Annotated in this window: 59 protein-coding genes (1 of these 59 running past the window's edge); 24 read left to right on the forward strand and 35 right to left on the reverse strand. The window is 37.4% G+C overall.

What is annotated here, in order from left to right; all coding sequences use genetic code 11:
• Nucleotides 1-105: 105 nt before the first annotated feature.
• The 3 genes from rny to IGI63_RS08680 all read right to left on the reverse strand — a co-directional run bounded on the left by rny (nt 106) and on the right by IGI63_RS08680 (nt 4463).
• The gene (rny, locus tag IGI63_RS08670; protein WP_429975667.1) at nt 106-1662 is read right to left on the reverse strand and encodes a ribonuclease Y; all 1557 of its coding nucleotides are present in this window, start codon (nt 1660-1662) and stop codon (nt 106-108) included.
• A 396-nt stretch (nt 1663-2058) separates the two neighbouring features.
• Nucleotides 2059-3105 carry a recombinase RecA gene (recA, locus tag IGI63_RS08675; protein ID WP_002354860.1) on the reverse strand — a complete coding sequence of 349 codons (1047 nt, stop codon included), beginning with the start codon at nt 3103-3105 and terminating at the stop codon, nt 2059-2061.
• A gap of 113 nt (nt 3106-3218) precedes the next feature.
• Nucleotides 3219-4463, reverse strand: coding sequence for a competence/damage-inducible protein A (locus IGI63_RS08680; RefSeq protein ID WP_010710870.1), 1245 nt, complete (start codon nt 4461-4463; stop codon nt 3219-3221).
• A gap of 191 nt (nt 4464-4654) precedes the next feature.
• Here IGI63_RS08680 and IGI63_RS08685 point away from each other — a divergent pair, with 191 nt between their 5' ends.
• Nucleotides 4655-5854: a hypothetical protein gene (locus IGI63_RS08685; protein WP_429975668.1), complete on the forward strand. Its 1200-nt coding sequence runs from the start codon at nt 4655-4657 to the stop codon at nt 5852-5854.
• Nucleotides 5855-5933: 79 nt separating this feature from the next.
• Here the strand turns inward: IGI63_RS08685 and IGI63_RS08690 are convergent, their stop codons facing one another.
• The 3 genes from IGI63_RS08690 to IGI63_RS08700 all read right to left on the reverse strand — a co-directional run bounded on the left by IGI63_RS08690 (nt 5934) and on the right by IGI63_RS08700 (nt 7778).
• Entirely contained in the window at nt 5934-6563 is a 630-nt protein-coding gene (locus IGI63_RS08690; protein ID WP_002354854.1) for an NAD(P)-dependent oxidoreductase, read from the reverse strand.
• A 266-nt stretch (nt 6564-6829) separates the two neighbouring features.
• The gene (locus IGI63_RS08695) at nt 6830-7306 is read right to left on the reverse strand and encodes an Rrf2 family transcriptional regulator (protein ID WP_002408372.1); all 477 of its coding nucleotides are present in this window, start codon (nt 7304-7306) and stop codon (nt 6830-6832) included.
• Between the two features lie 88 nt (nt 7307-7394).
• A complete protein-coding gene (locus IGI63_RS08700) occupies nt 7395-7778 on the reverse strand; it encodes a YccF domain-containing protein (RefSeq protein WP_002358999.1) in 384 nt (127 codons plus the stop codon).
• A gap of 163 nt (nt 7779-7941) precedes the next feature.
• On the opposite strand from IGI63_RS08700, the gene IGI63_RS08705 reads away from it, so the two are divergent.
• On the forward strand, nt 7942-8733 hold the full coding sequence (locus tag IGI63_RS08705) for a hypothetical protein (RefSeq protein WP_429975669.1): 792 nt from the start codon (nt 7942-7944) through the stop codon (nt 8731-8733).
• Between the two features lie 52 nt (nt 8734-8785).
• Here IGI63_RS08705 and IGI63_RS08710 read toward each other — a convergent pair whose 3' ends face one another.
• The 12 genes from IGI63_RS08710 to IGI63_RS08765 form a co-directional block, all read right to left on the reverse strand.
• Nucleotides 8786-9922, reverse strand: coding sequence for an ArgE/DapE family deacylase (locus IGI63_RS08710; RefSeq protein ID WP_010819085.1), 1137 nt, complete (start codon nt 9920-9922; stop codon nt 8786-8788).
• A 129-nt stretch (nt 9923-10051) separates the two neighbouring features.
• Nucleotides 10052-10936: an RsiV family protein gene (locus IGI63_RS08715; protein WP_429975670.1), complete on the reverse strand. Its 885-nt coding sequence runs from the start codon at nt 10934-10936 to the stop codon at nt 10052-10054.
• Between the two features lie 24 nt (nt 10937-10960).
• A complete protein-coding gene (locus IGI63_RS08720; protein ID WP_429975671.1) occupies nt 10961-11458 on the reverse strand; it encodes an RNA polymerase sigma factor in 498 nt (165 codons plus the stop codon).
• A gap of 236 nt (nt 11459-11694) precedes the next feature.
• A complete protein-coding gene (locus IGI63_RS08725; protein WP_429975672.1) occupies nt 11695-13176 on the reverse strand; it encodes a helix-turn-helix domain-containing protein in 1482 nt (493 codons plus the stop codon).
• Nucleotides 13151-13636 (reverse strand): hypothetical protein, encoded by a 486-nt coding sequence (locus IGI63_RS08730; RefSeq protein WP_002354843.1) that lies wholly within the window; start codon nt 13634-13636, stop codon nt 13151-13153. The genes IGI63_RS08725 and IGI63_RS08730 overlap by 26 nt, the downstream gene beginning before the upstream one ends.
• Nucleotides 13637-13740: 104 nt before the next feature.
• Nucleotides 13741-14820, reverse strand: coding sequence for a DUF916 and DUF3324 domain-containing protein (locus tag IGI63_RS08735; RefSeq protein WP_429975673.1), 1080 nt, complete (start codon nt 14818-14820; stop codon nt 13741-13743).
• Between the two features lie 105 nt (nt 14821-14925).
• Nucleotides 14926-15684 (reverse strand): WxL domain-containing protein, encoded by a 759-nt coding sequence (locus tag IGI63_RS08740; protein WP_429975674.1) that lies wholly within the window; start codon nt 15682-15684, stop codon nt 14926-14928.
• Nucleotides 15685-16485: a WxL domain-containing protein gene (locus tag IGI63_RS08745; RefSeq protein WP_002385162.1), complete on the reverse strand. Its 801-nt coding sequence runs from the start codon at nt 16483-16485 to the stop codon at nt 15685-15687.
• Nucleotides 16486-16489: 4 nt separating this feature from the next.
• Nucleotides 16490-17224 (reverse strand): WxL domain-containing protein, encoded by a 735-nt coding sequence (locus tag IGI63_RS08750; protein WP_002381053.1) that lies wholly within the window; start codon nt 17222-17224, stop codon nt 16490-16492.
• On the reverse strand, nt 17181-17570 hold the full coding sequence (locus IGI63_RS08755; RefSeq protein WP_002354835.1) for an LPXTG cell wall anchor domain-containing protein: 390 nt from the start codon (nt 17568-17570) through the stop codon (nt 17181-17183). Before IGI63_RS08755 ends, IGI63_RS08750 begins: the two co-directional genes overlap by 44 nt.
• 19 nt (nt 17571-17589) lie before the next feature.
• Nucleotides 17590-22449, reverse strand: a complete 4860-nt coding sequence (locus tag IGI63_RS08760) for a hypothetical protein (protein ID WP_429975675.1) — start codon at nt 22447-22449, stop codon at nt 17590-17592.
• A 364-nt stretch (nt 22450-22813) separates the two neighbouring features.
• Entirely contained in the window at nt 22814-23827 is a 1014-nt protein-coding gene (locus tag IGI63_RS08765) for an alpha/beta hydrolase (protein ID WP_142666090.1), read from the reverse strand.
• Between the two features lie 165 nt (nt 23828-23992).
• On the opposite strand from IGI63_RS08765, the gene IGI63_RS08770 reads away from it, so the two are divergent.
• Nucleotides 23993-24538, forward strand: coding sequence for a cysteine hydrolase family protein (locus tag IGI63_RS08770; RefSeq protein ID WP_002383189.1), 546 nt, complete (start codon nt 23993-23995; stop codon nt 24536-24538).
• A gap of 188 nt (nt 24539-24726) precedes the next feature.
• On the opposite strand, the gene lrgB is transcribed toward IGI63_RS08770, so the two are convergent.
• From lrgB to IGI63_RS08810, 8 genes are all read right to left on the reverse strand, one after another.
• Nucleotides 24727-25410, reverse strand: coding sequence for an antiholin-like protein LrgB (gene lrgB / locus IGI63_RS08775; protein ID WP_429975676.1), 684 nt, complete (start codon nt 25408-25410; stop codon nt 24727-24729).
• The gene (lrgA, locus tag IGI63_RS08780; protein ID WP_002354829.1) at nt 25407-25826 is read right to left on the reverse strand and encodes an antiholin-like murein hydrolase modulator LrgA; all 420 of its coding nucleotides are present in this window, start codon (nt 25824-25826) and stop codon (nt 25407-25409) included. The genes lrgB and lrgA overlap by 4 nt, the downstream gene beginning before the upstream one ends.
• A 151-nt stretch (nt 25827-25977) precedes the next feature.
• A complete protein-coding gene (locus IGI63_RS08785; protein WP_002367483.1) occupies nt 25978-26706 on the reverse strand; it encodes a LytR/AlgR family response regulator transcription factor in 729 nt (242 codons plus the stop codon).
• Entirely contained in the window at nt 26687-28456 is a 1770-nt protein-coding gene (locus tag IGI63_RS08790) for a LytS/YhcK type 5TM receptor domain-containing protein (protein WP_429975677.1), read from the reverse strand. The genes IGI63_RS08785 and IGI63_RS08790 overlap by 20 nt, the downstream gene beginning before the upstream one ends.
• A gap of 91 nt (nt 28457-28547) precedes the next feature.
• Nucleotides 28548-29366 carry a MetQ/NlpA family ABC transporter substrate-binding protein gene (locus IGI63_RS08795; RefSeq protein WP_002354826.1) on the reverse strand — a complete coding sequence of 273 codons (819 nt, stop codon included), beginning with the start codon at nt 29364-29366 and terminating at the stop codon, nt 28548-28550.
• A 12-nt stretch (nt 29367-29378) separates the two neighbouring features.
• Nucleotides 29379-30050 carry a methionine ABC transporter permease gene (locus IGI63_RS08800; RefSeq protein ID WP_002354825.1) on the reverse strand — a complete coding sequence of 224 codons (672 nt, stop codon included), beginning with the start codon at nt 30048-30050 and terminating at the stop codon, nt 29379-29381.
• Entirely contained in the window at nt 30047-30769 is a 723-nt protein-coding gene (locus IGI63_RS08805) for a methionine ABC transporter ATP-binding protein (RefSeq protein WP_429975678.1), read from the reverse strand. The genes IGI63_RS08800 and IGI63_RS08805 overlap by 4 nt, the downstream gene beginning before the upstream one ends.
• 361 nt (nt 30770-31130) lie before the next feature.
• Nucleotides 31131-31529, reverse strand: a complete 399-nt coding sequence (locus tag IGI63_RS08810) for an OsmC family protein (RefSeq protein WP_429975679.1) — start codon at nt 31527-31529, stop codon at nt 31131-31133.
• 200 nt (nt 31530-31729) lie between these two features.
• Between IGI63_RS08810 and rpsN the strand changes: the two genes are divergently transcribed.
• The 5 genes from rpsN to IGI63_RS08835 all read left to right on the forward strand — a co-directional run bounded on the left by rpsN (nt 31730) and on the right by IGI63_RS08835 (nt 34956).
• Nucleotides 31730-31999 (forward strand): 30S ribosomal protein S14, encoded by a 270-nt coding sequence (rpsN, locus tag IGI63_RS08815; RefSeq protein WP_002354822.1) that lies wholly within the window; start codon nt 31730-31732, stop codon nt 31997-31999.
• Between the two features lie 110 nt (nt 32000-32109).
• Nucleotides 32110-32259, forward strand: coding sequence for a 50S ribosomal protein L33 (gene rpmG, locus IGI63_RS08820; RefSeq protein WP_002354818.1), 150 nt, complete (start codon nt 32110-32112; stop codon nt 32257-32259).
• Nucleotides 32260-32274: 15 nt separating this feature from the next.
• A complete protein-coding gene (locus IGI63_RS08825; protein ID WP_429975680.1) occupies nt 32275-33249 on the forward strand; it encodes a CobW family GTP-binding protein in 975 nt (324 codons plus the stop codon).
• Between the two features lie 34 nt (nt 33250-33283).
• Nucleotides 33284-33406, forward strand: a complete 123-nt coding sequence (locus IGI63_RS08830; RefSeq protein WP_002383181.1) for a putative metal homeostasis protein — start codon at nt 33284-33286, stop codon at nt 33404-33406.
• A gap of 20 nt (nt 33407-33426) precedes the next feature.
• Nucleotides 33427-34956, forward strand: a complete 1530-nt coding sequence (locus tag IGI63_RS08835) for a metal ABC transporter solute-binding protein, Zn/Mn family (protein WP_429975681.1) — start codon at nt 33427-33429, stop codon at nt 34954-34956.
• Nucleotides 34957-35013: 57 nt separating this feature from the next.
• On the opposite strand, the gene IGI63_RS08840 is transcribed toward IGI63_RS08835, so the two are convergent.
• From IGI63_RS08840 to IGI63_RS08850, 3 genes are all read right to left on the reverse strand, one after another.
• Nucleotides 35014-35988, reverse strand: coding sequence for a tRNA dihydrouridine synthase (locus IGI63_RS08840; RefSeq protein WP_002413934.1), 975 nt, complete (start codon nt 35986-35988; stop codon nt 35014-35016).
• Nucleotides 35989-36175: 187 nt separating this feature from the next.
• Nucleotides 36176-36946, reverse strand: a complete 771-nt coding sequence (locus tag IGI63_RS08845) for an ABC transporter permease (RefSeq protein ID WP_002354811.1) — start codon at nt 36944-36946, stop codon at nt 36176-36178.
• The gene (locus tag IGI63_RS08850; RefSeq protein WP_002354809.1) at nt 36939-37874 is read right to left on the reverse strand and encodes an ABC transporter ATP-binding protein; all 936 of its coding nucleotides are present in this window, start codon (nt 37872-37874) and stop codon (nt 36939-36941) included. The genes IGI63_RS08845 and IGI63_RS08850 overlap by 8 nt, the downstream gene beginning before the upstream one ends.
• A gap of 257 nt (nt 37875-38131) precedes the next feature.
• On the opposite strand from IGI63_RS08850, the gene IGI63_RS08855 reads away from it, so the two are divergent.
• From IGI63_RS08855 to IGI63_RS08875, 5 genes are all read left to right on the forward strand, one after another.
• Entirely contained in the window at nt 38132-38551 is a 420-nt protein-coding gene (locus tag IGI63_RS08855; RefSeq protein WP_429975682.1) for a PTS sugar transporter subunit IIA, read from the forward strand.
• A gap of 12 nt (nt 38552-38563) precedes the next feature.
• Nucleotides 38564-39055 carry a PTS system mannose/fructose/N-acetylgalactosamine-transporter subunit IIB gene (locus tag IGI63_RS08860; RefSeq protein WP_002354800.1) on the forward strand — a complete coding sequence of 164 codons (492 nt, stop codon included), beginning with the start codon at nt 38564-38566 and terminating at the stop codon, nt 39053-39055.
• Nucleotides 39056-39071: 16 nt separating this feature from the next.
• The gene (locus IGI63_RS08865) at nt 39072-39887 is read left to right on the forward strand and encodes a PTS mannose/fructose/sorbose/N-acetylgalactosamine transporter subunit IIC (protein WP_002365419.1); all 816 of its coding nucleotides are present in this window, start codon (nt 39072-39074) and stop codon (nt 39885-39887) included.
• Entirely contained in the window at nt 39884-40711 is an 828-nt protein-coding gene (locus tag IGI63_RS08870; RefSeq protein ID WP_002354796.1) for a PTS system mannose/fructose/sorbose family transporter subunit IID, read from the forward strand. Before IGI63_RS08865 ends, IGI63_RS08870 begins: the two co-directional genes overlap by 4 nt.
• Before the next feature lie 147 nt (nt 40712-40858).
• Nucleotides 40859-43378, forward strand: a complete 2520-nt coding sequence (locus IGI63_RS08875) for a sigma 54-interacting transcriptional regulator (RefSeq protein ID WP_429975683.1) — start codon at nt 40859-40861, stop codon at nt 43376-43378.
• Between the two features lie 146 nt (nt 43379-43524).
• On the opposite strand, the gene IGI63_RS08880 is transcribed toward IGI63_RS08875, so the two are convergent.
• From IGI63_RS08880 to IGI63_RS08900, 5 genes are all read right to left on the reverse strand, one after another.
• Nucleotides 43525-44085, reverse strand: a complete 561-nt coding sequence (locus IGI63_RS08880) for a hypothetical protein (RefSeq protein ID WP_429975684.1) — start codon at nt 44083-44085, stop codon at nt 43525-43527.
• 413 nt (nt 44086-44498) lie between these two features.
• Nucleotides 44499-45236 carry a TatD family hydrolase gene (locus IGI63_RS08885; RefSeq protein ID WP_429975991.1) on the reverse strand — a complete coding sequence of 246 codons (738 nt, stop codon included), beginning with the start codon at nt 45234-45236 and terminating at the stop codon, nt 44499-44501.
• The gene (locus IGI63_RS08890; protein WP_429975685.1) at nt 45223-46425 is read right to left on the reverse strand and encodes a hypothetical protein; all 1203 of its coding nucleotides are present in this window, start codon (nt 46423-46425) and stop codon (nt 45223-45225) included. Before IGI63_RS08890 ends, IGI63_RS08885 begins: the two co-directional genes overlap by 14 nt.
• The gene (locus IGI63_RS08895) at nt 46425-47045 is read right to left on the reverse strand and encodes a hypothetical protein (protein WP_429975686.1); all 621 of its coding nucleotides are present in this window, start codon (nt 47043-47045) and stop codon (nt 46425-46427) included. Before IGI63_RS08895 ends, IGI63_RS08890 begins: the two co-directional genes overlap by 1 nt.
• A gap of 70 nt (nt 47046-47115) precedes the next feature.
• Nucleotides 47116-47478 (reverse strand): helix-turn-helix domain-containing protein, encoded by a 363-nt coding sequence (locus IGI63_RS08900; protein WP_429975687.1) that lies wholly within the window; start codon nt 47476-47478, stop codon nt 47116-47118.
• Between the two features lie 334 nt (nt 47479-47812).
• On the opposite strand from IGI63_RS08900, the gene IGI63_RS08905 reads away from it, so the two are divergent.
• From IGI63_RS08905 to IGI63_RS08955, 11 genes are all read left to right on the forward strand, one after another.
• The gene (locus IGI63_RS08905; protein ID WP_429975688.1) at nt 47813-48760 is read left to right on the forward strand and encodes a helix-turn-helix transcriptional regulator; all 948 of its coding nucleotides are present in this window, start codon (nt 47813-47815) and stop codon (nt 48758-48760) included.
• Nucleotides 48761-48891: 131 nt separating this feature from the next.
• Entirely contained in the window at nt 48892-49803 is a 912-nt protein-coding gene (locus tag IGI63_RS08910; RefSeq protein ID WP_429975689.1) for a hypothetical protein, read from the forward strand.
• A gap of 48 nt (nt 49804-49851) precedes the next feature.
• Nucleotides 49852-50619, forward strand: coding sequence for a hypothetical protein (locus IGI63_RS08915; RefSeq protein WP_429975690.1), 768 nt, complete (start codon nt 49852-49854; stop codon nt 50617-50619).
• A gap of 11 nt (nt 50620-50630) precedes the next feature.
• Entirely contained in the window at nt 50631-51065 is a 435-nt protein-coding gene (locus IGI63_RS08920) for a hypothetical protein (protein ID WP_375356276.1), read from the forward strand.
• A gap of 155 nt (nt 51066-51220) precedes the next feature.
• Complete coding sequence (locus tag IGI63_RS08925) at nt 51221-51520, forward strand: hypothetical protein (RefSeq protein WP_375356278.1); 300 nt, start codon at nt 51221-51223, stop codon at nt 51518-51520.
• Nucleotides 51521-51649: 129 nt separating this feature from the next.
• Entirely contained in the window at nt 51650-52744 is a 1095-nt protein-coding gene (locus IGI63_RS08930; protein ID WP_429975691.1) for an FtsK/SpoIIIE domain-containing protein, read from the forward strand.
• 576 nt (nt 52745-53320) lie between these two features.
• Nucleotides 53321-53680, forward strand: coding sequence for a hypothetical protein (locus IGI63_RS08935; protein WP_429975692.1), 360 nt, complete (start codon nt 53321-53323; stop codon nt 53678-53680).
• Between the two features lie 22 nt (nt 53681-53702).
• Nucleotides 53703-53996 carry a hypothetical protein gene (locus tag IGI63_RS08940; RefSeq protein WP_429975693.1) on the forward strand — a complete coding sequence of 98 codons (294 nt, stop codon included), beginning with the start codon at nt 53703-53705 and terminating at the stop codon, nt 53994-53996.
• A 228-nt stretch (nt 53997-54224) separates the two neighbouring features.
• Entirely contained in the window at nt 54225-55415 is a 1191-nt protein-coding gene (locus tag IGI63_RS08945; RefSeq protein ID WP_429975694.1) for a Rep family protein, read from the forward strand.
• 2 nt (nt 55416-55417) lie between these two features.
• The gene (locus tag IGI63_RS08950; protein WP_207491501.1) at nt 55418-55693 is read left to right on the forward strand and encodes a helix-turn-helix domain-containing protein; all 276 of its coding nucleotides are present in this window, start codon (nt 55418-55420) and stop codon (nt 55691-55693) included.
• A gap of 63 nt (nt 55694-55756) precedes the next feature.
• Nucleotides 55757-57052 carry a site-specific integrase gene (locus IGI63_RS08955; protein ID WP_429975695.1) on the forward strand — a complete coding sequence of 432 codons (1296 nt, stop codon included), beginning with the start codon at nt 55757-55759 and terminating at the stop codon, nt 57050-57052.
• 600 nt (nt 57053-57652) lie between these two features.
• Here the strand turns inward: IGI63_RS08955 and IGI63_RS08960 are convergent.
• Nucleotides 57653-57671, reverse strand: the 3' portion of a protein-coding gene (locus IGI63_RS08960) for an IS5 family transposase (protein ID WP_429975696.1). The gene runs 1010 nt beyond the window's last position; the window shows 19 of its 1029 coding nt (coding positions 1011-1029); its start codon lies beyond the right edge, outside the window — the gene reads right to left on this strand; the stop codon is at nt 57653-57655.

Raw genomic sequence — 57671 nt, forward strand, 5'->3', positions numbered from 1 at the left:
TGAAAAGAAAGTTTTGGTTTTAAAAGATTAAAAAAAGTGTCTCAACGAACAATCCTTGCAATTGTTCGTTGAGACACTACACGCGATACTTATTCGCTTTTTATTTTATTTCGCATAGTCTACGGCACGTGTTTCACGGATAACCGTTACTTTGATATGTCCTGGATAATCCAAGTCATCTTCAATTTTCTTCCGAATGTCTCGAACTAAACGAACAGATTCTAAATCAGAAATTTCTTCTGGTTTCACCATGACACGAACTTCACGTCCTGCTTGAACAGCAAAACTTGAATCCACGCCTTCAAAACTATTAGAAATATTTTCTAAGTTTTCTAAGCGGCGAATGTAGTTTTCTAACGATTCACTACGTGCACCTGGACGGGCTGCAGATAACGCATCTGCGGCTGCCACTAAAACAGAAATAACTGAGGTTGCTTCCACATCACCATGATGCGAGGCAATGGCATTAATAACTACTGAATTTTCTTTATATTTCGCAGCTAATTCTGCGCCAATCTCAACGTGAGAACCTTCAATTTCATGATCCAATGCTTTCCCAATATCATGTAGTAAACCTGCACGTTTGGCTAATTGAACATCTTCGCCTAATTCGGCGGCTAAAACGCCAGCCAGTTTTGCTACTTCGATTGAGTGGTTCAAGACATTTTGACCATAACTTGTTCTGAAACGTAAACGGCCTAAAATTTTAATTAAATCAGGATGTAACGTATGAGCACCTACTTCAAAGGCTGCTTGTTCTCCGTATTCACGAATCCGTTCATCCATTTCTTTACGTGATTTTTCTACCATTTCTTCGATACGAGCGGGATGAATCCGACCATCTTGGATTAATTTTTCCAAGGTCATTCGAGCGATTTCTCGTCTGATTGGATCAAATCCGGATAACACAACCGCTTCTGGCGTATCATCAATGATTAAGTCAATCCCTGTTAATGTTTCCAATGTACGAATATTACGTCCTTCACGACCAATAATGCGACCTTTCATCTCATCATTTGGTAAAGTGACCACGGAAACAGTTGTTTCAGAAACAGAATCGGCGGCGCAACGTTGAATTGCTAGGGAAAGCAAGTTCTTCGCTTTGCGATCAGATTCTTCTTTGGCACGTTGTTCTGACTCCTTGACCATCAAGGTTAGTTCATGATTCAACTCTTCTTCTGTTGACTTCATAATAATCGATTTTGCTTCTTCTTTTGAAAGGGAAGCAATTCGTTCTAATTCTTGATGTTGCTGATTAATTAAGTTTTCTACTTCTTTTTCTCGCTCATCAATTAATTGCTGTCTAGCACCAAGTTTCTCTTCTTTTTCTTCCAGTGAGCCTTCACGTTTTTCAAGAGAGTCATCTTTACGATCCAACGTTTGTTCCCGTTGAATTAAACGATTTTCTTGAGATTTAAGTTCTAATCTGCTTTCTTTCAACTCACTTTCAATTTCTGAACGATACTTCTGGTTCTCTTCCTTAGCTTCTAGCAATGCTTCTTTTTTCAGTGTTTCTGATTCTTTCCGAGCGTTCTCGAGAATACTCGACGCTGAAATTTTTGCACCATTTATTGCTTTATCATTACGTGACTTTGCAATAACAAATCCTAAACCAAGACCGACAATCAAACCGACGATAGCGAGGAGAATATTTAAAACCATATTTCCACCTCCATACTATCTTTTTGTTAATTCATATCTTGTAGTTTTTTGATAAACTAAAATCAATTATCAATATGCCTACTTGCATATTTGTGCATACACACAATTTTATTCTAATGTTTGTCGCGAAAGGTGTCAACTTAAAAAAGCCCTTTCTTTTGGAAAGGGCAGCAAATATTAGACAACGTCACATTTTTAGGTTTCCGCCGTCACGAATTGTTTAAATTTTAGAACAAACGCCGCATAGTCTACTGTTTGACTAAGCTGCTTGATGTGGATGGGTTCGGACATGGACAACAGTCTATTTAACAATTTAGTTCTAAACAAAAAAAGACAACACCTGTCCTGTTCAGTAAGTGTTGTCCTTCTTCTTAACGAGTCGTATTCACTCGTTATTTATTCGTCTAAGGGTAATTCTTCTTGACCTTCTGCTTCTTCTGTAATGGTTGAACCGTCACCGATGCCATATGCATCACGGACCAATTTAGACACTTCTGCCATCATTTCAGGATGATCCGCCATGTATTGTTTGGCATTTTCACGGCCTTGGCCAATTCGTTCTTCTTTGTAGCCATACCAAGCACCACTTTTACTGATAAGGTCTTTTTCCACAGCCATATCTAGTAATTCGCCTTCTTGGGAAATACCTTGGCCATACATGATATCAACTTCTGCCACTTTAAATGGTGGCGCCACTTTGTTTTTAACGACTTTAATTTTTGTGCGGTTACCGACGATGTCTGTTCCTTGTTTTAACTGTTCTGCACGACGGACTTCTAGACGAACCGTTGCGTAGAATTTCAATGCACGTCCACCAGGAGTTGTTTCAGGATTTCCGAACATCACGCCAACTTTTTCACGAATTTGGTTAATGAAAATAGCAATTGTTTTTGTCTTATTAATTGAGCCTGATAATTTACGTAGTGCTTGAGACATTAGTCGAGCTTGTAAGCCGACATGGCTCGCTCCCATCTCACCATCAATCTCTGCACGAGGAACTAACGCAGCAACCGAGTCGATGACAACGATGTCAATCGCACCACTTGAAACTAAGGCATCGGCAATCTCTAAGCCTTGCTCACCCGTATCTGGTTGAGATAAAAGTAATTCATCGATGTTAACGCCTAGTTTCTCCGCATATTGAGGATCCAATGCATGCTCAGCATCGATAAAAGCGGCTGTTCCACCATTTCGTTGCACTTCTGCAATTGCGTGTAAAGAAACAGTTGTTTTACCTGAACTCTCAGGACCATATACTTCAATAATTCGGCCACGTGGATACCCACCTACGCCCAATGCAACATCTAACGCTAAAGAACCACTAGGGATAGTTGAAATTTTTTGATCAGCTTTTTCGCCTAATTTCATAATAGAGCCTTTCCCAAAGTTCTTTTCAATTTTTTTCAGTGCGGCATCTAAAGCCACTTTACGATCATCTGCCAATGGATAATCCTCCTTTAATTTATATAAACTTATTTTTCATTTCCTGTTAGTAGGTCTATCATATCTCTTTTGTACCAAAAAAGCAAGAAAAAACCGAACAAACATTCGCATATTTATTTTTTATTAATGATTCGGCGCCGCAAAAGATCTAACCCTCGCATAACCGCACTCTGTCTAATATAATTTCGGTCACGGTTAAAATGGAAACATTCTGCAACGGTTGGTTGGCCTTCTTCCGCCAGCCCAATCCAAACAGTGCCTGTCGGTTGACCTTCGATTGGGTCACCAGCGACCCCAGTAAATGATAAACCATAGTTAGATTTAGCTAACTGACGCGCTTTCTCTGCCATTTCTTTGGCACACGCTTCACTTACCGTGCCATGTTCTTCTAAAAGTTCATGAGAAATTCCTAAAAAGTTCTCTTTTGTTTCTTGCGAATACGTCACGAAGCCTCCCTTAAAAATCTTCGAAGCACCCGCAATTTCCCCCAGTGTACTTTGGAATAGGCCAGCGGTGAGGCTCTCAGCAGCCGTGACGGTTTGTCCGTTTTGTAATAACAAATCCACTGTTACCTTGGCTAAACTATTGTCATCCCCATACCCATAAAAATAGTCTCCCACTTTAGCTAAAACCTTTTCTTCCGTCGCTGTTAATAATTCTTCGCCAGCTACTAAGTCTTTTGTTTTAACTGTTAAACGAAGTGTCACTTCATTAGGCTTAGCATAAGGCGCAATGGTTGGATTCGTTTGGTGCGCAATCAACGATTGAATCTCGGTCACCAGCTGGGATTCCCCAATGCCATAAAAACGCAAGACTCTTGAAATTAATTGTTCTTCTTGTGGAAACGCATCAATCAATAAAGGTCGTGCCGCTTGTTGGAACATCGGAATTAATTCATTGGGCGGCCCTGGTAAGAGCAAATAGCTTGTTGTCCCTTCTGTTACGAAAGAACCAACCGCTAATCCTGTCGGGTTTTGAAGAACTTGTCCACCTTCAATGGCTAACACTTGTCGTAGATTATTTTCCGTCATTGGCCGCTTAGACTGTTGGAAAAACTGGTGCAAGCGGTTCAATCCTTCTTGATCTTCTACTAATGATTTATGGAGATGTTGTGCGACAACTTGCTTGGTTAAATCGTCTTCTGTAGGTCCTAGCCCTCCACAAAGGACAATTAAATCACTTCTTTGTTCTGCTTCTGTTAGTAGCGTTTCTAAGCGGCCGCCGTTATCACCAACAACGGTCTGATAGTAAACATCGATGCCTAGCGCAGCTAACTCTTCTGATAAAAAGGTGGCGTTGGTATTCACTACTTGTCCCAGTAATAACTCTGTTCCGACTGCAATGATTTCTGCTTTCATTGATTTCCCCTTCTCTAATAACATACGTAGTTAAACTCTCTTTCCATTTTAGCACAACAAAATTTTTACAAAAGAATTTGAGCTTCAGGAAATAATTTTTTTATCAGGAAATTTATTAATTATTACGAAAAAAATGTTCATTTTCTCACAATACATTGTATAATAACGTTATATCGAAAGGAGAGAAATGAATGAGTGTAGTATTAGTACTTTTGGGTCTATTAGGGTTACTTGTCAGCGGGGGACTGACTATCAAAGCATTAATCAAGAAACAACCGAAAAAACAATATGGCTATGCCGCATTAGCAAGTGCCGCTCTATTTATTGGTGGGGTTGCCACGACAGATTCTTCCCCAACGCTTTCACTTGATGCAGAGAGTGTTGAAACCGATGCCAATGGCTCAGCCACCATCAAAGGCGAATACGACGGCAACAGCAAACTAACGGCCAATGGCAAGGAAGTAAAAACAAAAGACAAAACGTTTGCTTATAAAGTAAAACTGTCCGATGAAAAAACGCAAAAAATCACCTTTGTTGCTGAGAAGCAAGATACCAAAGTTGAAAAATCAGTCGAAGTCACACCATCAAAAGAATTTATTGCAAGCATCACAGATTCTGAACAAGAATTGGCCAAAACAGAAAAAGCCTTAGCTTACGCTGAAAAACAACCTTCTCAGAAAAACTATGATGAAGCCGCAACCTTAGTATCTTCATTAAGTCAAGAATACGAGGAATACAATGATCGCCTTGAAAAAATCAAAGAAGCAGTACCTGTTGATGAAGCAGTTACAACTGCTGAAAAATCTAAAAGTAAAAGCGATTATCAAGCAGCTGAAAAATTAGTAGCTGCTGCCCCAGTTGGCAAAGAAGGATTTCAACAACGATTAACGACTGTTCAAACCGCTATCGCTGAAAAAGAAAAAAATGAACAATTAGTCGCCAGTGCAACTGCCGCTGTTGAAAAAGCTGAACAAGAACCAACCAATGAAGCTTACTATAATGAAGCGGTCAAACAAATTGACGCTTTAAACTCCCCAAATCAAGCTTTAACAAAACGGGTAGCCGTTGTTAAAACTCAATTAGATGCCCACAAAGAAAAACAACGAAAAGAAGCAGAAGCTCAGAAACTAGCCGCTGAAAAAGCGCAAAAAGAACAAGCCGAAGCGGCAGCAAAAGCGCAAGCTGAAGCAGAGGCGCAACAAGCCGCACAGGCGCCGGCGGAAGTCGAGACTGCTGCTGCAAATGCTGGTCCAGAAACAAGCGCAACTGTTCTTGTGACACCAACTGGCAGTAAATACCATGCACGCAAATGTGGAAATGGAACCTATACGGCAACTACGTTGGCAGATGCCCAAGCAAGAGGCTTAACACCTTGTTCTAAATGTTATTAATTTTTGTGTAAATAAAGAAAGAAGCGAGAGATAAAACATTTTATCTCTCACTTCTTTCTTTATTTATGATTTTTTTCTTTTATTGATACACACTGATTCGTTGATTTGGGTGTGCATTACTTTCCACTTCATCTAACATGGCAACGGCGTAGTCTGCGTAACTAATGTAGCTGTCACCTTGACTATTGGTTGTTAATTCTTCGCCAGCGACTTCATAATGGCCTGTCGCAGGACCTTCAGCATCAAACATGGCTGCAGGACTAATATAGGTCCAGTGGATGTTTTGAGCTTCTTTCAATAAGTTTAAAGCTTCGCCCATCGCCGAAGCTAATGGCTGAATTTCTGCTGGGAATGATGGTGTATCTTTTAATTGAGTTGTGTGTTCTGGGTCCACATACAAGGTTCCAGCGCCCCCAACGACAAACAAGCGCGTTTTTTGATTGGTTAAAATCTCAATCAAATGCTGGGTAGATTTTGGGAAATCTTGCACATCAGGGAATCCTAAGGCACTAATTAATACATCAAACGCTTGAATATCTTCTGTTGTTAATTGATAAACATCTTTTTCAATGGTCGGTGTGCCATCTGTTATTTTTGAGGCATTACGAACGATGGCTGTCACGTCCATCCCGCGACGTTTAGCTTCTGCTAAAAGTAATTGTCCTTCTTTTCCTGTTGCTCCTAATACTGCTACTTTCATGTAAATCATCCTTTCATTTTTAAATAGAACTAAAATAGTTACATTTAATACTTTAAAAGTAGAGCTTGAAAAAAATTCACTTTGAATTTTTCCCAAGCTTAGAGGCCGATAAACGGCGGGAACAGAAGCAACACTACGCGTTGCTTCGATCTCAACAACTTCTAAGAGCTAAAGCTCTAAGAGTTGAAGGTCCTTCGGAAATAAGCCGAAATTGTTGAGAATCACGAAGAACGTAGTGATTCGATGATGAACAATACCTACTTGGTCTCCAAAAATTAAAGAACAATTTCTGGAAATTCCTTCTTATTTCTCGGAGCTGAACACTTCTTTCCCGACCTCTTAACTTCTATTTCATGAATCACATCTGCTAAGGTGATGCTTTTCAATTCTTCTTCCATTTTTTGTTGCACTTTAGTAAATTCAGTTTCTAGTACCGATTGGATATTTGCCCCAACGGAACAGTTTGGATTAGGATTTTGATGGATATTGAAAATCTCTCGTTCCAATTCAACCGCTGTATAAATTTCATACAGTGAGATCTCTTCTGGTTTCTTTAATAAGGTATTTTTATTGGCTCCACGCATGGAATGAATCAAGCCGGCTTTTTTTAACTGACTCATTAGTCGTCGAACAACGACTGGATTCGTATTCACGCTCGAAGCAATGTATTCAGAAGTCACTTGTTCTTGAGGACCTGTTTCAATCAAACTTAAAATATGAATCGCAACACTTAATTTCGTTGACATGGCCATGTCTAATCACTCCAAACTAAATGTAACGTTATTTGTTACATTTACAGAATACGCTGTTTCGTTTTATTTGTCAATGAGAAACCTCTGACTATTCAAAATAAAAATCATTTGTTGAAACAACACGGGCCCCAAACGGCATTAACGCTAATTTTGCCAATTTAAAGGATTGTTGCCCAAACGGAATACCGATGATTGTCAGACAAAGCAACAAGCCACTAATACAATGCCCAATTGCTAATGGTAGTCCACTGATAATCAGCCAAATAATATTTACCACCAAAGATACGCCGCTATCACTATACACGACTCGCTTTTTAAACGGCCAAAAGCTCAACCCCGCTAATTTAAAACATTGTAAACCAATCGGAATACCGATAATTGTAATACACCAAATCACGCCTGCGAATAGCCAAGATAAGCCACCAAAAAAGCCGCCAAAGATGAACCATAAAATATTGCCAAGTGTTTTCATTCTTGTTCCTCTACTTTCCTCATTAAAAATTATGTATGTGAGTAAGTATACCACGAAAGCTTCTTTTTGTTTCAAACAATATTGTAAGGTCGCTGACTCGTTAAAAGACGAAGACGCTATTTCATGATACAATGAAGAAACTAACGATAAAGGAGCAGACTTCATGGACTTACATTTAACCGTTGATCTAAAAAAAACAAAGACACTCATTGACTTAGCCGATCAGGCCCACTTAATCATTGAACAAACAACTAAATTACCGAAAAAAGAGGCAGCGATTCTTTTCTTGCTAAGAGATAACCAACTAGTTGCTTTAGGACTTGCTGAAGAAAAAGCTACATATAAAGAAGTTTCTTTTGATCACTCGATTTTATTGAAACCGACTTGGGAGACAGAACTTGCCTATTTAGCGCAAGCTTTCCTAGATGATGCGAAAGAAAGTGGTTTAACATTGGAAGCAACCCCAACGACAGTCAAAATTCCGAAAAGTGCGGTAGCGACAGTGACTAACTATAAAGAAACAGTCACCTTTATCTTGGAACGTTTTGGCTACTCTCTGTTTAAAAAACCGGCGCCGAAGAAAGCCAGACCAGCCAAAGCACGCCACAAATGGACAAAAGAAGTCAGCCAAATTCCTTTTTATATTGATACTCGACAAAGCAAAGCAACTGTTTTTTGGCAAAAGCGCAATGAAATGCTTATTAAAGCTGGCGCGACAATGATGCCAGAAGCCCCTTTAAATAAAGACGGGTCTGTCGGTTTCTCCGCTAGATTTGGTGAAAAACTTCGTGATGAACGCAAGGGCCAATTTAAAGACTTTGTCACAACGGAAGATATCGTCTTAAAAAGCGTTAATGAAGTCGGCTTGTTTCTCTATTTTGCTGGAACAAACAGCTGGTTAGAGCTAGTTGATGAGAACGGCAAAACCTTAAATGAATGGACTGTGGTGGAATAAACCTTATAAAAAATGTCGCACCTGATTTTTATGATTCAGGCGCGACATTTTTTTAATTTAAATAACTTTTTGCTATCGCTTGATACTTATCAATCATATCTAAATAATTATCAATTTCGACATATTCGTCGACTTGGTGTGCAGTAGTGGTCACGCCTGGTCCAAAGACAACGCAATCAAATGTATTGTCTGATTTAGTAAATTCAGCTAAGTCTGTGGTCCCAGCGCTTGTCACTAATGGTAATGGTTGATCAAATTGGGCTTGAATGGCTTGAATTAACGCAGAATCTTTCTCAGCTTTTACAGGAATTTTGTTGTAATCAATCGTTAATTCTAACTGATGTTTTTCTTTTTTGTTCAATTCATCGACAATTTTTTGTAATAATGCAATGACTTGGTCGTTGCTGAATTCTGGAATTGAACGGATATTCCCTTGCAAGGCTGCTTGACCTGGAATACTGTTCACTTGTGTGCCACCTTTAATGACGGTTACATTGTGAATCGTTCGACCCAATTCAGGATTTTCATAGTTTGCTGTGACTTCCGCCATTTGTTGGTTTGCTTCTGTAATAAATTCGTTCAAATTATTAATCGCGTTAATGCCTTCTTCTGGCATCGAACTGTGGGCTTCTTTTCCGTGTGACACAACAGAATAGTTAATTGAACCCATGTGCGCATACATCAAGTTATAATTGGTTGGTTCTCCAATGACTAAGGCACTTAAATCATCCGCATAGCCTTTTTCAGTTAATTGGCCAGCACCTAGCTCACCGACTTCTTCACCAACTGTACCTAAAAATTTAACCGCTCCCTTTAATGGAACTTCCTTTTCTTTTAATTCAATCATTGCTAAAACCATTGCGACTAAGCCGCTTTTCATGTCCGTTGCGCCACGGCCATACAATTTATTTCCTTCAATATGGGCCGCAAATGGCGGGAAAGTCCATTGACTTTCGTCCCCTTCAGAAACCACGTCCATGTGGCCACTAAACCCTAAGACTTTTTCTCGGTTTTCACCTAAATAAGCAACCAAACTACTACGATTTGGTGCATAAGAAACAAGTTCAGAAGGGATCTCATATTTCTTCAAAAGATTTTGTAAATAGATTGCCACTTCTTCTTCGTTTCCATTTACAGATTTAATTTTAACCACATCTTGTAAAATACTAATTTTTTCTGATTTTTCCATTGCCATTCGCCCTTTCTTGTTATGCTTAATTCTAGTGTACGCTTCTCTCAGTAAAACCGCAACTGACTTGGTTAGGTCAGCAAAAAACACGCGACATTTCTTAAAACTGTCGCGTGTTTTTTGCTGAGTTTATTTTAAATAATTAGGCACTGCCAATTCATTCTCAATGACTTGATTAGGGATCACAAATTCAGGGGTGCCCATATAGTAAGGCGCAATCTCACCTTGAGGAAACACAATCACTAATTGGTGTTTTTCATTGATATAGAAAGGTTGGTCCTTTTTAATTTTTTTGAAGGGTTGAACATCACTGGGGGCATCCTCTTTTTCGGACCAGTATATTTTATTGCTATCGTTCTTCATTTGGTCTGCTATTTGTTGTTTAATTTCACTACTAATGACATCAATGTAAAAATCATTTTTAAAAATTAAGGGGAGTGAAACGACAACATTGGCTCGTTTGTCGATGGTGTCATATTTCGTTGTCGTCGCAGAGCTGCCTTTAATTTCTGTGAAGGTTCGTTTGACCACTAGGAAGCGACGGTCGTCCACGACTTTTTCATAATCTCCAGTGACTGAAACACGAGAACCATCAAACAATTGCCCTTTGACTTGTTGAAATTCTGTTTGGGCTTCTTTCAAGTATTTTTTGTTGAGCGTGTCGGCTACTGAAGATTCTTGGGATGTTTGAATTTTAGGGACATCGATGTTTACTTCACTTTCCTGTTTTTTCGCTGTCAACGTTTTGATGGTGACTAATTGAACAATTTTATCTAACACAGGAATGTTGCGGGCTGCTTCACTAAAACCTGGAAACAAATTGACTGATAAGACAAAGCCACAAGCCACTACTAGACTACTTTGCAGTGAGCGGTTTCTAAAACGAAGCCAGGTGTACCGCTTTTTCTCTTTATGAAAACGCGCTTTGACTTCCGCTTGTAGATCCGTTGGCAACGGTTGTTGGCGGTATTCTTTTGAAAAGTTTTTAACAACACTTTTTACAAAATCTTCCATTATTTTTTCGCTTCCTTTCTTTTACTAATTCAATAGACTTCGGAGTTCATTCAAACTGCGGTACATCTTCGTTTTAATCGTGTTTTCGTTAATATCCAGGATCAAGGCGATTTCTTTTAGCGTAAATCCTTCAAAAAATTTTAATAGAATAATTTCACGATTGGGACTATCTAATTGATTAATAATTTCTTCAATTTCTAAAAAACTGCGTTGGGGATTATTTAAAAGGGCTAACACATGTTCATCTTTTTCAATATGAACAGCTTCTCGTTTCTTTTTACGCCAATAATCTGTCGCTACAGAAAGCAGAATTCGAAAGAACCACGCGTCAAAATCCTTAATATCGGATCCTTTTTGGATGGCCTTCAGTGCCTTTTCAAAGCTTTCTTGAATCACATCCAAGGCATCTTCTTTCGAATGTGTATAGTTAAAGGCAATGCGATACATTTTTTCATATTTGGTATCCACAAGCGTTTCTAACGCGCGAATTTGTTTTTTTCTTTTCCAACTATCGAAAACCATCGATTTCTGGAACCTCCTTTCCTGTACACTTATATAGACGAATCACAAGCATAAAAAGTTTCAACTTTTTTATTATTTTTAATTTTTATATTCTAAAAGAAAAAGCGTGGTACAAAAATCACTTTGGATTTTTGCTTCACGCTCAAAATCTGATAAACGGCGGGAACAGAACCAGCTCCTTCGGAAATAAGCCGAAATTATCCAAAAATCAAAGAACAATTTCCGGAAATTTCTTCTTATTTCTCGGAGCTAAGCGGTGCTGTCCCGACCTTGTTTTCTTCTCCCGAGTGCGGTCTTAGTGCACTCAGCGTTTTAATAAAATGCGACCAATCAACAGGACGTGGTGGCGCTAGCCAAATAATTTGAGTAATCTCAGGCCAATCGACAAAATGAATATCCGATAAAATTAATTGTACACTTTCATCTACATGTGCTTTGAAAATGATATTCCATTCCGTAATTTTTTCAATATTTTTTTGTATCATACGATTATAGGCTTCACCAAAGGAAAAGTCGACACACAGTGTAATCGGAGCCAAAACTTTTTTCAATGGTAACGCATCCACCATTAACAACAGATACCGATAAAATAAAAACTGTCTGGCATCCCAAACAGCGGGATTCGTTTTTTGTTCTTGAATAAATTGTCGACTAGCAGAAAAATACTCTGTATACGTTTCTGCAAAGTAGGTTATATCCATTTTGCGATAACTATAGTTTGCTTCTACTGGAAAATGGAACAATTTAAAATGAACGATTGTTACTTTTTGTTCAAAACCTCGCAGGACTTCCTCGGAAAGCTGAAATTGTATTTTTAAATAACTTAACAAGTCACGATTCAATTGTTGAATTTCTGCAAATCTTTGGCAAAGTGCTGCTGAAGCTACTTGAAGCCACTCTTCAGCAATTAAAAATAAGAGTAAATAATTGCCTTCGTTTGTTCGTTGTGGTTCTGGGATTTGAAGACTCTCTAACCAATTGAAAACATTCTGCTGATTGTCACCGGCTAATTGTTTTAACACTTGCGAATCTACTTTTTTCTCTACATAAAACTGTTGCTGCGTTCGTACTAAAGAAACCGCCAAAAAATGAAAACATTTAGCTTGTGCATAGCCCGCACGCTGATTAAGATGAACCTTCTCAGAAAAAAATAGCTCAAAGTTCCGAATCTGCTCTAAAACTTTTTTACCGTACAATGAAAAATCACGTTGGTATAATTGTAAAAAAACCAGTGTTGTTACTTCGCGTAAATTGGTTTCATTTCCCACCAAGTGAAATTCTTTATTAATTGTAATTTGATAATTTTCCAGCATTTTCTTTAATTCCTTGAACTCCTTATAAGCCAATGTGTGACTAACAAAGTGTTCTAAAGCAAACTCATTCACAGAATCAAAACGCTGAAAAAAGAAATCTTGAAACATAGCAAAACGTAACGACTCTTTAATATAGCAATCAATCAAAGTATCGGAAGTTTCCGTTCCTGATTCATTAAGAGTTAAGAAAATACCATCGCTCACAATTTGAAAATCCTCTGATAAACCAAATTCAATAAAATCGGCATTTATTTCAGCGACCGTTTTGTTCACGATAAATTCAGATAATTCTAACTCCTGCATTACGGTTTCTTTTGACTCTGTTAACATCGGTGCATTTTCCAGTAACTGAAATAAGGCGATTTTTCTTTTATCCACTTTATTTAAAAACATCATCAATATCATAGACTTCTCTCACATCCATTTTTTTCCCATACAATCCATTTCCTGAAAGAAAGTACCCAACCGCTGCTAAATAGCTTTCAGATTCTTCATCGCCGCCTGCACCAAGTCCGTTAGGAAAGACAAAATCTTTATTTACTTGTAAGGGATGAGCCGTTGTTTCTTTTGTTTGTTTCTTTTTTTCTTTTGACATTGCCGGTTTCTCCACAGGTTTGTCTTTTTTCTTGGGTGAAGGCTTTTTTTCTTCAGAAGGAACCGTAGTTTTTTGATCTTCCGGAGGGGTTGGCGCAGGTTGTTCCGGTTCTGACTTTTCCTGAGGGGTGATTGATTCTGGTTTTGGTTGAATTTCTTCCGTTGGTTCTAAGGGATTATAAATAGGTGTCGCCAATGTTTGAATTGGTTCTATTTCGACAGCCGTAAAAATTAGCAAAGAACTAAATAAAAAAAGATACTTTTTTCTCATGGCTTCTCACTCTCTCTACCTCTACTTTATGGGAAGCAATTCCTTGTAAAAGTACCTTTACTTTTACAAGGAAAACCCTTTTTGTCAATAGATAGCCCTTTTTATTACTCAGATTGTTGTTCTTCCTCTTTTTTCTTTTTACGATACAAGAAGAAAATCAATAAGAGCAGCGCTAGAATGATTAATGCAATCAGTAGATACAACCACCAATTGGTTCCTTTAATGGTTACGTCTTTTTCATTTAATTCTTTAGCGACGTCCCCAGAAATAGTAAATTCTTTTGTAAATTCCCATTTGTACAGGTACCGTTCTTCACCATTGGCGCCTTTGACTTGATAGGTGCCCTTTTCATCTTTTACACCATAGGCCGTTGATTTCAAGACATATTTTCCTGGCGTTAATCGTTCCCCTTTTAAAGAAATTGGGTAACTAAAGTTAGAGTTTGGCGCCACTTGCATATCCTCAGTATCGGATTGGTAAAGCGTTTCGCCTCCTTTTGAAACAGTATTGATTAAATGTAATTGGTTTAAATAGGCCGCTTGTGGGTTTTGTAAAGAAACATTGATGACATTTCGCGCGTTGACTTGGCCTGGTTTAACCCCCAGTAATTTTAAATCTGGTTGAACCTTTGTCTCATTTTGCTGAAGAATAATAGCCACAACATAGGAGTATTCATTATTAATAGCTAACCCTTTTGATTGATCCTCAGAAGTCGTGGTTTCTTTCTTTTTCTCTTTGAGTGTTATGCCGCCAGCCATCACGCCATCAAAAGAATCTTTAGGCATCGTGATGGTTAAAGGTAAGGTCTTTTGGGAATGCTTCGGCAAGATGATTTCTTTCGGTGCTTCCACATAATCTTTTAAGTTAAAGCGTAAAGTTTTGTCAGGTTTGATCCCGTTTTGGCCATATTCTACTACGCCATTTAAATTTGTTGTCGCTGAGTTCACCGTATTTTCAATGGTAATGTCTTCATCTGTATCATTGCGTAACTGAATTTCTACGGTTTGTTTGGCACCAGGCGCCATTTTTAAGTCAAAGTAGGTTTTTGATTTGTCCACTTGATTTTCGGGAATTGTTGGTGTGACCGCAAAATTAAATTCAGAAGCGTGCGCCTCCACGCCAATCCAGCCAAATAACATACAAGCGATTACCGTTGCATATACTTTCCATCTGTTCATATTCATTCTCCTATGTCTGTCATTCTTTGTTGTATTATAAGCACCAAAAGACCGAAAGATAAGCCAAAAATTTTTGACTTATATCCCGATCTTGCGTGTATGCTGTCGTTCTTAGTTTCCTGTGTTAGCAGGTGTATCTGTCAAAGTCCAAGTAAAAGTTGTCGTGTATTTTTTCGCATATTTTGTGGTTGAACCAGGTACTTCTAATGAAATACTTGTTTTAGCGGCATCTACACTATCGCCCCAGCTCATTAAGTACGTACCCGCACCTTCTTTATCGCCAGCAGCCATGACCACTGATTCAGCCCCAGTTGGGTTTAATTCAATCGTAGCTGGCGCTGTCGTTGGTTTTGCAGATTGTGAAGCTGAAACCACGCGTCCGTTGCTTAAAGTTACTTTGGCCGCTGTTAGTTCTTGGTTGGCTTCAGTTTTGAATTGACCATTTTGTTTTACTTTTAACGTCCAACCTGTTTCAGTCCCACGATTATCTGAGACTTGAACAAAGTTCGGGCCTTCTTGGTCGGCACCAGCATTATCTTTGTATTTTTGTATTTCTGCATAGTAGGTCATATTTTTTGAGGTAATCGTTTGTTCCCCAAAAGATAAACTAGATGCATAGTCAATGGATAACGGACCTGCTGTCCCTGGCTTAGGTCCTGTCGGATCAGTTGGATCAACTGGCGTAATTGGTTTATCCGGATCTGGATTCGTCGGATCAACTGGATTCGTTGGGTTCGTATTTGGTGCAAATTGAATCGCTCCGTTTGTTTGGTATTCACCACCGTCGACCGCTAATGCACTCATTGGTACAAGTGCCAATGCGCCTAAAGTTGTGGTTGCCATCAATGTCATTACTTTTGTCTTTTTCATTTATTTCCCTCCATTATTTACTGGTACATCTGAAAGTAGCCAAGTCAAAGTTGTTTTATATTGTACTGCATCCTTAGGGGTTTTCCCGGGAACAGTTAGTGAGATTGCCCGTGTGATTGTGGCATTTACTTGCTGTCCTTGTTGATTTTTTTCAGTCACTTTTTCTGCTTGCCCCCACAGCGTGATCCACGTTCCGGCGCCGGTCTTTTCTGGGGCTTGCATGACAACAGTTTCTGCGCCCGCAGCATCTAATTGAATGTTTGCGGTAGCAGTTGGCGGCAATACGTCCGTCGCATTTGAGCGAACACTGGGCTCAGTAAAGGCGACAGTGGCGCCTGTTAATTCTTTGTGTAATGTTTCTGCATTACGAAATTGACCATTTTGTTTCACTTTTAAAACCCAGCCAGCATTGGTTCCCCGTAAATCACTTACTTGTACATAATTAGCAGTTGCCAATTCACTTGCTGAACCATCTGGATTTTTATAGGTTTGCGCTCTGGCAAAATACGTTTGATCCTTATTCGATATCTCATTACTCCCAAAATCCAAACTTGAGGCATAATCGATAGAAAGTGGCCCAGGGGTGCCTGGATTAGGTCCATCAGGATTCGTTGGATCGACTGGTCGAACTGGTTTTTCTGGATCGGGATTTTCTGGATTCACTGGATCCGTCCCATCTGTGCTTGGGGTAAAAACAATCGACTGTTCGCTATCAAAAACGACCGTCGCCGCTTCAGCAGGAACAGTGGCGCCAAGCAACATTGTTCCGAATAACAAGGAGTAGACGACTGTTTTTTTCATTTACTTAGCCTCCAACATTCGTTGGTACAGATTTCAATGTCCATGTTAAGGTCGTACGATATTCTTTTGCTAATTTAATCGCTTTACCTGGGACATTTAATTTCACGGCAGTAGCACCTTCTGTCGCATCTTTCCCAAAACGATAGACCCAAGTCCCCATCCCTTTGCCATCTTCTGCTTTGACTAATTCTACTTCTGTTCCAGGAACAAAGGTATGTGCTGCTGTTGGTGTTGGCGCGTATGTGGCATCAACAATCGATGTCACACCTGCATTGGCAATCGATAAAGCGGCCCCCACTAATTCTTCATTTTGGGCTGTTTTGAATTGCCCATTTTGTACAGCGCTTAACGTCCAGCCTTCTTGTGTCCCACGTTTATCCGTTACCTGAACATAGTTGGGACCTGTTGTTCCATCTTTAAATGTTTGAATTTGTGCATAATAATCTTTCGTATCGGAAGTGATTTTTTGGGCGCCAAATTGAAAGCTTGAAGCATAGTCAATTGATAAGGGGCCTGCAGTCCCTGGTTTTGGTCCAGTTGGGTCAGTTGGATCTTCTGGTTCAACTTTTTCATCTGGATTGGTTGGGTTAACTGGCTTCGTTGGATCTGTATCTGGTTCAAATGTAATGGCGCCATTACTTGTATAGTTCACGTTAATGTCTTCCGCAAATGCTTGTTGTGTCGCTAGGACACCGCTAAATCCTACAATCCCTACTACTGCTAATACTGTTTTTTTCATCTTCTCTTCTCCTTTTAATAAATAATATGCCTATAGTGATAAGGCTGATTCCCAAATAAATAAATGGTGCTTGATTGGTGGTACCTGTCGCTGGTAATCTTCCTTGTCGCGACCCATATACGCCAGAAGAAAGGACGGATGAAGCGCCTCCGTCAGCTGGCTTGGTGGGTTCGGTCGTTGTGGAAGAATTACTAGTCGCTGTTGTCGACTCTTCTGTGGGATATTCATACGTTCCATAAAAGGAGACAACACCACTATTTTCATAAGCTGCTTCCCCAAACGCAGTGTCTGAATGACAGAAGCTGAAAAGACCTAAAAAACAACTAAGCAAAAGGTATTTTTTCATCTCACTTCTCTCCTCCTTGTTATGGTGCCATGACTAATGTCCATGACAATGTCCCTTTGAATTCGCCAACTTTTTGTTTCTCGACTGGCACAGATAGTTTAAGTCCCCGTTGGTTTGCCGCACCCCAACCTTGGTTAATTGTATAACTACCTGAACCGGAGCCTTCATTTTCTGTAACAACCGTATCTCCCTTATTGAGTAAAAATTCTCCTTTGTCTGTAACCAATGACAAATCTTCCAATTGATCTGTGCCGTTCGTTAAGGGATTCGTTATCTGAACATTCAGTTTCCAAGGCGTACTTTCTGTCCCGCGTGTGTCTTGAACGACTAAATCATCTGAAAGAGTTGGCCAGTAAACTTCTGGCTTGGCAGAAATTTTTTGTTTGCCAAAATCAATTGTTTTAGGTACTTTTTCTAACGTTAATTCACCTGAAATAGACACATTGACTTTTTTATTTAACGTTTCACCAGCTTCTGTAAATTGATAATTGGCTGGCACCGTTTTGGCTAATTCTTCTGGTTTCGCTTGCTGAATGGCTTGGAAGGTTGCGGAATCAAGACTTGGTGTTTGATTGGCCCGACCATCTGCGAAAATCACCGTTGCTTGTGTCCATTGTGCCAACTCGTCTGAATTCGTTAAGCCATTTGCTTCTTTTAATTTCAAATGCGCACTTGTCGCATACAAAGCAAACGAACGATCTTTGGCAAGGACACTTTCATTTTTCACAACAACTAAATGAACCGTTTTGTTTTGCAAATTATCTCCTGACGTCCCTGCTTCTAATTGAATATCATGTGTCCGCGATACAGTTTTTTCTGCTAACGGCGCTTGAATTTGTGGTAAATCCGTCTCTTTTAATGAGGTCTTGAAAAACGGCCGACCTTTTGCGCCGAGCATTTCCACTACCTTATCAACAGTTGTTAGCTGCGCTGCCTCATCTTCTGTGACAATCACCGATTGCCCCGAAAGTTCCACTTTATTTGAAAATTGAACTTTCACCTGATAACTGTAGTTCATATTCGTCGCTTTCCATGAAAGCGGGGTGGTATCTTTTTGCTCTGGAATTTGCTCTATCGCGCTCCCAACTTCACTAGACTTAACCGTTCCTTGGTGCAACCAAGAACCTGTTACTTCGTCAGGAAGGAAGCTTAGGGTTGGTGTTAAAGCACTTGAGGTCGGAATCATCAAACGTCCTTTTTGAACTTTTTGTCCAGCTACTTCTGTGCCCCACGCTTGTAAGGTTAACGGCGCATTGCCAGCTTTGACCTCTTTTACATCATGAGAAATAGTACCTGCACCTGCCACAATTCCAGGCGTTTCCACTTCATAATCGATGATAGAGCCAGGAATTGCTATCCCATAGCCATTGGCACCCTTGGTCACATCGTTATCGCCAATAAATGTTTTTCCAGTCGCTTTTTCAATCCCATGAAACGTTGTTGGCATAAGTTTTGTAGCATTATTGACCGTTGGATTAATCGTCAAGACCTGATAGGCTTTGACATTTCCAAACCAAGTCCCTGTGCTATCCACCAAAGCAGTTGTATCTGTCGTTGGTTTAATCCATAAAAGTTCATCTTTTGTTGGATCGACAGCTTCAAAATCCGCAATGTTTACTTTACCTGTACCAGGAATTGTTTCTAATGTTGCATGATCCTGAACCGTTAGTTTGCTAGCTGAAATTAAATTGGCCGTGTTGGTGATCCCAATTCCAGCGTTTTTAGATAGATGAATTGATCCGAATTCATTGTAAGTCGTACTATGATTCGCGGCAGTAGCAGAAACGCCATTTTTGATGTTCCCACCATTAGCCATTAATTTAATGCCATTGGTGACATTTAATTCCGTAAAGTTGACAACGCCTAAGCCTGTCGCATTTAGTGGTTCTGTTTGATAGTTATTGGTGCCGTCAACGTTAGTCCCAAAGTTAAAGGCCACTTTATTTGAACTAGCATTCACAATTGCATTAGTGAAATTATCTGTTGATGAACCACCGGATAAACCGTTAATACTAACTGCACCTTGAACATTTGCGGTAACATCACGTAAGATTTTTCCGCCACTGATATTGGAATACTGTGTCGCATATAAATTTCCAATACTAGAACCCGCTGCTTGAATATTCATTGTAATCTTGCCGTTCTTGGTATACGCAGCATTGGTTCCACCATCACCGTAAATGCTGGCCCCATTTAGAGATTCCACACCTGTTTTAGTGAAAATATTTAAAGTAATTGTGTTTGATTCATCCGTTCCTAGTGTCGTATTTTGACCATAGGGCCGACCACCAGTAATGTAGGTATTACCAGGCAACTTAAACTCTCCGTTGTAATTTCTTAAATCAATTAAGAGTTTGGCATTTCCAAGAAGTGAGCCCGCATTGGTAATCCCACCTGAAAAACCGTTCGCGCCTGTCCGAGGAGTTCCTGAGAAATTTCCTCCGTAGATGCGATTGTCTGAATTACCAGTAATTGTATGGCCACCGCTTGCTCCATAAGAAGCGCCCATCGAAGCATTAATTACTCCTTCATAAACCGTTACACCGACATTCCCAACATTTTTGGCATCATTCCAGCCACCGCCTGAAAGAAACCAATCGACTTGACCATTATTAACGATTGTTTGACCGTTTCCATAAACTCGAGCTGCTTGATAGCCTGTTCCTTCTAATGTGTCAGCAATCCCGCCATTCAATGTGTTAGAAGTATTTCCTTCAACGACACCTGAAAAAGAGCCACCATATGTCCAGCGAGCAATGGTATTATTTAAAACAGTCTTAGTATCTCCTTTTATATAGATATCCCAAGTATCATTACTAGCAGGATAGCCACCGCCACCAACAATATCCCAACCTGAACTATACCCACGACTTTTATCGGTCGTTGAATAATCTAAGCTTGTCGGTTTTGCGCCTGAATAAGCCATACCATCGCCACCTAAGGACCCATCACCATTCGCTGTTCCCACTTCAATTGTTGTATTTCCTTCAATATAGCCGCCGCGGCCAGCTGCAGTTGAGTAAATTGCACCATTATTAAACGAACCGCTGACTAATTTAGAAGAAATATTTCCAAAAACTTTAAAAGCTGCTGCCGATTTGGCTAATTCTGCTCTTTGCTGTGGTGTATAAGCATCATACGCTGCTTCATTTGAGGCCCCAATTTGACTCTTGTTAAATTTCGAAACATTGTTACCAGCACCGCCGTTAAAATCATTAATACCACCAGCGGAATTCGTTCCTGCTGTAACCACATTCGTAATATCTCCGATGATCGTTCCAGAATATTGGTTGCCTCCTTCAAAATCTGCACGACCCGCACTATACAACTGTGTATTTAAATTTGTAGTAATTCCATCAGTCGCACGATTCGTTCCTATATCGCCGCGGGAAGAGCCACCAATAAAACGTTGACCCGCTGTATACCAACGGCCATATCCAGAAATATCGTTTGTTACTTTTCCACCAATATTTCCGTATTGAACACCGCCATAATACGTACTTAGTTGGAAACCTGTAGCAGCATTCGTAATTGCAACCTTTGTTGAGACGTTACCAGTAACATTCGCTGTGTTGGTTGCGTTGGTCCCATAACCGCCCCCATAAATTGAAGCAATTCTGCCACCAGAATCATTGACAACCAATGAAGTATTCCCAGTCACTGTCCCAATATTGGCGCCCCCACTTAATGTATTTAGTCCGCTCCGTGTATTGTTAATAACAATCGTAGGATTTCCAGCTAAATTACCACCATTTTGGTTTCCGCCATAGAAATTCCATGTCCCTGTACCTGTACTATTTACTGTTAAAGTTGGGTTTCCTGAAACATCTCCTGTATCCGTTCCACCGTATACGGTCAGACCGTTTCCACTAGAACCGCCATTCAAGTTCAAACTGTAACCATTTAAATACATATTCGTACCTGTATAGTTTAGATTTCTCAAAGTGATGTTTGAGCCAAAAAAGATATTTTGATTAAATCCTAACGTCTTAGAACCCGTTGGCGCCGTTTGATCCATACTAATCGGATCCGCGCTGTTTCCAGTAATCACTAAATGATTGACCTTGCCTTGCAAGGCGTAAAAGGTCATATTACTTGCCGTAACGGTGTCAGGAATCACTTTAGCGGTGGTCGCCGTACCCGTTGTAATATTAGTTCCTATATAAAGAGTGAAATCGCCATTGTTCCCCTGTTGATACAAATCAAACAAGGCTTCTTTCAAGCCAGCCTCTGTCGATGCATATTCTTTGTACGCTGCTCCATCTCCTGCAGGACTTGGCACAACAATCACTTTTGTTTTATCCGCAGGGGCAATTGTGTCCGCAATGGACTGATCAACTGAAACAGCTCTGGCCATGCGTGTCAGTTTCTGTTTAAAGACAGCCGTAAGTTGTGTATCTTCTGAAAACTCTAATTGAAGAAGTTCTTCATTTGTATATGTTTTTCCTTGGTAAGACCAGCCAACGAAAGTCGTATTTTCCTCACTATTCGCCCATTTTGGTAATTCTTCTGTCCGAAGTGGCTGATTTTTTTCTTTTACCACTTGATAACTTTTGGCATCATTTAGAAACAAAGCTTGATCCGTTGTTTCAAAGGTCAACGTGATTTGCTTCTGCTCTTCGCTTGGTTTTGTTTCTGTGGAAGAGGTGGTTACTTTTTCTGTGATAGCACTAGATTCCGTCATTGATGACTGTTCTATAGAATGTGCGCTGCTTTCTTTTGTTGCTTCACTTGTACTGGTTTCTGCTGTTTTTGGCTGTGTCTGCGTACGTTCTGTTTGTTGCTCCCCTTCAATCGCCCACGCTGAAACAGATAAAAATGGTTGTACAAGTAAACAAGTTGCCAATAAAACAGCGATTTTCTTTTTCATTAACTTCATCACTCCTCCCTCGAAGTAAACTTTCCACAACCAACCTATGGCTCAAGTATACGAAGTTTTCTTCTGATTTTTTTAAAGATATTTTCTTAATTTCAAAAAAAAAATTTATTTTTTAATTTTCTTTTTGTTAACTAAACGAATTTTTTGCTGTTTTTGTAAGATAAAAATGTTAATTTGTTCACAAAAATAACAAAAACGTTGTTTTTAACATTAAAATTAACAAACGAGTTCGTAGTATAGCACGGATTTTTTCTCATGTAAACATCATTAAATAAACATTTTTGTTTAATTTATACATATTTCCCTGCTGAAAAATAACAAAATAAATAAACAGAGGCCTTAGAAATATTTCTAAGGCCTCTGTTTATTTATACGTATTCACAAACTGGACTGTTTCTTGGTAACATTGTTTAGCTTCTTTTGTTTGATAGTCGAATTGATATTCGTGGGTGATTGTTGCTTTCTTATCTTTGAAAAAGAGAGCTGAAACTGGAACATTTAAAGTTTTTAACCGCTGAACCAAGGCTAGTCCTTGCTCTTGGAATGAAAAACTATTGCCATCTGTTAGATACGTCGGGGGAAATTCTTTGGTGACTTTATCCACTAAACTCACTTCTTGCAGTTCTGCACTCGTCTGCCAGTCTTTAGTGCCGAGCAAGGACCAAGCCACTGTTTTAACGAAAAATTTCATAAAACGATTATCACTTTGTTGGTTGGCCATTTGTTTCAAATCCACCGGACCACAATACGAGAGTGTGCCTTTTAAATGGCTAGCCGGCAACGCTGCAGTCATCCCTAGTTCTTTGGCATAGTTGGCATTGGTTTGAACTGTTGCATATTGTAGAGCAATCTGTGCACCCGCACTGTCCCCGCCAATAAAAAGCTTAGATAAATCTAACATGGGATACGCTTGTTTCTTTTCTAATAAAAATTGAACAAGTTCATCGACCTGCTGGAGCTGGCTTGGATAAGGTGCGTCTGGTGCTAATTCATAATTCATTGAAATAAAGGCAACTGAGGAATCAGCCACTAAACGTGTCGCAAACTCTTTCATCCCAGACTTATCTCCTCCCACATAGCCACCACCATGGACCCATAAAACGACTGGTACCGCTTGTTTTGACGTTTGGGGATAATACAAATCAAAGGTATTCTTTTTTCTTGAAGAAGGGTATGTTTGATTTTCTTGCAATTGGACATTGAGCAATGCTTTATCATAGGAAGCTGAATCTTTTATTTCAACTTCGCCTGCGAATAACTGGTTGATGACCCAAGCGCCTGGCTTAGGAGATAATTGAAAGGCGAGAAACACGCCTAAGCAAATAACCACAAGGATTCCTAACAACCAAAGGATAAAACGTACGATTTTTCTTTTCACTCTATTCACCTGCTTTAATTTGTAGCAAAATTATAGCATGTTTTTTAGCCAAAGCGTTTATTTTGAAACAGCTTTTTTAGAATTTGATGTACTTTTATCATTTGAAATGCTTTCTTAAAAGCTGTAAAATGAACAAAATGACTTTAACCTTTAGGAGGTTGCCAAATGAAAGCTCTGATTTCCATTGATTATACGAATGATTTTGTCGCCACAGACGGAAAACTAACCACTGGTGCCGCTGGACAAGCCATTGAAACGGCCCTTGTTCAACAAACAAAGCACTATTTTGACAATGGCGATTTTGTGGTTTTTGCCATTGATGGGCATGACCCCCTAGATCACTATCATCCTGAAAATAAACTTTTCCCGCCCCACAATGTCTTAGGAACTGACGGGCGTAATCTGTTTGGCTCGCTAGCTGATTTTTATCAAGCTCACAAAAATGAGGCAACCGTTTATTGGATGGACAAACGGCACTATTCTGCTTTTAGTGGTACAGATTTGGACATTCGATTACGAGAACGAGGAATTACAGAGCTTTGTTTAACTGGTGTTTGTACAGATATTTGCGTGTTGCATACGGCTGTCGATGCCTATAATTTAGGCTATCAATTAATGATTCCTGAACGCGCCGTTGCTAGTTTTGATGAACAAGGACACGAATGGGCGTTACGCCACTTTAAACAAACTTTAGGAGCAACCATTCTATAAAAAGACCGGTCAATCCGACCTATCTATATTCAAAAAATCCTGTGAACAACACAAAAGAGCCTGGGACAAAAATCACTTTGGATTTTTGTCCCAGGCTTAAAAATTGATAAACGGCGGGAACAGAATAAGCAGAGACTGCTAGCTGATAGAAATTAGCTACTCATAAAAGAGTGGGGAAGCCCACTTTTTTATAGACCAATGACCGTTGCAAAGAAAGGAACTACTAAAACAGTAACTACACCAACCACTACGACAGAAATACTAGCCATAGCAGCCTCTGTTTCGCCCATTTCTATGCCAACTGCCACACCTAGGGCATGTCCGGCCGCACCTAAAGCTAAACCTTTGGCGATTGGATTGTTAATTTTAAACCATTTCAATGCAATTCGGCCCAAGGCATAGGTTAGTACACCATTGAAGATTACAGTAAACGCCGTAATGGAAGCAATGCCGCCAACAGTTTGAGAAATAGGTACGGCAATCGCTGTTGTAGCTGCTTGTGGTAAGATTGAGGCCACTAAATGATTATCCATGCCAATCACTTTTCCTGCAAAATAAACAGCCACTAGCGAACCAAAAGAACCAATTGTTAACGCCGTTAAAATTTCTAACCAATAGTTTTTCAACACGTCTCTCTTTTTATATACAGGAATCGCAAACGCTACTGTCGCAGGCTCTAGAAAGAAGCTGATATATTTGCCACCTTCATTGTATTGCTCGTAACTAATTCCTGTTACTTTTAAAACGACAACGCCTAAAATCATCGCAACGAATAATGGCGTAAATAAGAAGAAACCTTTACTTTTTTTAAACAACCAAGTACCTATGCCAAATACAGCTAATGAAATAATAATGCCAACATACGGATTCATGCGCGAACCTCTCCTTTCGCTTTCTTCGTTGCTGCGGGTTCTTTTTCTTTTCGAGCATCTTTCATATGCAATAAAAAGGCGCCCGTCCAACCAGTCGTTGCTAGTAACGCTAGTGTCGCTACTAAAATAACAAAAACAATTTGAACGCCAAATTGTTGCATAATCCCTAAAGAATTAACTAAGGAAATCCCTGAAGGAACAAATAAAAATGTAATAACCGTTGATAAGCTATTACCTAGCCCTTCCACTTGCTCCAATTTAACAACTTTTGTACATAAACCAATGAACAATAACACCATGCCAATTACTGAAGCAGGCATTGGTATTGGGGAAATGAACGCCAAGCCGTTGGCGATTAACATAATAATGGCAAAAACTGCTGCTTGTTGTAAAAATGAATATACTTTCTTTTCCATTCTTCTTCGCTCCCTTTTCTCTGTTTTCTATGGGTTAAGTATATAAAGAAAACGTTTTTTTAAGGGCTTTTTTTCATGAAATGCCAGAATTTCTTCACCAAATGCAAAAATCACCACTTGAAATGCATTCGACATTTCAAGTGGTGATTTTTTAACTTAAGCCAAGTTTTTCTTTAAATTCTTTGACGTATGAACGGCTAACAGGTACTTTTGAGCCGTTGGTTAAAATTACTTGCAACGTGTTATTAAACCACGGCTGGATTTCTTGAATTTTTGTTCGATTCAAGATGAAACTTCGGTGTGTTTTAATAAAGAGCGTGGCAGGTAATTTTTGTTCGATACTGTTGAGGGTCCCTGTCATCTTGTAGACCTGTTGATCTACAAAAATGCTCAGTTGCCGTTCTTCGACAGAAACGAGGTAAATATCTTCTGGCGCCACAAGATAAATGCGGTCTTCCCCTTGAATAGGTATTGCTTCAGATTTTGGTCCTTTTTCGGCAGTGTTTTCTGGGACAGCTTGCCCCATTTCTTTCGATGCTTTTTCAATGACTTGTGTTATTTTTTCTTCTTCAAAAGGTTTCAAAATATAATCTTTTGCATTCACTTGAAAGGCCTTTAACGCATATTGATCATAGGCGGTTGCAAAGACCAAGTAGGGCGCTTTTTTAAGATGGGTTAATTTTTCCGCTAAATCAAACCCGCTTTCATCGGTCAAATGAATATCTAAAAATAACAAATCTGGCTTTTGATCCATCATCTCTTCCATTGCCTCCGCCACAGAATCCGCTTCTGCAACGCTCGTCACTTGCGGATGTTGGGAAACAAGATAGCTCAATTCTTCTCGTGCTAAGGGTTCATCATCAACGATTAATACGTGCATCTAATTCCTCCTGTTCCATCGGGATTTCTAAATGAACATGGCTCCCGCCTGTTTCTAAATTTTCAATTAAAAAACAACCTTCTGATCCATAAAGGTTCGCCATTCTGCGGGACAGATTTTCCAGTGCCGTGCCGGTGCCTTTTTCCGAAGTCACTGTTGTCTTTCCTAATAGCAAGCGGCGTTCTTCAGGAATCCCTTGCCCATTGTCATACACATCCACATGTAATTTGTGTTGTTTTGCTTTGACCACTACCCGGACTTGATTGTTCTCCTTCCGGCTGCCAAATGCATGCTTGATGGTATTTTCCACTAACACCTGAATCGCATACGGCGGTACTTTTTCTGAAGCAACCGCTTCTTCCACGTCAAATGTTACTTGATAACGATTCGGAAACCGTGCTTGTTCTAATGACAAATAGGCTTTTACTTGTTCTAGTTCTTGTGAAACTGGGATCGTAGTTTGCACGGCTCCCTGTAAGTTGCCTCGAAAGTATTTACTTAATTGGAGCAATAGTTTCCGCGCTTTTTCACTGTCTTTCCGCATTAATGCGGAAATAGTATTGATGGCATTAAAGAAGAAATGCGGGTTCACTTGCGCTTGCAAGGATTTAATTTCAGCTTCTTTAAGTAATTTTGATTGTACTTCCGCTTCACCTAATTCAATTTGTGAAGAAAAAATTGTCCCAAGACCTTCTGCTAACTGTTCCTCGACATGCGTTAACTGCGCTGGATCCGTAAAGTACATTTTTAAGGTACCAACAATTTGCTGATGGGAAAATAATGGAATCACAATCGCCGCTTGCAACGGACAATTAGGGTCCGAACAACCAACTTCTTCTTTGGCATGCGCGATGGTCATTTGGCCCGTCCGTAACACTTCCCGAGAAAGCTCCGTGATGACTTCTAGCTCTGGAATATGATGGTCGCTTCCTACGCCAACATGAGCTAAAATTTGATGACTGTTTGTCATGCTAATCGCACTGACTTTTGTATAATGCTTAATAATCTCCGCGACTTTTTTGCTGGAATTTTTATTGAGTCCTTCTCGAAAATATGGCAGTGTTTCCGCTGCTAATTCCAAAACATCGTGCGTCTGAACCGCTTTGGCCTGCTCTTCTTGTTTCAATGTCGTCGTTAGAATCGACATAAAAATGAACGTTCCTACGCTATTTAACAAAATCATCGGCAGCGCAATAAAACGAACCAACGTGGCCCCATCCGCTAGATCACCGCTGAAAAAGAAAATAAAAATCATCTGAATCATTTCCATGCATGCTCCGACAATGGCAGAAAAGCCGGCAGACGGAAAAACGGTTTGCTTTGCCATGCGGCTCCCTAAAAAACCGGCAATTAAGCCAACAATTAAAGAAGCAGGCACATAAAAGAAACTATGCCCCCCGCCTTGAATAACCCGATGAAAGCCAGCAATTAAACCAACCGTACTGCCGACAATCGGACCACCCACTAATCCAGAAACGCCAATTACTAACGTACGCGTATTCGCAATGGAAGCATTGCTGCTTAAATAGGTTAGTAAATTATTGGGAACAATCTGATTCTTAGCGATTTCGATACCTGTAAAATTAGAAATAATAGCAAATAAACCAAAAATCAAAATCAACTGAACTTTTGAAGACATTTTTTCACGACTTAATAAAACACGCTTAAAATAAGGAACATTCACTAAAAGAAAGGCCAGTAAAATAATTAAGCCTACCCGTTCCATCATTAAAATAAATAATTCGACCACACCGGCACCTCCTTCCTATTAACTATACTATAAATCAAGGAAAAGAAAAAAATGAAGCTTCTCAAAAAAGAGGCTTCATTTTTTCTATTCATTAAAACGCAGGAATATTGGCGCCTTTAGAATTTTTCTTGATGTATTCAGCAACTTCTTTTGTTGTCATCGCTTCTTTTAAAACCTTGATTTTTTCGCTATCTTTTTCGCCTTTACGTGTCACAACTTGCAATGCGTAATGTTTACTTGCTTCTTCATCTTCTAACAAAATCGCATCTTTCGTTGTTAAACCAGCAGGTTCTAAGTAGGCTGGGTAGCAGAACACCATAGCGATGTCTTTTTCATCATAGGCTTTAGCTAAATTCAGTAAATCAATGCTTTCAAAAGTGATGTTTTTAGGATTTTCCACGACATCTGCCACCGTACCGTTAAAGCCGACACCTTCTTTTAATTTAATCACGCCGTTTGCATTTAAAATTGCTAAAGCACGACCTTCATTGGTTGGATCGCTAGGAATCCCCACTTTGGCATTTTCAGGTAAATCTTTCGCATCTTGATATTCTTTTGAATAGAAACCACCAGCAAAATAATAAATCGGTTGAACAGCCACTAAATCAGCTTTTTTCTCTTTGTTAAACATTTCCATGAAGGGTTGATGTTGCGCAAAATTAGCATCCGCTTCGTCATGTTGCACGGCATCGTTGTAGGCAACATTGTCGCTCACTTCCATAATGTTAATTTTGTACCCTTTTTTCTCAGCTTCTTTCTTGGCAATCTCCAAGATATCTTTTGAAGATTCCAATTGCACGGCAACGGTAATCTCCTTGTCTTCTTTCTGGTCTGCTTGTTTATTTCCCCCACAGGCAGCTAAAATAACTGTTGCAATAACAGCGAATGTTGCTAAATAAAACTTCTTCATTCTTTTGTCCTCCTACTTTCTTTTGTCTAGTTTTTGGGCAATGAAGTTCCCAAGCATTTGTAAAATGAAGACCAGTGCAATCATAATCACAATGGCAACATACATAATACCGTATTCATACCGTTGATACCCGACACGAACTGCAAAATCGCCAATCCCGCCGCCACCAACAACACCCATCACCGTGGAATATGAAACCATACTCACTGTCGTGGTTGTGTAAGCAAGGACCAATCCGCTACGTGCTTCCACCAATAAAAAGTGCCAAATGTATTGGACTTTCGAGGTACCTAACGAATTAGCTAAAAAATAAATTTCTTCTGGAACATCCAACAGCACTTGTTCAACCAAGCGAGCAAAAATCGCGATCGCAACAATACTCAATGGCACAGATGAAGGAATTGGGCCAAACGCCTTTCCTAAAACAGAACGAGTGACTGGAATCAACGCAATCACAAATAATAAATAAGGAAACGAGCGAATAACAGTTACAATGAAATTTAAAACCCAGTACAGCCAAGGTTGATGCCCTTTGACTTTCGGATTAGCCAAAAATAGTCCTAAGCCTAAAGGCAAGCCAACAAGCAAACAGATAGCCATCGAAATCGACATCATAATCCCTGTTTCTTTTAAACCAATCAGCATAGATGGCCAATATTCGGCAAAGGTTTCTGAAAAAGTCATGGACGCAAACTCCTTTCCACTTTTTCTAAATAGGAAAGCGGTTCTTCCTCATATTGCTGAGGATTATTCAGAAATTCGCCAATTAACTGACCTTTTTCCATCACTAAGATACGATTACATAAGCGCTTCACGGTTTCTAATTCGTGACTGACAAAGAAAATAGTCGGTCGGAATTCCTGATGCGTCTTATGTAATAGTCGAACGATACTTTCTGTATTTTCTTCATCTAATGAACTCGTTGCCTCGTCACATAATAACCATTTTGGATTACGGCTCAACGCTCGAGCAATAGAGACACGCTGTTTTTCCCCACCAGAAAGCTGAGCAGGATACGCTTCTGCCTTATGGGCCATATCAACAAACGTTAATAAACGCTCAATTTTTTCAGGCTGTTTCTCTTTTAAAAGTTTCAAAGGCAACGCAACATTATCATAAATTTTCAAATTTTCTAACAAATTGTAATGCTGAAACACCATCCCCATTTGTTGTTGCTGCTGGCGAACTTCTTTTTTAGAGAAGGTTTGAACATTTCTACCATCAATACGAATCTCCCCTTCACTCGGTTGTTCCATTAAATTCAACAAACGTAACAACGTGGACTTGCCAGAGCCACTTTTCCCAACAATCCCAACGATTTCTCCTGGTTGGACAGAAAAGTGAATATTTTTTAACGCGTGTGTCTCTTGATAGACTTTCGACACATTCACTAACTCAATCATGATTACCTCCTAAAGGCCGACAAACAAACTATAACAACTAAAAAAACTGTATAACAATTAAAGTAATTCTGTGAAACGATTTAAAAAAACTATTACGAATTAAAAAATAACACACGTTTCAAAAAACAGCGTTATATCAGAGATGTAACTACTTACATCATCTACTAAAACAGAAAAAAAAGCAACCTTTTTATTTGTGAAAAAAACACTATCTGTTTTTTGTCTGTATTATTTTGTACAAATGAATTAAAAATTTCCTGTTTCTACAGCTATTTCCCCACGCTCCTCTAAAAAAAGACATTCTCAGAAACGAGGCATCCAAAAAGGGAAAAGCGCTCGTAACGATAATGTCTCTAATGGTTTACTTTTTAAATACAACTGTTTCTTCGACAGTAATTCTTTCAGCCAATGATTGAATCACTGGACAGTTTGGGGAGACAAGCTTCAAACACCGTGTCGCCCGTTCTTGAAAGGCTTCTGGAACAGTCACATAAAAGAGAATCGTCACCTGTTTTAATGGTTGTGCGCGTCTCTTTACTTCTCTTGAATACGTGACTTCTATTTTTTCAAACTCAAAGGGAATGTGCGAATTTTCCAAAACGGATTGATACACGTATCCCCCACAAGCGCCAATTGCCGAAACGAGCATTTGAACTGGCGAATATCCCTCTTCTTTTGCTAACACCCAGCGCGCTGTTTTCGTTTGTAATTCAAATTTTTCCACACCACGAATAATCGTCAAACGTTCTACCATTGCCATCTTCACTCCTTTTTACTCTTTCTTAAAAGATACTACAAAACAGCGCTAAAACAAACATTTCTAACTTCTCAACTTAGCAAGTCCTAAAAAAAACGAAATTCTCACTTGACAAACAACGCAACACCTGATAATATACTTCCGTTCAAATCGTAACCATTACGATTTAGATTTTATAAATCCAAAAAGAAAGGAAGTGCCTTATGGCTAAAAAATCAAAAATTGCTAAAGCAAAAAAACAACAAGCAATGATTGCAAAATATGCGCCTATTCGCCAAGCCTTAAAAGAAGCTGGCGATTATGAAGGTCTTAGCAAATTGCCAAAAGATGCTCATCCAAGTCGCTTAAAACTCCGCGATCAAACAGATGGGCGCCCACGTGGCTACATGCGTAAATTTGGCATGTCTCGGATTCGTTTCCGTGAATTGGCTCACCAAGGCTTGATTCCTGGCGTCAAAAAAGCAAGCTGGTAACTCATTATTTCGATAAAGACAACTAGCGAGGACAGTCGCATTTGGGCTGACCTCGCAGCCCCCTTTATCTTTTATACGCAATTAAAAAAATCAAATTGGAGGACGGTACTATGCGCCAAACCATTACGTTAGCTTGCGCTGAAACTGGCGAGCGCCTTTACTTAACAAGTAAAAACAAACGAAATACACCAGAAAAATTACAGCTGAAAAAATATTCACCAAAACTACGGCGCCGCGCACTTTTCACTGAAGTCAAATAACAGGAGGAAAACTTGATGGGCATTCCAATCACCATTGTTTCTGGCTTTTTAGGCGCAGGAAAAACAACCTTAATTAACCATGCGCTTGCGCAGTCACCGTTTCCTAAAGAAGAAATTATTATTATTGAAAATGAATTTGGTCAAACAGGCGTTGACCACGCATTACTTTTACAAACCACGGAACGAATTATTCAATTAAATAACGGTTGCATGTGCTGCAGCTTACGAGGAGATCTTCTTGCCTCTTTATCAGCAATCTTAGAAGTGTATCAAGAAGAACAACAACCCATTGCCCAAGTCATTTTAGAAACAACGGGCATTGCTGATCCGCAACCAATCATTCAAACAATTTTAACGACCCCGCACATCAAAAATCATTTCTATATAGACAGTCTCTTAACGGTCGTTGATGGGCATCATTGGCAACAACAGCTTCAAGAATCCGAAGCCATCAAACAACTGGCCTTAGCAGATCGCCTCTTTTTTTCTGTCAAGGAACCAGCAGACAGCACTCAGCTACCAACGTTCCAAGAAACCCTTCGTACCATTAATCCTTTTGCTGATATTTTATCCTTTCAAGCCAACGAGCCTCTTTTGGCTAGTGACTTTTTTCAATTAAATAAGTTTACGGCAACACTTACAGAACACGAAATGACTCATTCCCCGCATGAGCACGCCCACGAGCATCATCACCATACCTTTCACTCCCTTACGTTAACGGCGTCCTCAGCCCTCAACGAACCTCTTTTCACTCGTTGGCTTGATTGGTTAATGTATACACATCAGGAAAAGTTATACCGTTTCAAAGGGATTCTCGCCTTACAGGAGCATGACTTGGCCATTGCCATGCAAGGCGTCAACCGGCAAGTGGCCTTTCAAATGACGAATCAACCCCCTCAAGAAACGACAATTGTTCTGATTGGCAAAGAATTAGAGACAAAAAAAATTCAAGAAACCTTTCAAACCCTCAACAAAATAGCTACTCCGTAAATTATTTTTTTACGAAATGGAGGTCCTATATATAATGGAAAAAACTGACTTATCTAGCGCTTATCGTCGACTGAAAAGTCCCAACATCAAAACACGAAAACGCGCACTTAAAATCATTAAAGAACATAAGCGCAATAAACAAAAGAAAATTGCGTAATTCACTAAAGGAGCACACCTATGAAAAAATTTACTCTTCCCCTGTTAGCCGCCTTATCGCTAATCCTTTTCGGCGCTTGCGGCAAAACAAACACCTCTGATAAAACCGCTGACGGTAAAGAAAAACTATCCATTGTCACGACTTTTTATCCTATGTACGATTTCACTAAAAATATTGTAGGCGATGAAGGAGACGTCAAATTGTTAATCCCTGCTGGTTCTGAACCTCACGATTATGAACCATCCGCCAAAGATATGGCTACCATCCATGATGCGGATGTTTTCGTTTACCACAATGAAAATATGGAATCTTGGGTACCAAAAGCTGCTAAAGGCTGGAAAAAAGGAGCCCCGAACGTCATTAAAGGTACCGAAAACATGGTCTTACTTCCCGGCAGTGACGAAGACGGACACGACCACGAACATGGCGAAGAAGGCCACCACCATGAATTAGACCCGCATACTTGGGTTTCGCCTCATCGTGCCATCCAAGAAGTCACAAACATCAAAGAACAATTAGTCAAACTTTACCCTAAAAAAGCCAAAACATTTGAAACAAACGCAGAAAAATACTTAACAAAATTAACAGCCTTAGACAAAGAGTTCCAAACAGCTTTGAAAGACGCTAAGCAAAAAAGTTTTGTTACCCAACATGCTGCATTTGGTTATCTTGCCTTAGATTACGGCTTAAAACAAGTGCCAATAGCTGGTTTAACACCTGAACAAGAGCCAACAGCAGGGCGTTTGGCAGAGTTGAAAAAATATGTCACAGACAATCAAATTCGCTATATTTATTTTGAAAAAAATGCCAACGATAAAATTGCTAAAACGTTAGCTGACGAAGCAAATGTTCAATTGGAAGTCCTAAACCCGCTAGAAAGTTTGACACAAAAACAAATGGACAATGGCGAAGATTATCTTTCTGTAATGAAAGAAAACTTAACCGCTTTGAAAAAAACAACAGATACAGCTGGGAAAGAGGTTCAGCCAGAAACCTCTGAAAAAACAGAAAAAACCGTGGCTAACGGCTATTTCAAAGACAGTGAGGTGGCTGAGAGAACACTGGCAGATTACGCTGGAAATTGGCAATCCGTCTATCCTTTATTAAAAGATGGCACATTAGACCAAGTCTTCGATTACAAAGCGAAACTGAAAAAAGATAAAACACCAGCCGAATACAAAACCTACTATGATGCCGGCTATCAAACCGATGTCGACCATATCAACATCACTGATTCCACCATTGAATTTCTGGTCGATGGCAAACCACAAAAATTCACCTATAAAGCAGCCGGTTATAAAATTTTAAACTATGCAAAAGGCAACCGTGGCGTCCGTTTCCTTTTTGAAACAGACGATGCCAATGCTGGGCGGTTTAAATACGTCCAATTTAGCGACCACAACATCGCACCAACGAAAGCCGCTCATTTCCACATCTTCTTCGGCGGCGATAGCCAAGAAAGTCTGTTCAATGAAATGGACAACTGGCCAACGTATTATCCAAACGACTTAAGCAAACAAGAAATTGCCCAAGAAATGATTGCGCATTAAGCATTCAAAAGAGAGGAGATAGCATTAGCTAAAATGCTGCCTCCTCTCTTTTTTTATTTAGTCAAGCACACCATGTTCTGCTTCAAACGTCGCTAACAACTGGCGCACTTCATCCGTTGATTTTGTATTCATTAATTGTGCTCTTAAATCACTGGCACCTGGAAAGCCTTTGACATAAATTTTAAAGAAGCGATGCAACCCAACAATGGAGCGAGGCACCAATTCCGCATATTTGTCTTGCAAATCCAATTGTAAACGTAGCAAGCCCAGCAATTCTTGTGGCGTATGCGTTTTGGGTTCTTTTTCAAAGGCATAAGGATTTTTAAAAATCCCCCGGCCAATCATGATGCCATCTACACCATATTGTTCTGCTAATTCTAGGCCCTTTTGACGATCGGGAATATCCCCATTAATCGTAATTGTCGTTTGCGGTGCGACACGGTCCCGAATAGCCATAATTTGCGGAATGACCTCCCAATGAGCATCCACTTTGCTCATCTCTTTTCGTGTTCGCAAATGAATGGATAGATTCGCAATGTCTTGCTCTAATAAATGCGTGATCCATGCCTCCATTTCCGCCATTTCAGTAAACCCAATGCGTGTTTTGACACTAACAGGTAAGCCACCTGCTTTGGCGGCGTCAATCAATTCAGCCGCGACTTCTGGGCGCAAAATTAGCCCGCTGCCTTTTCCACGCTCAGCCACGTTGGGCACAGGACAGCCCATATTTATGTCTAATCCTTGAAAGCCCATCTCCGCTACGCCGATACTCATTTCACGGAAAAATTCCGGTTTATCCCCCCAAATATGTGCCACCATCGGCTGTTCATCTTCTGTAAAAACGAGGCGCCCGCGCACACTGTCTTTTCCTTCAGGATGACAATAACTATCTGAATTAGTAAACTCTGTAAAAAACACATCTGGCGCCCCAGCTTCTTTCACGACATGACGAAAGACCACATCAGTGACGTCTTCCATTGGTGCTAAAACAAAAAAGGGCTTTGGCAATGTTGCCCAAAAATTCTTGCTCATCTTCATATACTCCGTTTCTGATTTTTTCTTTATTTTCAACGACAACTTGTCGACATATTCTGGTGCGAAACATTGCTATTATACAGGGAAATGCACGAAGAATCAAAAAAGCATACTTAGAAACAAGAAAACTGTCTGAATCTGCTCGCTAGAATGAGTGATTCAGACAGTTTAATCTTTTTACGGCTTAACTACGTAAGCCACGCCCTGTTTCTACAAGGTACCAACAAATGCCATATAAAACGACAATAAATAAGATTAAAATGGTCATAGAAATACCAATTGGCACATCTTGAACCCCTAGGAAACCGTAGCGGAACCCAGAAATCATGTAAACAATCGGATTAACTTTTGAAACAGCTTGCCAAAATGGCGGCAACATGGAAATGGCATAGAAAACCCCACCCAAATAGGTTAAAGGCTGTAACACAAAGGTCGGCACAATCGATACATCATCATAGGATTGCGCAAAAATACCATTTAACAAACCAGCTAAAGAAAAGAGAATCGCTGTCATCAATAAAGTCATGATGACCATCAGCCAAGAAACAACGTGCAATGGGACGAAAAATAGAGAAATGATGGTGACTAACGCACCGACCAAAATACTACGACCAACGCCACCAATCACAAATCCCCAAATAATCACATGAGTTGGAACTGGCGCCACGAGAATTTCTTCGATATTTTTCTGGAATTTTTGTGAGAAAAAGGAAGATGAAACATTGGCATACGAGCTTGTAATGGCTGACATCATAATTAAACCTGGCACGATAAATTCCATATAAGAAAAACCGCCCATATCGCCAATTCGCCCGCCAATCATTTTCCCAAAAATCACAAAATATAAGGACGTCGTAATCACTGGCGGTACCAGTGTTTGGACCCAAATTCGTAAATAACGGTTGGTTTCCTTCACAGCTAAACTTTTTAAAGCAGTAAAATACAGACTAAACATGTTGATCCTCCCTTTGGTACGTATCCTCGGTAATCTTCAAGAAGAGCTCTTCCAAACGGTTGGACTTATTCCGCATTGACAATACTTTGATTCCTTGTTGACTTAGCTGTTCAAACAAGTGATTGACTCCTTGGTTTCGTTCTACTTCCACCGCTAACGTTAACTCGTCCTCAAATACGCTTTGATAGCCTTCAATAACTGGTGCCTGCGTATAAGGTGCTAAATCAAAAATAAACGTTTCAAATTGTAATTTTGCTAACAAGTGCTTCATGCTGGTGTTTTCAATCAATTCACCAGACTGAATAATCCCAATGTTGCGACACAACATCTCAGCTTCTTCTAAGTAATGGGTCGTCAAAATAATCGTGGTTCCCTGCGCATTTAACTCTTGTAAAAAGGCCCACATTTCACGGCGCAATTCAATATCGACACCTGCAGTTGGTTCATCTAAAATCAATAACTTCGGCTCATGCATCAGCGCGCGAGCAATCATCAAGCGACGTTTCATTCCGCCAGAAAGCATTCGCGCCCGTTCGTTCCGTTTTTCCCATAAATTGGATTGTTTTAAATACTTTTCACTCCGTTTCATGGCTTCTTTACGAGACACCCCATAATAGCCCGCTTGATTGACCACAATCTGCTGGACCGTTTCAAACGGATTGAAGTTAAACTCCTGCGGCACTAACCCAATCTGTTGCTTCGCCCGCACCATCTCCGTATCTAAATCATACCCAAAAATTTTGACTTTCCCCGAAGTCTTATTAACTAACGAGGTCACAATCCCAATCGTCGTTGATTTTCCTGCGCCATTCGGTCCCAAAAGAGCATAAAAATCGCCTTCTTCGACTGTTAAATCAATCCCCCGCAACGCTTCAACACCTGAAGCGTACACTTTGCGTAAATCTTGTATCACAAGAGCATCAGTCATTCGTAACTCTCCTTAATGTATAAATATTCATGAGTATTATTGTAACACTTCTCGATAAAAACGGGGGTTATTTTGATTAAATTTCACAGTTTTGCTTAGCTATTTTTCAACAACAAACTAGCCAACGAATAACGTGTTTATTTTGACTTGAAACTGTTTAAACAGTTTCAAGAGCGTTAAAACCCTTTCAAATCAAGGATTTAGAGTTCTCTTTTTTTGGCACAGAACTTGCTTTATATAAAAGTGAGGTGAAAAGAATGAAAAGAAAATTTTTAATTGCTAGTCACGGAAACTTAGCGAAAGGCTTCCAAAGTTCCTTGGATATTCTCGCAGACAAAGGAAAAGAGCTGGCGGTCATCAATGCCTATGTGACTCCTGAAGACTACACGCCAATTATTCAAACGTTTCTTCAGTCCCTTGGCGCAGAAGAACAAGCTATTATTTTAACAGATTTATATGGTGGTAGTGTCAATCAAAAAATTGTTCAAGAAGTCATGACGACAAAACCAGACAATGTTTTTATCATTTCCAATGCCAACTTAGCCATTGCCTTGTCGCTGATTTTCTTAAAAGAAGGCGAAAAGCTAACCAAAGAAGATATTCAAGCAGCAATTGCTGAAGCACAAATTCAATTCGTTGAATTAAACCCATCAAATGAAAAAGAAAACTTTTTTTAGGAGGAAATTAAAATGATTACACAAGTACGAGTAGACGACAGATTAATTCACGGCCAAGTAGCCGTAGTTTGGACCAAAGAATTGAATGCCCCCTTATTAGTTGTAGCGAATGATGAAGCAGCCAAAAACGAAGTAATGCAAATGACGTTAAAAATGGCTGTCCCCAATGGCATGAAACTATTAATTCGCTCAGTCGATGATGCGATTGATGTCTTCAATGATCCTCGTGGCAAAGACAAACGAATTTTTGTAATTGTGAACAGTGTAGCGGATGCTACTAAAATTGCGAAAAACGTGACAGATATTGAAAGTGTGAATGTTGCCAACGCTGGCCGCTTTGATAAATCAGATCCAGCCACCAAAACAATGGTTTTCCCAAGTGTCCAATTAAACCCTGAAGAGTTAGAAGCTGCCAAAGAATTAGCCAGTTTGACTCACGTGGAAAGCTATAACCAAGTACTGCCAACCAACTCAAAATTAAGTCTAAAACAAGCCGTCAATTAAAAGGAGGAAATGAACAATGCTTATGCATGCAACAATGGCAGCCTTAGCTGTATTTATCTGTTTTGCTGGGAATTATTTAACTGGTCAAAGTATGATGGAACGTCCCTTAGTCGTTGGATTAGTCACAGGAATTTTAATGGGCGACATGAAAACAGGGGTCTTAATGGGGGCCTCTTTGGAAGCAATTTTCTTAGGAAACGTTAATATCGGTGGTGTTATCGCAGCGGAACCTGTAACTGCGACTACTTTAGCCACAACGTTTGCAATTATTTCAAATGTCGAACAAAAAGCCGCCATGACGTTAGCCGTACCAATTGGGATGTTAGCCGCTTTCGTGGTGATGTTTTTAAAAAATGTCTTTATGAATATCTTTGCTCCTTCTCTTGACAAAGCAGCACGTGAAGGCAACCAAAAAATGGTTGTGACACTGCATTACGGAACGTGGATTATTTATTATTTAATCATCGCTTCGATTTCATTTATCGGAATTTTAGCAGGAAGCGGGCCAGTAAATCTGTTTGTTGAAAGCATTCCACAAAATTTGATGAACGGCTTAAGCGCAGCTGGCGGACTTTTACCTGCCGTTGGGTTTGCTATGTTAATGAAACTGTTATGGGATAATAAATTAGCCGTCTTTTACATTTTAGGCTTTGTTTTAACCGCGTACCTACAATTACCAGCCGTTGCGGTAGCGGTCATCGGGACAGTAATTTGTGTCGTGAGTGCCCAACGGGATGTAGAATTTCGCGACATTCTAAAAAGAAAACCTGCGGCGTCTTCTGCGGTTGAAGGCAGCGCGAAAGAAATCGAAGAGGAGGACTTTTTCGCATGAAGTTAAAAGAGAATTTATCTAAAGAAGAGAAAAAAATGATGCGCTCTGTTTTCTGGCGTTCTTGGACGATGAATGCTAGCCGGACAGGAGCTACACAATACCACGCAGTGGGTGTCATGTACACTTTACTCCCAGTTATCAATCGTTTTTATAAAACCAAGGAAGAACGGGCCGAGGCATTGGTGCGTCACACCACTTGGTTCAATGCAACCATGCATATCAATAACTTCATTATGGGGCTCGTTGCTTCGATGGAAAAACAAAACAGTGAAGACGAAAACTTTGATGCTAGCTCTATTACAGCAGTTAAAGCCTCACTAATGGGGCCACTTTCAGGCATCGGTGATTCCTTCTTCTGGGGCATCTTGCGTGTCATTGCTGCTGGTATTGGGATTTCATTAGCCAGCACTGGTTCGCCATTAGGGGCGATTGTCTTCTTACTTTTATACAACGTTCCTGCGTTCTTAATTCACTATTATGCGTTGTATAGCGGCTATTCAATCGGTGAAAGTTTTATCCAAAAAATGTACGAATCAGGCGGAATGAAGATACTCACAAAAGTATCAAGTATGCTAGGCTTAATGATGATGGGCAGTATGACTGCTTCAAATGTAAAATTCAAAACGATTCTTGAAGTTTCCGTTAAAGGAAGCAAAGACGTAGTTAAAATCCAAGACTATTTGGATCAACTATTCGTCGGTATCGTACCATTAGCCGTGACGTTACTTGCTTTCTGGCTATTACGCAAAAAAGTCAATGTTAACGTGGTGATGTTTGGTATCATGTTCTTAGGCATCTTGCTAGGATTACTAGGCATCTGTTAAAATTGAAACAATAAACATTTAATTATTAAACACTTAGAGCCTGAGACAAAAATCCAAAGTGATTTTTATCTCAGGCTTAAAAGCTGATAAACGGCGGGAACAGAAGCAACCCCTGTCCCGACCTCTCTTTTGGAAGGACGATGAATCATGCGCTTGGAGACCTACCAACACTTAGTTGATATTTTAGAAACCAGCAACACCCCGATGAGCACACAAGAAATTGCCACAAAAATTCAATTAAGCCGCTCGGTAACCAGCTTATACTTAAATAAATTATTGGAAAAAGGTGAAGTCCAACAAACGGGAAAAAAACCCGTTTATTGGCAATTAACCCGTGCAACAACCCCCACGACCGATGTGTTTCGACAATACATCGGTAGCCAAGGCAGCGCCAAAAAAGCCATCGAACAATGCAAAGCCGCTATGTTGTATCCCCCATTGGGTATGCCTTTATTAATCCATGGAGCCAGTGGCGTCGGCAAAAGCTTTTTGGCAAAGCTGATTTATGAGTATCTAAAAAACGAACAAATCATTGGCCTGGAAAAATTCTACACCTTTAACTGTGCCGATTATGCCAACAATCCCGAATTACTGTCATCCATTCTCTTCGGCCATACCAAAGGCGCATTTACTGGAGCTGAATCAGAAAAGCAAGGACTCTTGGCCCAAGCCAATAATTCCGTACTCTTTTTAGATGAAGTACATCGATTATCCAACGAAAACCAAGAAAAACTCTTTCAGTTTATGGATACAGGAACCTTCCGCCCCATTGGTGAAGAAGGAAAAATGGTGCATTCCAAGGTCCGGCTACTATTTGCAACCACCGAAAACCCGAAAAAAGTCTTATTACCAACCTTTTATCGCCGAATTTCCGTAATCGTCTCACTTCCGAACTTCAAAAAGCGCCCCATTCGAGAACGGATTGCGATTTTAAAAAACTTATTCCACCGAGAAGCGAAACGAATGACCAAAGACATCAACGTGGACGAAGAAATCTTTACGGCATTATTAGAAAATGACGAACCTGGCAACGTGGGGAGTTTATCCAACAAAGTGCAGCTCCTTTGCGCGTCGCAATTACGAAAAACTTTGCCCAATCAACCTGTCGTCATTGGCGATGCGACTCAACCAATGATTGCGATTCCTTTAGACAAAGAAGTGTTAGAAGAAGACACACTTTCTTCCGATATTTTCGCAACATTTGAAGCCTTGTTTACAAAAGAAAAAACACTGGCCCACTTAAAAACTGAACTGACACAATTCATTAAATATTGTTTAGACGATGAAATAACCTTGGAAAATGATTATTTTTTACAAAACCTAGTCACGGAAGTCCAAACCAAAAACAAACTAATTATTAATCAACCTGAGCAAACTGAAAAACCGATGAAAGATGTTGCCAAATTGCTGAAAATTTTACCGCCAACATTTAACGAAACAGTGCTCCTTCCAGTCCAAACACAGTTAAAAGAACACTATCCGCGAACGGTTTCCCTCGTGAAAAACTTAGTCAGTCCGCTGCCAGAAGAATACCGTTTCTTGACAGAGGTACTCTTATCTGTATTACTTAGCGGAGAAATTTCTGAAACGATTCCTTACCAAGCTCTCCTCGTGGCGCATGGTGAATCGACTGCCACAAGTATTCAAGCCGTTGCCAACAAATTATGTGGTACCTATATTTTCGATGCGATTAACATGCCCTTAACCTCCTCCGTCCGAGATATCGTCGCCGAAGTTAAAGACTGGCTTTCTCAGCGGGACACATCACAAGGCGTCATTATGCTCGTCGATATGGGTTCCCTGACACAACTTTATAAAAGTTTGAAACCGCAAATTCTTGGAGAACTCTTGGTGATCAATAACCTGACCACTGCCTATGCGTTGGAAATTGGTCATCAATTAATGAACGAACAACTTTTCTATGGTATTGCTAAAACCGCTGAAAAAAAATTTAAAACCGATGTACAGTACTTTGAAGGCTTTTCAGTGGAAAAAAATATCATTGTCTCTAGTATTTCAGGTCTGGATATTGCCAAGCAAATCAAACAAATCTGTCAAAAATACCTGTATACTGATATTAAAGTCATTACCCTAAAATACAAAGATTTGGTAAACACGTTAGACATTGCCAACGCCGAAGAAAATTATTTAAAAGAAACCTCGCTCATTTTGACGACGTCCTACTTAGACAATCATACGAATGTTGCTAGCGTGAATCTCTTAGACATGTTAGACGAAGATGCAGGAACCCAGTTGATGGAACCTTTCCAAAACTTGATGCATCCCAATAACATCGATAGCATGATTAACGAATTTGTTCACTTCTTCTCGAAAGAGGGCTTGTCAGAAAAACTAGAATTTCTAAATCCTGACGTCATTATTAAACAAGTCGAAAACGTTACAAAAAACATTGAAAAACGCTTCGACCTCACACTCAGCGGCAAAATGAAATTTAACTTAATGATGCACAACGCGCTCATGGTAGAGCGAACCATGCTCGGCGTTGAAGACTATGAAATCCCTGCTAACCTAGAGGAACTAACCATTAACCAAAAACCATTTTTCCAAAATGCTAAAAACATTTTCTATACCCTAGAACAGTTTTATCGAATAGAGATTTCCAACTGGGAACTCTATGTGATTTATGAAATTTTGTCTTCTCGGTGAGGGTTATAAGGAGAGTCTCTTTTGTTCAGATGATTATCTTAAAATATAGCTAGTGGGCCATAAGTCATTTCGACTTATGGCCCACTTTTTTTATTTTGTGTTAAAACACTTTCTATCAACAGAAAGTGTTTCAATAAATATTTCGTTTAGACAGCGCCATTTCCTGTAGTATAAACGAACAGGAAAGTGAACAGGATGGACACGCCAACCATTATTAATTTTTTCGTTTTGTTGGGATCCTCTTGAAGTAGCCATTTAATCAACAGACTGCCTCTAATCCGTTGACTTGCCTTCTCTTTTTCAGTCGCTGACTTTGTATAACGCCAACCATAAAAGTGCCAACGAAGTAAATTGGCGTACCAAGCTCGATAGTTTTTAAATAGAAAACCACCACAGATAAACAAAGCTCCTAATAAAATATCCAAATACAACCAAACAATAAATGTTAACGGAATATCGATTAATGAATAATTCTTCACTTCAATCACTTGATCTTTCAAACCAAATTGATGAATAATCCGTTCTTGGTATTCAGAATCCGTCTCCGCTTCTTCTTTTCCCCCAACAACTTTTATGGCTGACTCGACGCCCATACCTTTTATAAAAGCTTGCTTGGAATGACAATACTTACATTCCACCACTTGATCAGCGGTATCGTACCATCTAAACGCATTCGCCCCACAACTTTGACAAACCACACTACTCATTTTCTGCCTCCGATATTTGTTATTTTTTATGGTTATGTTTCATTACTTAATGATACCATTTTTTGGAGAGGATTGGCGTGGGTTAGAGAGATTGTTAAAAAAGACACTTTCTCGCAACGAGAAAGTGTCTTGAAACATTGTAATTGATTGGTATGCGAACACGTTCGCAACGACTCCAAATAATTAACGTTTTGAGAACTGTGAAGCTTTACGAGCTTTCTTAAGACCTGGTTCGATTATTTGAACCTTAAATAATCTTTAAAAACCTTTTAACATCAACATTTAAGAAGGTTTTCATCTATAAATATTTCATTGACTTTCAGAATAATTGAACCCATTGGTGTCAATTACTTTACAAAATTACGCGAGCCGAAATCATTTACATTATACTAAAGCTACATTAAAGAAATATTTTAGTTGAGTTTATCTATATCCTTTTGAAATAGTAATCTTTTAAAATTTGAAAAAACTATCTTTTCGAAATCTGGTATTACTTTCTCAAAATCCCAGTAAATTTCTTTTAAATCTTTAGGGTATACAATTTTTTTATCTTTCCTTGCAAATGGACCATCTGTTTCAAACAATAGCTGTGATTTTGGAATACTTTGAATGATTTCTCTGCCATTTTTTGAAGTAAGCATTTTATGATTTACAGAAAAAAAATATCCAGATGATGCAATATCTTTCAATGTTTTTTTACCGCCAGTATACCAATGAAAAATTGCATTCTTAACATTATTCCTTTTCAGTATTTCAAGAACTTCAGATTCTGCTTTTCTCGAATGGATTGAATAGACATTTCCCTTATTATACTTTGGGCTAGTTATCTGGTTAAAAATATCTAGTTGCTCATTTTTAAACTGTTGATTTGACCCAGAAAAATCAAGTCCTACTTCTCCAATATATCTAGTATATTTTAGGGATTTTTCAAACTCATTTTTGTCAAACGAGTATTCTCCCACCATATCGGGATGAAATCCTAATGCCATTCGTACATACTTGTAATTTTCATATTCATGTCGAGTTTTTAAAAATATTTCTGGTAAATAAGTAACAAATATTGTATAAATTTTTAAATTTTCATATTCGTTCGCTAATTCAGTTGGATTAGAGTAGAAATCTATATGAACATGGAGGTCAACATAGCCCATATTTCTCAATAAACCTTTCATATTCGAATACAAATTTATCAAACATTATTTTTTGTTTTTCTAAATATTGGGTATCCTCATGATATTTTGAGTTATTATTCAGTATCTCACCAAAAATTTCATCCTTTTTTATAGCCTCAACATATGCTTCAAAATACCCCAAATTTTTATTGTAATCATTCATATAATTTTTGGGAGCCGAACTCACACCATTATAGTCAACAAAATATTTTGTATCAAAAGATTCATTATCGTACGCTGCTAACGATATTTTTCTTAATATACACGGAATACAAGTACCACATTGCCCTTTGTGTTTATATTGCTTTCCTGCTCTACTTTTCCCACATGTAAATGTATTTTTTATCTGCGATTTAAATTCTAAATTCATATTTTCAATAACTTCGCCTTTTGTTTGATACTCAAACTTATTGAAAATCCTAATATCATGACCTAAAGCTTTCAGAAGTTCATTATAAAGAAATATTGTTTTAGGATGTGTCGTTTTAGTAGTATATCTTCCAAATTCAGGATTTAATGACAAAATACCATTTTCATACATTCTTATTTCTTTAGTTGAATTTGATATTGCTCTAGATATAGCTAGAGAAAGATATAACAGTGATCTTGTAGACTGGAAGAAAAATGCTTTCTTCTTTTGATACTTATTTCTAATATCAATCTCACTTCCACTAGCAGAAAACTTATCTTCATAAAACGTTTTTAACAATAATTGATGTGTTTTTTCTTCTCCTTTATTAACGTAACCCACGTAATCACTTGATATACCATTTTCAAGGTTATAATAAGCTCCCGCAAGAGAATCTAATCCTCCTGAAAAAAGTGTGATACACTTTTTTTGTGAACTGGGTATTTCTAAAAGAAACGTCTCAAACGAGTCTTCATTTTCGATAAAAGATACATTAAATAAATCACCTGATACCCAATTTATTAAACTAATCAATTTTTCTTTTGATCGATTCCAGCTTTCAATATCATATACTTTGGCAGAGATAGATATATTTCTAGATGTTTTATTATCTGAATCACCACCTGTAGAAATATCTCCATCAAATACTGCAAGCATAACATTAACTATGTCGCAAGCTTTACACCTTTCATCTTCGTTCATGTAAGAATAACTTGTAGCATCATTTATAAAAGTTTGAAACTGTAAATTCTCATTCATTAGAAACCACCAAAATTTTTCAATTTATTTGAAATTTGCTGGTTTATTGTGGCCAAAGATACCTTTCCTTCCACCAATTTTGAAACATTTTCTCGCACATCATCTTCAAATAATTTATCTGCTAAAGGTTGAATAAACTCCTTTCTAATTTGCGGGATTGTCAAACCTTCATCTAATCCCTCCAAAGCCCCTTGCATTGTGTTTTCTAAAGATAAAAACACAATTTGATATAACAATTTTTCTACAAAGAAAGTTTCACCTTTTCCTTCTTTAACAGTTTCACCTAAAGCAATTCTCAAAGCTTTCAATAATACATCTGACATTTCAACATCACTAGTCTCTTCAACCAGTTCCATTATTTCATTTATTAATTGCTCTCTTTTAATAAGGTTATTGGCAATTTCTTCATATTCATCTTCTTCCAATGAATAAAATTTCGTAAGTTTCCCGCCAACAACACCAATAATACTTTGATAAGCTTGTTCAGAAAATTCTTTATCAATAAAATTACTTTTTATTGTACTAGTTATTTCTGGCATACTTAATTTTGCTTCATCAATAGTTTTTCCTTCAATAATTTTTTTAATAGATTTGTCAATTCTAGCCTTATTAGTTCCCATGAAACCACTCCATTCATATCCGTTATTATATTATTTACATCTCATATCCAAAAAAATTAAACTTATAACATTATTTTATATCTATTAAAGTTCGTAAAATTTTAATATAGTCCTCTTTGTTTGAATGATTATTCAACTTTTTCATCAATTCAACTATATCATCACCAACCTCATTTGCCAAATCACTTTCTTCTTGCGTTATTTTAAAAAATTCAGTATAACTCACGTCTAATCCTTTAAGCAATGCACAGAAAGTTACAAGAGATATTTTTACTTTTTTCTTCTCAACTTGAATAATAGTATTACGACTCATACCTGATTTTTCGGCTAACAATTCTTGTGACATACCCTTCTTTTTACGTAAAGAAATAATCTGTTCTATAATCCGTTGAGCTTCTGCATTAGCAAAAGATTTAACCTCTTCCTCATTCATAGATATTCTCCGTTCTAAATAAAGCTATACTTTTAATTTTAGAAGGAGTTAGCAACGTTTAACATCCATTAAACTTTACTTTAATACAGAAAAGTTTAGTTTAATATTGAAAAATATCAAACTTTACATTATGATTATAAAGTACAAGTTAGTATTACAAATAGCGGGAACTAAAAAGTTAACAAATTAAAACCTGTATACTTTCACTTTTTACGACTTATGTATGTCCATATTGTTAATTTTCTTTTCAATCACTCCTATCCCTTAAACGTCAATGTTCCGTATGTTATTCTAAATATAATTATATAATCTTTGAAAATACGGAGGGATTTAAATGAATAGCAACGAACGAATAGTTAGTATTCTCATTAGGCTTCTAAAAGGAGAATCGATCTATACAGAAGAACTAATAAGTGAATACTCCATTAACAAACGAACTTTACAACGTGATATCTCAATTATTAAAAAAACACTTCAGAATCATGAAATGGGTAGCGACATATCCTACAATAAACAATTCAAAAAATATTCATTAAGTTCTAAGAATGATAGTACCTTTGCAGAAATTCTAATCTTGTTGAAACTTGTCATTGGAACCCGTTCTTTAACTAAAAATGAGTTAACAAAAATTATCAATCTATTACTCACTTTTTTACCTGACAAAGATAAAAAGAAAATGAAGTCTTTAATTTCTAGTGGGGTTATAAATTATCAACCTGTTACACATGGTCAGCAGCTTTTGCCATTAATGCGACAGTTCATTTTCTTTATCGAAAAAAGGGAAACTATTGATTACCTTTATGTAAATAGTATAGATGGTACATCAAAACAAGGACAAGGGCTACCGATAAGTATTTATTTTGCTGATTTTTACTTTTATATCCTAATGTATTCTGAAAAATACCAATGTTGCTATCCCTATAGATTGGATAGATTTTCAAACGTAACAAAAACCAAAAAGAACAAAATCAAACTGGATTATAAAAAGAAAATAGAAGATGGTGTCTTGCGTAATAAAACCTATTTGTTATCTGGAGGAAAAGAAACAACTTATACTTTTAGATATTGGGCATTTCCTCAAACTGCTTTAGACAGATTGCCTAATTCAAAAGTAATTAAACATTTTGACGACAATAGCGTATTAATAGAAGCAACTTCTTTCGAGCAAGGGACTTTACTTTGGATTTTAAGTCAGGGTACCTTTGTTAAAGTGCTAACTCCTCCATCATTAGTCAAATTAGTTAAAAATGAATTAAATAAAGTTATGAATCTATATAAATGAAGTAAAAAAATACTATTCATGATAAAAATCATTTCTTTTACAAAATATTTATACAATCACCCGACGCGACATATTATGTCATCCTGCTATATTATACTTAATTTATAAACATTTATTAGGAAGGAGACATTATGAAAAAAAAGCAAATTGTATTAGTAGCTGGAATTAGTTTACTATTGTTGAGCTCATGTTCTATGAATAAAAAGATAAACCATACGACTTCATCAACTAGTGAACAATTACTAGAAACTACTAGTACGTCAACTCAAGCTACAATTGAATCTACATTATCAGAGAACATATCAGAAGAAAAACCGTTAACAGCACACTTTGATGCGCTATCACAGGAATTAAAGGTAATCTTAATGGCAGATACTGTTGACTCACGTGTAAAAGATTATCCTAATTTAGAGGGACTTACTCTGTATTATACTATTGATGATAAGGATATTTATTTACAAATTACAAGTGGAGCTGGAACTGGCCATCCAATTTATAAGCTTTTAATGGGTGCAGAAGGGGTCACTCCAACACAAGGTGTCTGTTATTTAGGTATTAACGGTTATGATGAAGTTGAAGTCAATAATGAATTAATATCAATTGAAAATCTCTTGCAAACTTACAATCAAAATAAAACAAGTTTCGATAACGCGACTAATAAAGTGCAGCCGATGGATAACTTAAAAGAACTTTTTGATGAACAGATAAGCTATGTTAACAATGATAATACTGGAGAAAAAAATACTAGTGAAAATCAACCTTCTGACGATGAAATACTCAATTACTTTATCAATAACATTCTTGATGACGTTGGTGTTACAGATAGTTTTATAAAGCAACAAGCTAGATATGGTGTTGATGAAAATAGTGCACAGATGATTCGTTATGGAGGTGGGCAAGGCGCGTATACAACGATTGATGGTAATAGAATACTTTATACAGGCTACTCTTTTGGTGGAGTCTCTGAAGATGGTACAGTAGCTAAAAGTAAGCTTTATACAGCCTATTATGATTTCATAACAGGAGAACATGGAATACTTTAATCTATTGAATAGGCTTTTAATAAACAATATGGAAAGGAGAAAATTTGTATGGGCAGTTATCAAATTTCAACAAAAGAAGATTTACCTTTTCTTTTTCAATTATTCGAAGCAGAAAATGAAGTTGAGTCATCAATAATAGCACTTGAAGATGCTGTAGCTCAAATAGATAATAAAAAGAAACAGCTAAATATGGCGTTTCATAACCAATCTCATTTTTTTAGAAATCTTATTTATTCAGGAATATTAGCATTAATTGCTGTTATATTTTTTCATTCAAGTTTCTTTAGTAGCTTGTTATTAAGTTTAGCGTGTTTTATTGCTTATGATTTTTATAAAAGAAAGAAAATAAAAAACTCTATAACTAATTTGGAGCTTCAAATTAACAATATTTTTGTAAAAAGAAAGAATATCCAAAACCAATTAGATGCTTTAATAGAAAAAAATAGCAAATATACTAGTAAGATTCCTGTACAATTTCGAGATTCTTATTCTATTTTGATGTTATTCAATTATCTATACTATGGTCAAGCTGATAATTTAAAAGAAGCTTATCAATTACTAGATTCAGAATATAAACATCAAGAACATATGGGAATATTAAAGAAACACTCCAATCTGTTAGAAGAAAATAATCAAATAGCTTACCAACAATTAAGTCAACTTCAAGGGATTAACGCCTTACAGGAACAACAACTGACTACAATCAGAGAATTGGCAATTACAGCACGAAATATTGAAACAACTATAGAACATACAGATAAACGTGTACAAGGGTTAGAAGAACGTTTTGTTCCAAAATATAAAAGAAAAAGTTAGGAATGATAAATATGACAAAAATTAATATGGTATCGAGTGAATACTGGAAAAGTTTAATTTATGATTTTAAAGGTCTCTTCAAAGTCTATCCTATTCAAGTTCTATTTAGTTTGATTGTTTCAGTAATAACAATCATCATAGGATTTTCAGGAGGTCAGAGAGTCTTTTCATTAGTTTGGGGCATCTCTTATTTTTTAGGTACAAACCTATTACTCTTAATTGTTTCAGAAAAAATAGAAAATGGTTGGGCACAAAATAGCGTAACTGCCCATGTATTATTTGGAACAAGTACTGATCGACTTAAACTATCTGGTTTTTATTGGATTCTAAAAGGCATTGTAGTTCTTTTTAAATATATTTTTTCACCATTTTTATTGCTAATTGGTTTATTTCAATATCAAGTTATTCTAAATAAAATTATAGCAAAACAAGAGTTAGAAAATTAAAAAAAGTTAAAAATACAAATAATCACCATTAAAGCGTAAGAACAGAATCTGTTCTTACGCTTTTCCATTATCAGTTAATATCTTTAATCTAAATAACAGCCAATTTTGATATTGTTTCTATACAACTAAACATTGTATAGAATGGAGGAAGAAAAATGAGATTATATGTTGATGTAGAAAAAAGCTTCGAGTATGGTATTGCATACATGGGTGTCAGTAACTGGTTGGATTTCTCAACAAAAGAAGTAAAAGGCGTAGAAATTCATTGTATTAATTTGGCAACATTCGAAAAATTCAAAGTACGTATTAAAGGTGCTGAAAAACAAATGTTTAAAAAATTTGAAAAAAGACAAATCATTTCTTTTGAAGGGTTAATTGCAAACTCATGGACATTGGATAACGGAAAATCGGGTGTAACAATTTCAGCAAATAAGTTACAAGAAATCAGTGAATAGTCTTTTTAAGCGTGGAATGCTAGATATTTCACGCTTTGTATTTTTTGAAAAATTCATGACGCCTTGCACAGAACGCTGTGAGACGTCATAGACTGTTGTTTGAAACGTCCTAAAAGAAAGGTGTATAAAATGATGATGTTCAAAGTAAAATTAAATAAACTGTATAACAGAGTGTTTTTGAAGGCTTTTAGACGCTCAACTATTAGATATAAGCTGAAATACTTTTTACAAGCTAATGACCTCTATTTAATTGATGAAATTAAACAATTAAAAAAAATTGAAGGTATCGACCAACGATTAAACAAAGTTCAATTATCCGTTGAAATCAAATATAAAACTAAAAAAAACGAACACAACGACATACTTTTAATTCTTCACTTATTAAAGACTGGCTCATCACTAGACGATAAACTTCACGATTTAAATAGTCAGCTACAAAGTTTGTTCAACGCCAAATTACTCCAAAAAAATAATGAAATTGGATTTGTAGAATATATTCTTCTATATAAAGAAGACACTGCACAAGAAGTTTGTGACTTATCCATAACGATGAGTTATGACCCTCAAGGAAAAATTTTATTGTCGAAACGTTTTGAGTGGGATTACATTAATAAGCCTCATTTATTATTAGGTGGTAACTCTGGTACTGGAAAATCATATTTACTATTCAGTATCATTCATAAAATGCTCAAAGAAGCACCGCCATATTTGATTTATATTTGTGATGGCAAATTTGATGAATTAGAACAGGTTGCAACTGATACATTTAAATTACCTATGGTAGCAAGTTCAATCGAAGATATAAAACTCTATATAGAATCGGTTGAAGAATTAATGGAACAACGATACAGCACTAAATCTAAAGACAATGAAGCCGTTTTTCTAGTTATCGATGAATTTGCTGCATTAAATTTAGTAATCGAAAAAAAAGAATGGCAAACACTAAATACGAGAATAAAAAATATAATCTTAAAAGGACGTGCAGCCAATATTCATGTATTAATTGCTATGCAACGGGCAAGTTCTGACTCTATCGATTTAGCGATACGTGATAATACTGCTATAAAAATTGGTTTGGGAAACCTTTCTGTAGAAAACTTTAGAATGATTTTTGGAGAAAATCGTAGTGCTAATGACATATTAAAACGTGAACGTGGTCAAGGATATATTTTAATTGACGGGCAAAGTTTAAGCATGTTTGATTCCCCATTTATAAAAATGTAACTACGAATAAACAACGGCAGAACTAATAAACTGAAGTTTGAACAAAAAATGTCGACAGGCTGACCATGAGGTTTGGTATTCAGATTGGGAAAATTTTTAACAGATTTTCTCATTCTGAATACCAAATATTGAATGAAGACAGACTGTTTATCTACTTTTTTGTTTGATATTCAGTAATTAGTTTCATAGGTAGTTTGTTCGTAGTGTATACAAAATTGAGCATATCAAAAAACTCTAGAAGTAGAGTTTTTTTTATTATAGATAACTACGCTTCTTTCATTTTTAAATCTAAATATTACAGTTGTGTTACAATTTCAAATCTACTCATTTTTTTTGGAAAAGTTTTACATAATACTAGTGCAAAGAAAAAAATTAGTCATAATAAAAAAATGAAATGAGGAATATACAATGAAAAACCAACTAAAAAACAATTGAAAAAATGTTACACCAAACAAAAATGAAAGAATTACGAAAAATTGTTCCCATCGAATGTGTTTGCGAACGCTGTCAAAAAAATATGGTTATAAGTAACTCCTGTTTTTAACTACAACTAAAAAATGAAATGAGGATCTTAAAATGGAAAATATTATTGTTAAAAAACGTGATGAAAATATAATCTATGAAATTGCTGAACTATTGCGAAATGAAAAACTAGTTGAAGATTTACATGATTACTTACATGATATTGCAAATGATGTTCTTGTAAGAAATGAATTACGTTCATATGAAGAAATCGGAACCGAATTAACTGAACATGAACAAAAAATTGTTGCTGATGATTACTACTTATCTGATGCACAGATCTCTGAATTATTTTTTGCAATTAATGACATATTCAATGAACGCTGGTGTAATGATGATGAATTAACTAACATCACTCATGCTTCATTAATATTAATACACGCACTATTTGCCCGATTAGGTTATATAAAATAAAAAACGAAATGAGGAAAATATAATGAACCACGAAGAATTAAAAGGTTATTTACATGCCTATGCTACCATGGCTCTCGAAGAAATTGAAAATAAATTAATACCGCTTAAACATCGAGACAACACATTAAATGAAGATGAACAACAACTTGTAAATAATTATTATAATTTATCCGATGATGAACTTGCTAAACTATTTTTTAAACTCAATGACTTACACAATGCACACTGTGACACTTGCGATGAAACACATAAAGTTTCTGACGATGGATTAACTATAATTTTTGCCTTATTTGCACGGTTAGGATACATCAAATAAAAAATGATAAAAATGTTCCAAAATTACAAATTACATTACCAAAACATTGCTCTATCAATTTTCCATGGGTTTATTATGTGGAAAATTAAATTGTTCCAAAGTGACGAAAATAGCGTGAAACGACAAATAAAATCAATGCAACCCCTTGATACAGTTTTCTGGAACACTTTTTCCAATGTGTTCCAGAATTCTACATAAATAACTAACAGCGAATGGAAGTGAAAACTGATGACAAAAAAATTCAGAAATTTTATGTATGAAAATCAGATTGAATACATGGAAAAACGCAATATTCCAATTGAGATAGACAAACTATCACAATACGTGAAAGAAACACTTAATCCTGTTGAATATGCGATTATTCTGCATGATAAAGATAAGAGTTCCGTTACTGATACTAAATTAGTAGCACCTCATTATCATATCGCATTAAAATTTGAAAATCCCCGAAAAGTTAATAATGTAGCCAAAGTATTCAATGATTCCCCACAAAACTTTGAAATTTGGTTGAACCGTCCTAACAATATGTATTCTTACCTAATTCATAAAACTAATCATGCAAAGGAAAAATTTCAATATGACATTGAAGACGTGGTAGCGAACTTTGATTTTAAGGAACGTATCAATAAGATAACAAAATCCATAAATCGAAATAGAAAAGAAGAAATTCAACATTTAATTGACTCATTCGGAAATGGAAAAGTCACACTTAATCATTTAATGAATGAATTATCTCCTACTGAGTATGCAAGAAATGAACATCAAATAACTATCGTTAAAAAATTACTGGCAAATCAGCGTTTTGAAGAATTTAAATCACGAATGGAAAATGAACAAAAGAAAATTGAAGTCTTTTATTTATTCGGTGATACTGGAACTGGAAAAACTCGTTTTGCTAAATCTCGTTATAAAGAAAATCGTTATATTACTGGTTCAAATAGAGATTTATTTGCAAATTACGATGGTGAAAATGTTCTGATTCTTGACGAATTACGACCTAACTCTATTTCTTACAATGAATTATTAAAACTTACTGATCCATTCAATTTTGAGAACGTTGCTGGTAGCCGTTATTTTGACAAAAAAATTGTCGCCGAAAAAATAATTATTACCAGCCCATTCTCCCCCAATGATTTCTATCGAGCATTGAAAAATGATAAAAGTCATCCAGCAGTTTTTAATGATGTAGATAAGAAAGAACAATTTTTCAGACGTATCAATGTTTACAAGTTCGATTATGATTACATCATTCCGATGCTTTGGAATGACGATAAAAAAAAGTATCAAGAATTATTGGATTTGAAAATTGAAAATCGTTGGAGTGAATCAATCATTTTTAAAACAGAAAACGACATTGAAAAAGCCACAAGAATATTATTTGAAATAGCTTCACCTCAATTAAATGATAAGGACGTGTAATTATGACAGAAATGAAAATATTGATTAGTGATGAACAGTTGAAAGAAATTTCCGACCAGCTTCATGCCTTAATCACAACTGAAATTGAAAAAATAAAAAAACAAGAAAATATACAGCATCGTTATATGAATAAAAAGCAAACTTGTAACTATTTACAAGTGTCCAACAACACATTGGATAACTGGATTGCTCAAGGTTTGCCTTTATTAAAAATAGGTGGTTCCACAAGATTTGACCGTTTAGCTATCGACCACTGGTTAGAAAATATAGAAAAATAACTGCGACCGCGATATAATTGGCTATAGTATTTGATTTCGGTTCGCAATTCGGAGGAAAATACTATGTCAATTACAAAAACTACAAATAACACCTATCGTTTAAGACTTTACTACCCTCAAGATGTTCAAACTATTTTGGGTGTAGGAAAGCTTTACTCGAAAACATTTAAAACAAAAAAGGAGGCCAACGAAGCACAGATTGATTTCTATGCCCATATTAAAGAAGTACGCGAGAATAATGAAAAAAGTGCAATTGAATTAGGTGGCGAAGCATTATTCAAAGATTTTTACAAAGACGTCTGGCTAGAAGCCTATGTAGCAGGGTTGACCTCAACCAATACCAACCCACCAACTAATGTCACTGTTAGTAATACAAAGGATGTTTTTCGGCTGCATATTTTACCTATGTTTGGTAAATATACTTTAAACTATCTCAATCATAATAAGGCATTAGTTTTAAAGTTAATGACCAAAAAAGCAGCAGAATATGCAAATTTTAAAACGCTGAGAAGCTATGTAAATTCTATTTTTGATTGGGCAGAAGAACTAGAATATATTGACCGCAATAAACTAGAAAAGTCTTTAAAGCGAATTAAAGCCACAAAGAAAAACCAATTGAAACAGGCTAGAAAAGAAGAAGATTTGTATTTATCATTTGAGCAATTACAAAAATGGCTGATAGCAGTTCAAGAAGACTTGCAAAGTGAACAATTAGCTTTTCAAGATTATGTTCTTTTTCAAACAACTTTCTTCTTATCCGATCGCAAATCTGAAACCTATGCATTAAAATGGAAAAATGTCGATTTTTCAAAATCGCAAATTTTGATTGGTAAAGCATTAGATAAGTTCGGTGAAGAAAAAAATACCAAAGGAAATAAAACAACTCTCTTCCATATTCCGATTGAATTAAAAGAATTATTACTTCAATGGAAAGCACAGCAAGAAGTAGACCTCGCACAATTTGGTATTGAACAAACAGATGAGCAACTTCTATTCACGTACATTGACAATCAAGGAAATATCAATCAGCCACTTCACACTGATTATCTTAATTATCGTATGAAATCTATTGAACGCCGTCATCCTAATTTAGTACATGCAACACCACACAAACTACGTCATACAGGTGCAACACTTGCAAAACAGTCTGGCATACCATTAGAACAGATTTCTGAAGCATTAACACATAGTGATACAACTGTTACGAAAACCTATGTCAATACACCAAATGTCATTCATTTACCTGTAGGCGAAGTTGCTTATCGTAAATTGTTTCAAAACAATGTAGACTTGAATGGTGTCAACTGTGGTGTCAACAATGAAAAAAGCGTTTCACAAACTGAGTTGCGAAACGCTTGAAACGTTGATATATAGCGGATATTAACGTTTTGAGAATTGTGAAGCTTTACGAGCTTTCTTAAGACCTGGTTGGCTGTTTCTGAATTTTATAGAGTTTAAAAACACTATATTATCAAGATTTATAGCAAGCTTTTAACTCAACTAACTTCACCAAATTTTATTAAATTTTAGATACTCGTTACCAACATTCGTAACCAAAAAAATTAATTGCACATCAGAGAACACTAATCATCCTCATACTATTCATCTTCAAAATATTCCTAAAAACCCCAAAAATCTTATATACGGAACTACAAAACACATTAATCAAATAGTTCTATCTGCTTTATCAATATAAAAAAATTAGTTGTCCAAAGAAATTATTGACCATATAATTCAGCTATCATAGTTATCTTCAAATTATACATCGTTCCTAAATTAAGGACTAGTTCACTTAAAATTTTCCTACAAAAAAATTTGCTCTATCTTTAGGGCATCTCTAGAAACCACTTAGTTGGGATTAATTAGCCTATGATTGAGGTTGAACTACAAACTATGAGCATATTTCAAGTGCTCCAACGCTCTAAATCAGTCTATTTATGAGGACTTCAGCGATTTTCTCTACATTTGGACACACTTC

It is taken from the genome of Enterococcus sp. DIV0086, assembly GCF_050498705.1.
GTDB lineage: Bacteria > Bacillota > Bacilli > Lactobacillales > Enterococcaceae > Enterococcus > Enterococcus faecalis.

Excerpts from the sequence above, each read along its gene's own strand:
- rny (WP_429975667.1), bottom strand. The coding sequence starts at position 1,662 with ATGGTTTTAAATATTCTCCTCGCTATCGTCGGTTTGATTGTCGGTCTT.
- IGI63_RS08680 (WP_010710870.1), bottom strand. The coding sequence starts at position 4,463 with ATGAAAGCAGAAATCATTGCAGTCGGAACAGAGTTATTACTGGGACAA.
- IGI63_RS08685 (WP_429975668.1), top strand. The coding sequence starts at position 4,655 with ATGAGTGTAGTATTAGTACTTTTGGGTCTATTAGGGTTACTTGTCAGC.
- IGI63_RS08690 (WP_002354854.1), bottom strand. The coding sequence starts at position 6,563 with ATGATTTACATGAAAGTAGCAGTATTAGGAGCAACAGGAAAAGAAGGA.
- IGI63_RS08695 (WP_002408372.1), bottom strand. The coding sequence starts at position 7,306 with ATGGCCATGTCAACGAAATTAAGTGTTGCGATTCATATTTTAAGTTTG.
- IGI63_RS08700 (WP_002358999.1), bottom strand. The coding sequence starts at position 7,778 with ATGAAAACACTTGGCAATATTTTATGGTTCATCTTTGGCGGCTTTTTT.
- IGI63_RS08705 (WP_429975669.1), top strand. The coding sequence starts at position 7,942 with ATGGACTTACATTTAACCGTTGATCTAAAAAAAACAAAGACACTCATT.
- IGI63_RS08710 (WP_010819085.1), bottom strand. The coding sequence starts at position 9,922 with ATGGAAAAATCAGAAAAAATTAGTATTTTACAAGATGTGGTTAAAATT.
- IGI63_RS08715 (WP_429975670.1), bottom strand. The coding sequence starts at position 10,936 with ATGGAAGATTTTGTAAAAAGTGTTGTTAAAAACTTTTCAAAAGAATAC.
- IGI63_RS08720 (WP_429975671.1), bottom strand. The coding sequence starts at position 11,458 with ATGGTTTTCGATAGTTGGAAAAGAAAAAAACAAATTCGCGCGTTAGAA.
- IGI63_RS08725 (WP_429975672.1), bottom strand. The coding sequence starts at position 13,176 with ATGATATTGATGATGTTTTTAAATAAAGTGGATAAAAGAAAAATCGCC.
- IGI63_RS08730 (WP_002354843.1), bottom strand. The coding sequence starts at position 13,636 with ATGAGAAAAAAGTATCTTTTTTTATTTAGTTCTTTGCTAATTTTTACG.
- IGI63_RS08735 (WP_429975673.1), bottom strand. The coding sequence starts at position 14,820 with ATGAATATGAACAGATGGAAAGTATATGCAACGGTAATCGCTTGTATG.
- IGI63_RS08740 (WP_429975674.1), bottom strand. The coding sequence starts at position 15,684 with ATGAAAAAGACAAAAGTAATGACATTGATGGCAACCACAACTTTAGGC.
- IGI63_RS08745 (WP_002385162.1), bottom strand. The coding sequence starts at position 16,485 with ATGAAAAAAACAGTCGTCTACTCCTTGTTATTCGGAACAATGTTGCTT.
- IGI63_RS08750 (WP_002381053.1), bottom strand. The coding sequence starts at position 17,224 with ATGAAAAAAACAGTATTAGCAGTAGTAGGGATTGTAGGATTTAGCGGT.
- IGI63_RS08755 (WP_002354835.1), bottom strand. The coding sequence starts at position 17,570 with ATGAAAAAATACCTTTTGCTTAGTTGTTTTTTAGGTCTTTTCAGCTTC.
- IGI63_RS08760 (WP_429975675.1), bottom strand. The coding sequence starts at position 22,449 with ATGAAGTTAATGAAAAAGAAAATCGCTGTTTTATTGGCAACTTGTTTA.
- IGI63_RS08770 (WP_002383189.1), top strand. The coding sequence starts at position 23,993 with ATGAAAGCTCTGATTTCCATTGATTATACGAATGATTTTGTCGCCACA.
- lrgB (WP_429975676.1), bottom strand. The coding sequence starts at position 25,410 with ATGAATCCGTATGTTGGCATTATTATTTCATTAGCTGTATTTGGCATA.
- lrgA (WP_002354829.1), bottom strand. The coding sequence starts at position 25,826 with ATGGAAAAGAAAGTATATTCATTTTTACAACAAGCAGCAGTTTTTGCC.
- IGI63_RS08785 (WP_002367483.1), bottom strand. The coding sequence starts at position 26,706 with ATGCACGTATTAATCGTTGATGATGAACCCTTAGCACGAGAAGAATTG.
- IGI63_RS08795 (WP_002354826.1), bottom strand. The coding sequence starts at position 29,366 with ATGAAGAAGTTTTATTTAGCAACATTCGCTGTTATTGCAACAGTTATT.
- IGI63_RS08800 (WP_002354825.1), bottom strand. The coding sequence starts at position 30,050 with ATGACTTTTTCAGAAACCTTTGCCGAATATTGGCCATCTATGCTGATT.
- IGI63_RS08805 (WP_429975678.1), bottom strand. The coding sequence starts at position 30,769 with ATGATTGAGTTAGTGAATGTGTCGAAAGTCTATCAAGAGACACACGCG.
- IGI63_RS08810 (WP_429975679.1), bottom strand. The coding sequence starts at position 31,529 with ATGGCAATGGTAGAACGTTTGACGATTATTCGTGGTGTGGAAAAATTT.
- rpsN (WP_002354822.1), top strand. The coding sequence starts at position 31,730 with ATGGCTAAAAAATCAAAAATTGCTAAAGCAAAAAAACAACAAGCAATG.
- rpmG (WP_002354818.1), top strand. The coding sequence starts at position 32,110 with ATGCGCCAAACCATTACGTTAGCTTGCGCTGAAACTGGCGAGCGCCTT.
- IGI63_RS08825 (WP_429975680.1), top strand. The coding sequence starts at position 32,275 with ATGGGCATTCCAATCACCATTGTTTCTGGCTTTTTAGGCGCAGGAAAA.
- IGI63_RS08830 (WP_002383181.1), top strand. The coding sequence starts at position 33,284 with ATGGAAAAAACTGACTTATCTAGCGCTTATCGTCGACTGAAAAGTCCC.
- IGI63_RS08835 (WP_429975681.1), top strand. The coding sequence starts at position 33,427 with ATGAAAAAATTTACTCTTCCCCTGTTAGCCGCCTTATCGCTAATCCTT.
- IGI63_RS08840 (WP_002413934.1), bottom strand. The coding sequence starts at position 35,988 with ATGAGCAAGAATTTTTGGGCAACATTGCCAAAGCCCTTTTTTGTTTTA.
- IGI63_RS08845 (WP_002354811.1), bottom strand. The coding sequence starts at position 36,946 with ATGTTTAGTCTGTATTTTACTGCTTTAAAAAGTTTAGCTGTGAAGGAA.
- IGI63_RS08850 (WP_002354809.1), bottom strand. The coding sequence starts at position 37,874 with ATGACTGATGCTCTTGTGATACAAGATTTACGCAAAGTGTACGCTTCA.
- IGI63_RS08855 (WP_429975682.1), top strand. The coding sequence starts at position 38,132 with ATGAAAAGAAAATTTTTAATTGCTAGTCACGGAAACTTAGCGAAAGGC.
- IGI63_RS08860 (WP_002354800.1), top strand. The coding sequence starts at position 38,564 with ATGATTACACAAGTACGAGTAGACGACAGATTAATTCACGGCCAAGTA.
- IGI63_RS08865 (WP_002365419.1), top strand. The coding sequence starts at position 39,072 with ATGCTTATGCATGCAACAATGGCAGCCTTAGCTGTATTTATCTGTTTT.
- IGI63_RS08870 (WP_002354796.1), top strand. The coding sequence starts at position 39,884 with ATGAAGTTAAAAGAGAATTTATCTAAAGAAGAGAAAAAAATGATGCGC.
- IGI63_RS08875 (WP_429975683.1), top strand. The coding sequence starts at position 40,859 with ATGCGCTTGGAGACCTACCAACACTTAGTTGATATTTTAGAAACCAGC.
- IGI63_RS08880 (WP_429975684.1), bottom strand. The coding sequence starts at position 44,085 with ATGAGTAGTGTGGTTTGTCAAAGTTGTGGGGCGAATGCGTTTAGATGG.
- IGI63_RS08885 (WP_429975991.1), bottom strand. The coding sequence starts at position 45,236 with ATGGGCTATGTTGACCTCCATGTTCATATAGATTTCTACTCTAATCCA.
- IGI63_RS08890 (WP_429975685.1), bottom strand. The coding sequence starts at position 46,425 with ATGAATGAGAATTTACAGTTTCAAACTTTTATAAATGATGCTACAAGT.
- IGI63_RS08895 (WP_429975686.1), bottom strand. The coding sequence starts at position 47,045 with ATGGGAACTAATAAGGCTAGAATTGACAAATCTATTAAAAAAATTATT.
- IGI63_RS08900 (WP_429975687.1), bottom strand. The coding sequence starts at position 47,478 with ATGAATGAGGAAGAGGTTAAATCTTTTGCTAATGCAGAAGCTCAACGG.
- IGI63_RS08905 (WP_429975688.1), top strand. The coding sequence starts at position 47,813 with ATGAATAGCAACGAACGAATAGTTAGTATTCTCATTAGGCTTCTAAAA.
- IGI63_RS08910 (WP_429975689.1), top strand. The coding sequence starts at position 48,892 with ATGAAAAAAAAGCAAATTGTATTAGTAGCTGGAATTAGTTTACTATTG.
- IGI63_RS08915 (WP_429975690.1), top strand. The coding sequence starts at position 49,852 with ATGGGCAGTTATCAAATTTCAACAAAAGAAGATTTACCTTTTCTTTTT.
- IGI63_RS08920 (WP_375356276.1), top strand. The coding sequence starts at position 50,631 with ATGACAAAAATTAATATGGTATCGAGTGAATACTGGAAAAGTTTAATT.
- IGI63_RS08925 (WP_375356278.1), top strand. The coding sequence starts at position 51,221 with ATGAGATTATATGTTGATGTAGAAAAAAGCTTCGAGTATGGTATTGCA.
- IGI63_RS08930 (WP_429975691.1), top strand. The coding sequence starts at position 51,650 with ATGATGATGTTCAAAGTAAAATTAAATAAACTGTATAACAGAGTGTTT.
- IGI63_RS08935 (WP_429975692.1), top strand. The coding sequence starts at position 53,321 with ATGGAAAATATTATTGTTAAAAAACGTGATGAAAATATAATCTATGAA.
- IGI63_RS08940 (WP_429975693.1), top strand. The coding sequence starts at position 53,703 with ATGAACCACGAAGAATTAAAAGGTTATTTACATGCCTATGCTACCATG.
- IGI63_RS08945 (WP_429975694.1), top strand. The coding sequence starts at position 54,225 with ATGACAAAAAAATTCAGAAATTTTATGTATGAAAATCAGATTGAATAC.
- IGI63_RS08950 (WP_207491501.1), top strand. The coding sequence starts at position 55,418 with ATGACAGAAATGAAAATATTGATTAGTGATGAACAGTTGAAAGAAATT.
- IGI63_RS08955 (WP_429975695.1), top strand. The coding sequence starts at position 55,757 with ATGTCAATTACAAAAACTACAAATAACACCTATCGTTTAAGACTTTAC.